The 57,671-nt window shown below is 53.7% G+C and carries 45 protein-coding genes (2 of these 45 running past the window's edge); 16 read left to right on the top strand and 29 right to left on the bottom strand.

The window, feature by feature from the left end; all coding sequences use genetic code 11:
- The 12 genes from JT719_RS22850 to JT719_RS22795 form a co-directional block, all read right to left on the bottom strand.
- Positions 1-2,636 carry the 5' portion of a SusC/RagA family TonB-linked outer membrane protein gene (locus JT719_RS22850; RefSeq protein WP_207436081.1) on the bottom strand. It extends 364 nt beyond the left edge of the window, so the window shows 2,636 of its 3,000 coding nt (coding positions 1-2,636); its start codon is at positions 2,634-2,636; its stop codon lies off the left edge, out of view.
- A 1,395-nt stretch (positions 2,637-4,031) separates the two neighbouring features.
- Positions 4,032-6,719 carry a DUF5695 domain-containing protein gene (locus tag JT719_RS22845; protein WP_242693435.1) on the bottom strand — a complete coding sequence of 896 codons (2,688 nt, stop codon included), beginning with the start codon at positions 6,717-6,719 and terminating at the stop codon, positions 4,032-4,034.
- A 311-nt stretch (positions 6,720-7,030) separates the two neighbouring features.
- A complete protein-coding gene (locus JT719_RS22840; protein ID WP_207436079.1) occupies positions 7,031-10,093 on the bottom strand; it encodes a beta-L-arabinofuranosidase domain-containing protein in 3,063 nt (1,020 codons plus the stop codon).
- 676 nt (positions 10,094-10,769) lie between these two features.
- Positions 10,770-12,161 carry a sigma 54-interacting transcriptional regulator gene (locus tag JT719_RS22835; RefSeq protein WP_207436078.1) on the bottom strand — a complete coding sequence of 464 codons (1,392 nt, stop codon included), beginning with the start codon at positions 12,159-12,161 and terminating at the stop codon, positions 10,770-10,772.
- Between the two features lie 289 nt (positions 12,162-12,450).
- Positions 12,451-13,290 carry an amidohydrolase family protein gene (locus tag JT719_RS22830; RefSeq protein WP_207436077.1) on the bottom strand — a complete coding sequence of 280 codons (840 nt, stop codon included), beginning with the start codon at positions 13,288-13,290 and terminating at the stop codon, positions 12,451-12,453.
- 37 nt (positions 13,291-13,327) lie between these two features.
- A complete protein-coding gene (locus JT719_RS22825; protein ID WP_207436076.1) occupies positions 13,328-14,764 on the bottom strand; it encodes a dipeptidase in 1,437 nt (478 codons plus the stop codon).
- A 33-nt stretch (positions 14,765-14,797) separates the two neighbouring features.
- Positions 14,798-15,700, bottom strand: a complete 903-nt coding sequence (locus tag JT719_RS22820) for a hypothetical protein (RefSeq protein ID WP_207436075.1) — start codon at positions 15,698-15,700, stop codon at positions 14,798-14,800.
- A gap of 115 nt (positions 15,701-15,815) precedes the next feature.
- Positions 15,816-16,931, bottom strand: coding sequence for a pyridoxal phosphate-dependent aminotransferase family protein (locus tag JT719_RS22815; RefSeq protein ID WP_207436074.1), 1,116 nt, complete (start codon positions 16,929-16,931; stop codon positions 15,816-15,818).
- Complete coding sequence (locus JT719_RS22810; RefSeq protein ID WP_207436073.1) at positions 16,924-19,014, bottom strand: hypothetical protein; 2,091 nt, start codon at positions 19,012-19,014, stop codon at positions 16,924-16,926. Before JT719_RS22810 ends, JT719_RS22815 begins: the two co-directional genes overlap by 8 nt.
- A gap of 15 nt (positions 19,015-19,029) precedes the next feature.
- Positions 19,030-20,373 (bottom strand): hypothetical protein, encoded by a 1,344-nt coding sequence (locus JT719_RS22805; RefSeq protein WP_207436072.1) that lies wholly within the window; start codon positions 20,371-20,373, stop codon positions 19,030-19,032.
- Complete coding sequence (locus JT719_RS22800; protein WP_207436071.1) at positions 20,370-21,128, bottom strand: hypothetical protein; 759 nt, start codon at positions 21,126-21,128, stop codon at positions 20,370-20,372. The genes JT719_RS22805 and JT719_RS22800 overlap by 4 nt, the downstream gene beginning before the upstream one ends.
- Positions 21,129-21,195: 67 nt before the next feature.
- Complete coding sequence (locus JT719_RS22795; protein WP_207436070.1) at positions 21,196-22,086, bottom strand: hypothetical protein; 891 nt, start codon at positions 22,084-22,086, stop codon at positions 21,196-21,198.
- Between the two features lie 888 nt (positions 22,087-22,974).
- On the opposite strand from JT719_RS22795, the gene JT719_RS22790 reads away from it, so the two are divergent.
- Positions 22,975-23,637 carry a recombinase family protein gene (locus JT719_RS22790; RefSeq protein WP_207436069.1) on the top strand — a complete coding sequence of 221 codons (663 nt, stop codon included), beginning with the start codon at positions 22,975-22,977 and terminating at the stop codon, positions 23,635-23,637.
- A gap of 1,023 nt (positions 23,638-24,660) precedes the next feature.
- Here JT719_RS22790 and JT719_RS22785 read toward each other — a convergent pair.
- From JT719_RS22785 to JT719_RS22750, 8 genes are all read right to left on the bottom strand, one after another.
- Entirely contained in the window at positions 24,661-25,338 is a 678-nt protein-coding gene (locus JT719_RS22785; protein ID WP_242693423.1) for a formylglycine-generating enzyme family protein, read from the bottom strand.
- A gap of 453 nt (positions 25,339-25,791) precedes the next feature.
- Complete coding sequence (locus JT719_RS22780) at positions 25,792-26,112, bottom strand: DUF6686 family protein (RefSeq protein ID WP_207436068.1); 321 nt, start codon at positions 26,110-26,112, stop codon at positions 25,792-25,794.
- 94 nt (positions 26,113-26,206) lie between these two features.
- Positions 26,207-27,232: a hemin-degrading factor gene (locus tag JT719_RS22775; RefSeq protein ID WP_242693422.1), complete on the bottom strand. Its 1,026-nt coding sequence runs from the start codon at positions 27,230-27,232 to the stop codon at positions 26,207-26,209.
- Positions 27,233-27,250: 18 nt separating this feature from the next.
- Positions 27,251-28,147: a heme ABC transporter ATP-binding protein gene (locus tag JT719_RS22770; protein WP_207436067.1), complete on the bottom strand. Its 897-nt coding sequence runs from the start codon at positions 28,145-28,147 to the stop codon at positions 27,251-27,253.
- A gap of 3 nt (positions 28,148-28,150) precedes the next feature.
- Entirely contained in the window at positions 28,151-29,203 is a 1,053-nt protein-coding gene (locus JT719_RS22765) for an iron chelate uptake ABC transporter family permease subunit (protein ID WP_207436066.1), read from the bottom strand.
- A gap of 2 nt (positions 29,204-29,205) precedes the next feature.
- A complete protein-coding gene (locus JT719_RS22760) occupies positions 29,206-30,084 on the bottom strand; it encodes a heme/hemin ABC transporter substrate-binding protein (protein ID WP_207436065.1) in 879 nt (292 codons plus the stop codon).
- 64 nt (positions 30,085-30,148) lie between these two features.
- Positions 30,149-31,528 carry an HmuY family protein gene (locus tag JT719_RS22755; RefSeq protein ID WP_207436064.1) on the bottom strand — a complete coding sequence of 460 codons (1,380 nt, stop codon included), beginning with the start codon at positions 31,526-31,528 and terminating at the stop codon, positions 30,149-30,151.
- Between the two features lie 38 nt (positions 31,529-31,566).
- Positions 31,567-33,843, bottom strand: coding sequence for a TonB-dependent receptor (locus tag JT719_RS22750; protein WP_207436063.1), 2,277 nt, complete (start codon positions 33,841-33,843; stop codon positions 31,567-31,569).
- 262 nt (positions 33,844-34,105) lie between these two features.
- Here JT719_RS22750 and JT719_RS22745 point away from each other — a divergent pair, with 262 nt between their 5' ends.
- Positions 34,106-35,125, top strand: a complete 1,020-nt coding sequence (locus tag JT719_RS22745; protein ID WP_207436062.1) for a helix-turn-helix transcriptional regulator — start codon at positions 34,106-34,108, stop codon at positions 35,123-35,125.
- A 607-nt stretch (positions 35,126-35,732) separates the two neighbouring features.
- Complete coding sequence (locus JT719_RS22740) at positions 35,733-36,203, top strand: JAB domain-containing protein (RefSeq protein WP_207436061.1); 471 nt, start codon at positions 35,733-35,735, stop codon at positions 36,201-36,203.
- A 59-nt stretch (positions 36,204-36,262) separates the two neighbouring features.
- Here the strand turns inward: JT719_RS22740 and JT719_RS25685 are convergent, their stop codons facing one another.
- Positions 36,263-36,406: a DinB family protein gene (locus JT719_RS25685; protein ID WP_423227985.1), complete on the bottom strand. Its 144-nt coding sequence runs from the start codon at positions 36,404-36,406 to the stop codon at positions 36,263-36,265.
- Between the two features lie 14 nt (positions 36,407-36,420).
- Complete coding sequence (locus tag JT719_RS22730) at positions 36,421-36,666, bottom strand: hypothetical protein (protein WP_207436060.1); 246 nt, start codon at positions 36,664-36,666, stop codon at positions 36,421-36,423.
- Between the two features lie 246 nt (positions 36,667-36,912).
- Between JT719_RS22730 and JT719_RS22725 the strand changes: the two genes are divergently transcribed.
- The 3 genes from JT719_RS22725 to JT719_RS22715 all read left to right on the top strand — a co-directional run bounded on the left by JT719_RS22725 (position 36,913) and on the right by JT719_RS22715 (position 41,136).
- Positions 36,913-37,560 carry a nuclease A inhibitor family protein gene (locus tag JT719_RS22725; RefSeq protein WP_207436059.1) on the top strand — a complete coding sequence of 216 codons (648 nt, stop codon included), beginning with the start codon at positions 36,913-36,915 and terminating at the stop codon, positions 37,558-37,560.
- 201 nt (positions 37,561-37,761) lie between these two features.
- Complete coding sequence (locus JT719_RS25350; protein WP_242693421.1) at positions 37,762-39,048, top strand: DNA/RNA non-specific endonuclease; 1,287 nt, start codon at positions 37,762-37,764, stop codon at positions 39,046-39,048.
- A 33-nt stretch (positions 39,049-39,081) separates the two neighbouring features.
- Entirely contained in the window at positions 39,082-41,136 is a 2,055-nt protein-coding gene (locus JT719_RS22715) for a T9SS type A sorting domain-containing protein (protein WP_207436058.1), read from the top strand.
- 209 nt (positions 41,137-41,345) lie between these two features.
- On the opposite strand, the gene JT719_RS22710 is transcribed toward JT719_RS22715, so the two are convergent.
- On the bottom strand, positions 41,346-41,543 hold the full coding sequence (locus tag JT719_RS22710) for a hypothetical protein (protein ID WP_207436057.1): 198 nt from the start codon (positions 41,541-41,543) through the stop codon (positions 41,346-41,348).
- Positions 41,544-42,400: 857 nt separating this feature from the next.
- On the opposite strand from JT719_RS22710, the gene JT719_RS22705 reads away from it, so the two are divergent.
- The 4 genes from JT719_RS22705 to JT719_RS22690 are packed head-to-tail and all read left to right on the top strand — an operon-like array spanning position 42,401 to position 44,997.
- Positions 42,401-42,835 carry a hypothetical protein gene (locus tag JT719_RS22705; protein ID WP_207436056.1) on the top strand — a complete coding sequence of 145 codons (435 nt, stop codon included), beginning with the start codon at positions 42,401-42,403 and terminating at the stop codon, positions 42,833-42,835.
- A 4-nt stretch (positions 42,836-42,839) separates the two neighbouring features.
- On the top strand, positions 42,840-43,571 hold the full coding sequence (locus tag JT719_RS22700) for a hypothetical protein (RefSeq protein WP_207436055.1): 732 nt from the start codon (positions 42,840-42,842) through the stop codon (positions 43,569-43,571).
- Positions 43,564-44,337: a sensor histidine kinase gene (locus JT719_RS22695; RefSeq protein ID WP_207436054.1), complete on the top strand. Its 774-nt coding sequence runs from the start codon at positions 43,564-43,566 to the stop codon at positions 44,335-44,337. The genes JT719_RS22700 and JT719_RS22695 overlap by 8 nt, the downstream gene beginning before the upstream one ends.
- Before the next feature lie 6 nt (positions 44,338-44,343).
- Complete coding sequence (locus JT719_RS22690; protein ID WP_207436053.1) at positions 44,344-44,997, top strand: response regulator transcription factor; 654 nt, start codon at positions 44,344-44,346, stop codon at positions 44,995-44,997.
- 611 nt (positions 44,998-45,608) lie between these two features.
- On the opposite strand, the gene JT719_RS22685 is transcribed toward JT719_RS22690, so the two are convergent.
- Positions 45,609-46,154, bottom strand: coding sequence for a GNAT family N-acetyltransferase (locus JT719_RS22685; protein ID WP_207436052.1), 546 nt, complete (start codon positions 46,152-46,154; stop codon positions 45,609-45,611).
- Between the two features lie 356 nt (positions 46,155-46,510).
- A complete protein-coding gene (locus tag JT719_RS22680; protein WP_207436051.1) occupies positions 46,511-47,005 on the bottom strand; it encodes a YdeI/OmpD-associated family protein in 495 nt (164 codons plus the stop codon).
- A 775-nt stretch (positions 47,006-47,780) separates the two neighbouring features.
- Between JT719_RS22680 and JT719_RS22675 the strand changes: the two genes are divergently transcribed.
- From JT719_RS22675 to JT719_RS22650, 6 genes are all read left to right on the top strand, one after another.
- Positions 47,781-48,863: a 3-oxoacyl-ACP synthase III family protein gene (locus JT719_RS22675; RefSeq protein ID WP_207436050.1), complete on the top strand. Its 1,083-nt coding sequence runs from the start codon at positions 47,781-47,783 to the stop codon at positions 48,861-48,863.
- Between the two features lie 655 nt (positions 48,864-49,518).
- Positions 49,519-49,809 carry a hypothetical protein gene (locus JT719_RS22670; RefSeq protein WP_207436049.1) on the top strand — a complete coding sequence of 97 codons (291 nt, stop codon included), beginning with the start codon at positions 49,519-49,521 and terminating at the stop codon, positions 49,807-49,809.
- 39 nt (positions 49,810-49,848) lie between these two features.
- Positions 49,849-50,124 carry a hypothetical protein gene (locus JT719_RS22665; RefSeq protein WP_207436048.1) on the top strand — a complete coding sequence of 92 codons (276 nt, stop codon included), beginning with the start codon at positions 49,849-49,851 and terminating at the stop codon, positions 50,122-50,124.
- A 292-nt stretch (positions 50,125-50,416) separates the two neighbouring features.
- Positions 50,417-50,608 carry a hypothetical protein gene (locus JT719_RS22660; RefSeq protein WP_207436047.1) on the top strand — a complete coding sequence of 64 codons (192 nt, stop codon included), beginning with the start codon at positions 50,417-50,419 and terminating at the stop codon, positions 50,606-50,608.
- 946 nt (positions 50,609-51,554) lie between these two features.
- Entirely contained in the window at positions 51,555-52,352 is a 798-nt protein-coding gene (locus JT719_RS22655; protein WP_207436046.1) for an alpha/beta fold hydrolase, read from the top strand.
- Between the two features lie 243 nt (positions 52,353-52,595).
- Positions 52,596-53,030, top strand: a complete 435-nt coding sequence (locus JT719_RS22650) for a DUF937 domain-containing protein (RefSeq protein ID WP_207436045.1) — start codon at positions 52,596-52,598, stop codon at positions 53,028-53,030.
- Positions 53,031-53,612: 582 nt separating this feature from the next.
- Here the strand turns inward: JT719_RS22650 and JT719_RS22645 are convergent.
- The 4 genes in view from JT719_RS22645 to JT719_RS22630 are tightly spaced (at most 27 nt apart) and all read right to left on the bottom strand, a layout consistent with a single transcriptional unit that may run on beyond the window.
- A complete protein-coding gene (locus tag JT719_RS22645; protein ID WP_207436044.1) occupies positions 53,613-54,836 on the bottom strand; it encodes a purple acid phosphatase family protein in 1,224 nt (407 codons plus the stop codon).
- Positions 54,837-54,838: 2 nt separating this feature from the next.
- Positions 54,839-55,684: an endonuclease/exonuclease/phosphatase family protein gene (locus JT719_RS22640; protein WP_207436043.1), complete on the bottom strand. Its 846-nt coding sequence runs from the start codon at positions 55,682-55,684 to the stop codon at positions 54,839-54,841.
- 27 nt (positions 55,685-55,711) lie between these two features.
- Entirely contained in the window at positions 55,712-56,689 is a 978-nt protein-coding gene (locus tag JT719_RS22635; protein WP_207436042.1) for a BT_3987 domain-containing protein, read from the bottom strand.
- 18 nt (positions 56,690-56,707) lie between these two features.
- Positions 56,708-57,671, bottom strand: partial view of a RagB/SusD family nutrient uptake outer membrane protein gene (locus JT719_RS22630; protein WP_207436041.1) — the 3' portion only. Its footprint extends 839 nt past the window's final position; 964 of the gene's 1,803 nt are visible here — the last part of the coding sequence; its start codon lies off the right edge, out of view; it ends in the stop codon at positions 56,708-56,710.

Raw genomic sequence — 57,671 nt, 5'->3', positions numbered from 1 at the left:
TTGAGGATGTCATGCCCAAAGGCGCCTCTGATGTTTACCGTCAGGTCAAAGTTCTTGTAGCGGGCAGAATTGTTCCAGCCCAACACATGTTTAGGGATGGCGTTTCCGTAGTATTGGCGGTCTTCCTGGGTGGCGTCATTGATAGGTATGGCCTCGCCGGTTCTGCTTTCCACCAGCCAGCCGCCGTTGGCGTCTACCCCCACGGTTTTCCAGACATAGAAGCGCCCGATGGGCTCCCCAACCGCTACCCGGTGGGTGAAATCCTGGATGGGTTCACCGGTATAGCCTGCGTCGAAGTACTCTACAGTGGTTTCAAACTGGTCATTAGCCAGGGAAACTAGCTCGGTACGGTTGGTAGAATATGTCAAGTTTGAATTCCAGGTGAAGTTCTTCGATTCAACCGGAACAAAATTCACCAATGCCTCAAATCCCTGGCTACGGAGAGTACCCGCGTTAATGGTTATCCACTCGTACAGATAAGGAGGCGAGGGAACCTCAAAGTTGTACAGCAAGTCATCGATGTCACGGCGGAAGAAATCCAGGGAACCGCTGATACGGTTTTTCAGGAAGCCAAAGTCAAGACCTACGTTGTATTCCCCTTTTCTTTCCCACCGGAGGTCTGGGTTGAAGTTTCGAACCGGAGAAAAGCCCCTTACCCATCTCCCCCCAATGAAGGCCCCTTCGGTCTGGCCAAAGTTGTAGCTGATCTGTGAAATATACGGGGCGTTGGCAATGGTACCCGTTACCCCATAACCCGCCCTGACCTTAAGATCCGAGACAAATCCCAGGGTTTTCATGAAGCCCTCCTGGCTGATTCTCCAGCCCACCGACACGGCCGGGAAAGTACCCCACTTGGAGTTAACCCCGAACTTAGAGGATCCCTCCCGTCTCACACTGGCCATGAACAGGTATTTATTGTTCCAGTCATAGGTCACGCGCCCGAAAAAGCCAATCAGTTTCCAGTTGTCTTTGTAGCTGTCCATACTAGCCAAGCCAGACTGAACAGCTTGTCCAACCCCTAAATTGTTCCAGCCGTACGCATCCGTTGGAAAATTCCAGTTATCAGCATTGAATCCTTCATTGGTTTCATCCTGCCAGCTATAGCCCCCCAACACACTGAAACTATGGGCTCCGATCGTTTTGGCGTAATTGGAGGTAAGTTCCAGCAAGTTAGACCGGCTAGCGCCTGTGCTTCTTCCCGCATTGCTGTTGCGGTTGTCCAGCCAGGTGTCTGAGTGATTGAACGTGGAGGCATAGCCATACAACGAGCTCCATTGGATATGGGACCCCAGCATCTTGAAATGCAAGTCTTTGATGGGGGAATAGTCCAAACTTCCGCTCATTCTCAATTCTCTGGTGGTGTACTCCCGGTTGAATTCCTCTATCCTGGCCACCGGATTCAGGTAGAAGTACCCTCCTCGCTCTTGCCATTCCCCTGTTTCGGTCCTTACCCGGTCCGTTGGATTCCGGATGATGGCCTGCCGATACGCATAACCGTCGCCACCGCCCTGCACCGAAGAAGCTACCGTGTTGATCAACTGAATATTTGCCTTCAGTTTCTCATCAAACATGGCGTGGTTAATATCTGCCCGTGCGACGAAGCGCTCCTGCCCCGTTCTTTTCATGATACCTTCCCAGTTTCTATAGTTGAGAGAGCCCGTGAAATTGGTGGCTGAATTTCCCCCGAAGAAGGTCAGGTTATGGTTATGGCTGACAGGTGTCTGCATGATCTCATCCAACCAATCGGTGTTGCCGCCGTAGTCATCGTAGTCAATGCCCTCGTCTCTTATTAACCGCCGGTAATCATCACCCGTCAACAGTTCAGGTCTCCTGGCGATGGTCTGCACGCTGGTATAGGCGTTGTATTCCACCGTGCTGCGGTCGGTTTGGTTTTTGCGGGTAGTGATCAGGATTACCCCTCCGGTAGCCCGAGTGCCGTAAATGGCAGCTGCAGACCCGTCTTTCAACACGTCCACTGACTCAATGTCTTCCGGGGCAACGGTATTCAGGTTGCCGGGCACCCCGTCTATGATGACCAGCGGGTTAGAACTTCCCTGAATGGAGCTTATGCCCCGCAGGTTGATTTGGGTAGTGGCAGTGGGGTCTCCGCTGGGGGTGGTCACCCGCAAACCGGCTACTTTCCCCTGCACCAACTGGGCCGCATCCCGCACGGCACCTTGCACGAAGTCTTCCCTGTCCACCCCTGCCACAGCACTCGTCACATCACCCTTCTTCTGGGTTCCATACCCAATCACCACCACTTCATCCAATACCTGCCGATCTGACTTCAAGCGGATGTTCAGTTGGGATTGGTTAGTCACCAGTACTTCCTGGGGAGTATATCCTATATAACTGAAGACCAGAACGGCATTATTTGAAACCGAAATCTGGTATTTCCCTTCCGCATCAGTCATGACACCGGCAGTGCCTCCTTTCACCGAAACCGAAACCCCAATAAGAGGGGCCCCATCCTCCGCTGACGTTACAATCCCTGAAACTGGCCTGTCCTGCCTTGTTACCTCACGATGGCCCAATACCCCAGCATACGCATCTCCCTGGTGAAAACAGGGGAGAATGGTGTACAACACCACGGTGCCCGACAAAGCGAGAACCCTATTCGTAAATTTCCATTTCATAAAGCCAATTGTTTAAATACAAATTGAAAGAATTCACCTACCCTCCAGAACTGGAGGCGCCATCCACCAGTACCAGGAGGCGCTGGGTTGCCATCTGAGAAAATGGACAGACAGAAACTTTGTAAAAAGAACAGCCTAAGCTGCATTCCGGCAACACCCGCCAGCAGTGCGGGTGTCAAAGATGAAGGAAGTGCTGCTGTACACAAACCTTCTAAGGGGAAAGGATAGAACCGATCCCTTTGAATAATGATAATAAACGTGTCTCTGGGCACAAAAAAGAGGGAGCTCCGAGCTATTCAGACCTCTTCTGTGGATTCTCTATATGAAAAGTTCTAAAAGGATGAATCATTTGACCGATATCCCGAGATTACCCTACCTTAAGGCAGGCAATCGCTTTGTCTCCTATAAATTTTCATACCATTTACAGGGATTATTGCTCCAGATAGTAGTTTCTTCATATTTGAAACATAGTATGACCGCTTTTGTTAAATGCAGGTTGATTCAGATGAAGTGTTGAACTGTATTCGGTAATATACCCGAATACCCCTCTCCTTTGCCCTTAAAGGATATTCTTAAAGGTTTTCATGTGTTTAAGACCAGGTTATCTGCAGCCATCACGCTCGCGTTTAGTATGTCCTACTGAGTTAGATTTATCCAATCCAGATTCTAAGTGCGGCACCTTGACAAATCTACTATTTCCTTCAGTGTAACCCCTCTTCTGTATTATCTAATACAGATACTATATTAACAATGGGTTAACAAATGGGTTCACGGCATTTCCTTTTGGGAAGAACCGGAATGCTAGTGCCAAGCGTAACTTTGGTGGAAGGTGTACTGGTTTCTCTTACTTAACAGCCACTTTGTTTTTCATACCTGAAAGGAAGGATGCTCTTTCCGTGGCCAAGGCTAACGGCCCAAGAATCCCCTGTTCAGATGGGGTAGGATAATCTTTCAGGTAGAAACCGGCATTTCACCTGGAATCTACCTGTGAATGGATACAGGGAACCCTTGGGTATTCCTTTCTTCCTGAGTCCGGCAAAACAGATTCTACTTTGTCTTTCGCGTCGTTGACCACCCAGCCACTAGTCTTATGTCCCTCTTCTCTTGCCCCGGGTCCATAGCCGGCGGCAAAACCGATCCGTATAAGAGGCTGGCTATGTTCCTTTGGTCCATCACTGGGCCTGGTGGCATTAGAAGGGTATTTTTCAGTTCTATAGCCTCGCCGTTTTTTCAACCAGGCCTTCACCCCAGGTAATCTGCCCGGCTTGCCTTCCAGCCTTTGCTCTTTGCCGTTGATCTTCGCCAGGAGCCACTTGGTAGGCAGCCCGGTAACCGCACATGATGGCCGTACTTTCCCTTGCTTTGATGGACAATCGGGGTAGTCCGATGCTGTTTTTATTTTTTGAGGCGGGCAATGATCACTTCGGTCTCTTGGTCCGAAAGTTCGATTTCATAACCACCTCTCTGCTTCGTTCCTTTCGTTTTCAATGTATATTTCTCTCCGCCTGCCTGCTCAAAAGTCAGAAAAGATTTCGGGGTGAATGCATCAGCTGGATCAAGGAGTATTCTTACCTGGCCGGAAGAGGGGTGAAAAGAGATTTTTTTCAACTTTCCTGCCTGTAAGGAAACCCACAAACCAGCAGGCGCGATGAACACACCCGATCTGCCTGCAGCGGTGGGCTGCACTTCCACCCATTGGTTCTTTTCGCGTACATTGCCGCCGAATGACACCCAACCGAAATCACGATGCCGAACCAGATAAGTAGCTGAGTTCACCGCATAGCCAAAGAACCCTGAGCCGTAATCACCCGACAGATTGTCGTTGTGTAAGCTGGCAGGATAACTGTGAAAGGCAGCGGGGGCAAATCCCTCCTCCGTGATCGTAGAGAGGGTCCCCAAGACACCACCGTAACCTACCCGCAGTAGATAGAAGTTGTCCGGTTGCCTGCGGTATGCTGCCAGCACAGGTATTGCGTTCAGGCCTGAACCATAATGGTGTATCATTCGCTCCACCCGCGGCAACCCTCCGGCATACAAGAAATCCCAGTAGCGCCTCGCGTTGCCGTTATATGCCCAGTGGGGCACGGTAGGCATATAGGCTAGGATAGCGTTCAACGTAACATCCGCTTTCTCCTCGTACCCAAAAAAGAGCGACCAGATATATACTTCCTCCTGACCGGTTGAATCCCAGGGCATTTCGCTCCCGAAAGGATAAGGGAGGGAAGCCCAGTGGGCGGCTCGCTTCTTCATTTCGGCTTCCAGCATACTGCCCATTTCGTTCTTACCCTCTGCCTTCAAATCCTTCAGGATCATGTAAAAAATGGTTCCTTCCATTTGCCCGAACTCAGCATAGTGCGGTGCCAGGCGAACCATGGCCATGGCTGTTTCATAGGCGTTGCTTAGGTACCAGTCCCAGGATTGGGCAGTAACCAACCCTTTGTGGTGACGGGCCAAACGGTACAGCACCCAATGGGCCGCTGCTACGTGGGGGTAGTTATAGGAGCGGCCTAAGGAATACGCTTCCTTCCTGGGCCACAAAGACCATACTTTCTGGTTGGCGGGGATGCTGTAGGTACCAGGGGGCATGGAATCAGGGGCATAGTAAAACAGGCTTTTGCGAACCCCATATTTATCAGGCCCTTCTGCCACCTGTATTCGGCCCCATAGAGTTTCATCAACAAACCGCTGCAGTTTGTCTATCTCTGCCTTATTAGGCAATACGGATTGCTTCATGATGGCTCCTAGCCAACTGCCTGCTCCTCCTTCATCGCTTAGACCGGCAATCCAGACCCGGTTATCCTCCAACACCTGCTGTTTTTTCTCATTGTCATAGCTAATGACAGAGGGGCTTCGGCCAAAGCGATCTCCCTCTTTTTCAAACCATTGCTTTGTCGTTAAAAACTTCCCATAGTCGGTTACAGTCTCGCTTTCCGGTTTGATCACCTTGTAATGCACTGTTTGCACCAAGCCGTCTTCGTACTGGATCGTCAGCCTTGCTCTTCCCCATTTTTGGCCTTTGACAGCATAGGCCTTCCATCCGTTTTTACCGGAGGGGGAAGGGGTAATGGTTAAAGCTCCTTCTGGTTCCGCCTTTATGCTCCGAACGTTGCTGTTATAGGTAATAAACAGCTTGCCGTTCACGTCCTGTGGCAGGACATACCCCGGGATGCCGACGGCTACGGGACGTTTTTGTTGCATTAATTCCTTTTCAATGTTTTGCGGGGCTCCTGCCAGCACAAAGCGGACCCCGTAACTTCTCGATTCTCCCGGTTTTAGGATAACGGAAGTGGGTTGATTCCAGGGAACTGCTGTTTTCCATTCAGTTTCAGCAAAAGCCTTGCTGTGCACCATCCATTCATGGAAACCCTCAAAGGCTATGCCCCTAGGGGTGGGGTCATCATTCAACGGGTTATATGCCTCAAAAGGAGAAGCCCCATAGGGTAGGACCAACAAGGATGAATCCCTCCCGTGCAGACGGGTTACCTGTAGATAACCAGCATCCTGCCCTATGTAAGGATCATACAAAACACTCTGGGCATGGGCCTGAACCAGGTTTTTCCCCTCCAGGACGTTGTTGAAAATCATGGGGATGCCCAGGGCCCCGATCTCCACGGGGTTCGTGGTGCGGTTTGTCAGTTCGAATCGAAGCACCAACTGCCCTTGCTCCAACTCCCAGAACCGTTTTACCGTCAGCGGGATATCAGCAGGCAAGGTATTGGCCAGATCAGCGCCCGCCAGAACGGGGCCTTTTGCGGGGAGTGCCTGCACAGGCTTCCGCTCTGAAGCCGTTGAAAAAGATTCCCACTGGCCTGACCGGCCCTCCCGGAGCCGTAAGGTCAAATCACCCAAGTGATACATACCATTACTGTTACGCACTTTCAATCTGTCACCAGGTGTATAATCAAAAGCCGGCTCAGCCTTCGGGTGCAATCCCGACACCGTTTGGGAGGCCTTTACCAATTCAACCTGAAAAGAAGGTGTTTGAAAGGAAATTGTACCCTGTTCCATGCCCAATGTTGCAGGCCGCTGGGCAAGGTCCTTCCATGACTGGGCAAAAAGTTGGAGCGGGAGGAAAAGCAGCATCCCTCCAAGCCTGGTTAACATAGACAGCCTTTTGGAAGCAATGATCGTCATACTGGCAAACATCATGGTGAGTGATTCTGAAAGTTGGTGAGGGGTCAGAAATGAGTGACAAACGATATTGGCCAATAGTTAGGACCCTTTAAATCGTTGGTGGACGGTTTTGGGGAATGACCTTTCCCTGGTGAACCGGAAAATGCGGGGCAATAAACGCACTGGGATATTGCAAGTTTACCCTGCTAAGGGAACCAAAGGCCTGACGAACCGTCCCTTGGGTGAAGCAGCGGTTCCGTCAGGCCTTTGAGCAATGAGGGTTATTTCAACTCGACATCCAGGTAAACAGAATGACGGCCGTAGCTTTCGTAAAAGGGTTTGAAAACCACTCCATCAACTGTGAACTGTAGCTGCTGGGGGTCGCCTTTGATGGACTTGCCTATGTCTTCGGCATCAAAGGTCACCTTACGCCAGTCTTTCCTTGCCTGGGGCTCCTGGGCGGCCAACAATATTGGCCCGTAAAAGAGACTGGCAATGTTCTGCTGGTCCATTACCGGGTCCAGGTGAAATTGGAAGGGCATCTTCAACTCGACCACGTCGCCGTTTCTCCAATGACGGCTTAATTTAAGGTAACTGCCTGGTGTCGCGTCCAGCTTTTGCCCTTTGCCGTTGATCTTCACCAAAAAACCCTTGGTAGCCCAGCCGGGCACCCGCACATTAAGGTCAAATTTCCCGCTTCCTTTGATCGTCAGACGGGTATTGTCTTCGCTCGGGAAGTTTGTTGACTGTTCTACTGTTACTTTACGTTCTGTCCAATTTAGGGTAGAGGGGATGAATAGATTGACATAAAGCGCCTGGTTGTCTTTGCTTTTGAAGTAAATGGAGTTTTGCAGCTTGGTACTACTCTCTATGGCGGTGCCGTTGCAGCAGGTAAAGCCGGTCATGTTGGGGTTGCCGAATTGTTTGGAGGCCCCTGGCCGGAGCGGTACATGATAGGTGTTGGCAGGGCTGTCCTCGGCAACGGAGGCCAGAATATGGTTGTATAACGCACGCTCGTAATAGTCCATTAACTCTCCCCGCTGATCAAAGAGGAACAGGTCACTGGTCAATTTTAGCATATTGTACGTGGCGCAGGTTTCATTCTGCCCCCCGGCTGCGAAACCGTTTTCATACAGGGTGCCCGGTTGGGCGACAAAGCATTCCGCATTGTTCGGATTTCGTGCCCCGGCCACTCCGCCAATGCTGTACATGTAGTCATTGACCAGCTTATACCAGAAGTTATCGGCTATTTTGTAGTATTCCGGATTATTGGAAACCCGGTACATTTCCACACTCCCCACAATTTGAGGGATATGTTGGTTGGCGTGCAAACCGCGGAAAAGATCGACGTTCTTAGCCAAGCCATGTGAATGGTTGGTGTCACCGTAAAAAACTCGGATATTATCGAACAATTGCGCTGTTTTCAGGTGGTTCGGTTTGCCGGTAAGCCGGTACATCCGGGCCATTGCCTCGTTCATGCCGCCAAACTCTCCGGCAATGTAGGTGTTCCACATCTTTATAAGCGTATCTGTGGGTACCTTTGACAGGCGGGCATGGACCCAATCACCCATGTCAGAGGCTACGGCAAGCGCTTTTTTGTTGCCGCTGACTTCATAAACATCCATCAAGCCCGCCAGTATTTTGTGCAGTGTGTAGTAGGGCGCCCAGACCTGGTTCTTCTGCCCGCCGTACTTGGCTCCTTTTTCCAGCATGATAAACTGATCAGGGGGATAAGCGCTGATATATCCCGCCCCCCAGTTCCAGTAGTCCGTCCGGATGCCCCCATCGCTGAGGTCTGAGTCATAGGTCGATTTGCCAGGGCCATACGGCACCGCCGCCGGGTCTGACACATGTTTGCCACCCGCCTGAACCGGCTTTCCTGATAATTGGGATAACTCGTAAAGGGTATTGACCATGTCCTCCATTTTTCCGGAGAAATTGGCCTGAAGCGCTTTGTCATATCCTGTGCCGGCGTAGGCTTGTGCAATGGCCGTGAGGTAATGGCCTGTGGCATGCCCCCTTAGTTTGGTGTCCTGGCTGTCCCAGACGCCTAACGGCTTTGCTCCCTCAGGTTGTTTCTGACCGAAAGCATGGCGGAACATGTAGAGAAAGGAGTTCGGGTCAGTTTTAGCTAACGTGTTGATAAACTTATCCCGGTTCTCGGTGAATTGGGTTTGCTGGCCTTTTGCATCGGTATTCAAAGAAACCCTATCCAAATCAAACATGGCCAGCTTTAGACTTGGTGTGGTTGATTTACTGACCGCTTTAACCGTGACAAGTGCCTTAGGTTGGAAATTCGTTCCGGCAACTCGCCCTGTAACGGTATAACGCCCGGGCTTGAGAACAGCGCTATTGTCTGTATCCGCAGGCCATATCACACGTACCTTGGGTCCTTTCATTCCATCCCTGTAGGTTCCCGGCACGTAACCCGGCAACCGCGGCAGGTTTCCTACTTCCGTTTCCACTTCCACATCGGATACCTTGACTAAATAGGTAGTATACAGCTGTGCCTTAGTGGGCGGGAAACGGGGCAGGTCATCCTCCACGCGCTTACCCGTCGTATTGACCGAACCTTCATTGACTCCCCTGCCTTTCTGGGCGTTGGTATAGATGCCGGCTACTTGTCGGCCAGTCAAAGGAACCCGGTAAATACGAAAATCATGGAGCAGTGCATTCAGGGTAGGGTCTCCCGGCACCAGTGATTTCCCGATATAAAGCACTGGTTGCGGACCGAATACCTCCGTCAACTCCATTGGGATGTCCTTGGATTCGCCCACTGGTTTCCCATTTACATAGGTATTGATGGATTTCGAGGGGATATCCACCACTATGGCAAGGTGAACCCACTTATTTTCTTCAATAGTGGTCGGGGAAAGCGCTCCTTTCCTATTTCCCTTCCCCTCCGTTATCAATGCTTGAAAACCCTCCTGGGATTTTGTGCCCACTGGGGCGGCGAAGAAGTGTTTGGTGGCATCCTTCCCGAAATCAAAGAAACGCTGTCCGGGTTGCTTTGAACGCAGATTTAACCAGCCTGAGATACTGATCGATTCTAAATCTGTCAACGCTTCTCCCGGGATTGTAACAAAGGCTTTATTATTCCCGGAAAGCGACAAAACCTTTCCAAACTTACTGTCATTGACAAAGGTGGGTTCGGTGCCCTGGTGTTTTGCGTGCAAGTTATTTCGGGACCAGTCTTTAAGATCGCCATTGAACACATAGCGGGCAATCATGCCCGTTTCCCCAATTCCGTCTAATATCTGGTCTCCGTTCTGGGCCAGGGCGGAGCTTACACCCTGGACCAAGACGGAGACGAACAGGGCTACACGCACGAATACTTTGTACATTTTCATAGTCAATCATGTCTTTTCAACCGAGTACTGAGGCTAGTGGAGACAGATAAAAGGTTTTGAACAAACCCCTTTATTGTTCCGCCTATCCACCTTAGGAGGTAGTGATTTTGCCGGTTTAACCCTTATTGCGGTTTTCCCGCTTAAAACCGAAGAAAGAAAGGAATAGGCTTCGGGCAACCAGTCCATTCCTATAGGGAACTCAGTAGTGATAATTTTTATAAAGCTATCAAGAACCCATATGTTTCTATAAGCTTATTTTAGCTGATATTTATATTATATTAACAAAGGCCCAGACTTAAAACAGAGAATCTGTTTTGTCTTAATTGCTCTGCTGTTCGCCCTCTGAGTCGAATCCTGCCTTCTTTTTGCTGTAAGTTTGGCTAACCATTGTCTTTGTTCCAACCAGACTAGGTTCTCTTAGGAAATACCGCCTCTTAGAGAAGCTGCCATAAATACAAAAGGTTGATAAAATGCACGCAAATCCCACTATAGGGCTGTACGCACACAAACGAAACGGTACTGCCCTTTAGAGGCCTTTCACTATCCGGGAAGTGACTGCCGAGTCTGGACCGAAATTTTTGATAAATATTCGAGGCTTTGTCAGGTGCCGTGACAGACTTGGGGCGGACCGACGGGAAGCTACAGCCTTATTTCCTTTTAGTCTATTAAGTCAGTGACAAACTTTAAGATATGGGTTATGATAAGTATCTGTTTTCTTGTGCATTTGAAGGATCCGCTCACTGCAGCCCAGCTTTTTTGCGGCTTGCCTCAGGTTGCCATTTTCATCATCGATAACTACTTCCTTCGCAATATTTGTAACGATGTCCTTTACATCTTTCAAGCTCAGCCCAGCGTAGATCATTTTTTTGACTGCCTGTTCCAACTCTTTTCCCCCGAAACAAGATTCCTGTTCCGGAAAGCTAGGGCGATCAGCCTCCGGGATATCACCTACCGTAAACGGTCCCTCCCCGATATGTTTGTTGGCGATCCTGCTTACAAGTTGCTGTAGTTCCCGGACGTTGCCCGGATAATTGCGCGTGGATAGATATTGGTATACCTCCGGGTCAATGGGTTGGTTTTTCTTATGGACTTTCCTCAGGAAGTAATCTGCCAATAGGGGAATATCCTCTCTTCTTTTCTCCAGGGAGGGAAGCTGACATACCCACCCTGAAATACGGTAAAATAAGTCCTGACGGAAATTCCCATTCTTCACTTCTTCGGATAAATCACGATTTGTGGCACTGATAAGCCGGAAATGGGCTTTGCGCCAAGTATTACTGCCTACCCGTTTGTAGGTGCCCTCTTGCAGTACCCTTAACAGTTCCGGCTGTAATGCAGGCGGCAATTCGCCCAGTTCATCCAGAAACAAAGTACCGCTGTTGGCTAAAGCGAACGCCCCGTCCCTTGTGCTTATGGCATTGGTAAAAGCCCCTTTCTCATGTCCAAACAGTTCGCTACCCGAAAGGCTGGGCACTATAGTGGTGCAATCCACCACAACCAAATCCTGTTTGTCTTTCCGGGCATCCAGTTGGTGGATTTCTTTCGTTACCAACTCTTTGCCTGTACCGCTTTCCCCTAAAATCAGGACGGGACAATCCGTTGAAGCCATGTCTACAATTTGCCGGAGTGTCGCTTGCCAAAGGTCGCTTTTGCCAATCAGCTTGCTGTTAAGGTATTGTAATTTCCGCTTGGTGCTTTCCCAGTACTGCAGTCGGGCAGATAGGATCTCGGTTGGTCTTTCAACGGAACACCAGGTAAACACATCGGAGGCACCGGCGTTCAATAGTCTCCAGGATAACCCATGGGGCATGGCGTCGAAGGAAATAGCTATTATCTGGTGTTCGCACGAGTGGGCGTGTTCCGCAATACATTCTATTATAGCCGTTATGGGAGCATGGCTATCAAAAAAGATGACGCCTGGGCCCGTCGGAACCTCCTGGTTATGCAATGCCTGAACTTTGATTTTTGATTGGCCTAACGCAGAGATCACGTCGGTGATTTTTGATGAAGACCGACAAAAGCTCTTAACCCAAAGTTCGTTTTCGGATGCGTTCTTCAGCATGATCTAGGGAACTATGACTTGAATTACCATGCCATGCTCTTACCACAGGATAGCAGAAGGGCTTGGTTCATAGTGATGCCTCTGGTGAAAATACAGCGATTCCCCTAATGGATAGTAGGGGGCTGTATTACATGAAGAGCGGGGTCTGAATTGGAATTTATTTCTAATATAAGGACGGTTTATACTGACTCCTATCTAATTCCCTAGTTTTTTTACCCGTCCAGGCCTCATAACTGTACATAACAGGCTTGACAAAACAGGTTATTTTAGAGAACGCCAAAAGGCGTCCTCACTTCTGGGCAGAAATGAAATCCTGACCTATTAACCAAGGATCGCGAAAGTCAGCGGGGCGGGCGCCGGAATGTCTCATCGCTGTTTTCCTGATGGCGGAAGGCTGCGTACGGATATTCGAGATCAGGCGCAGGAAATTACCAGACAGAACCATCTGCTGCTCCCTTTCGGACAAATGCAGCGCATAAATTTTGGAGAGCTCAACGCCCGGGTGCAGCCAAGGGCCATCGGAACCAAATAAAATCTTACCGGCACCGGCCCTTTTCACCGCTGTCTTCAATACATCGAAACGGCGGATGCCGGAAGTATCAGTGAATATATTGCGGTGACGAACCAAATGGTCAATTAAGGCTGTCTGCGCTTTCCAATCGTCGGCGAAACTACCTAAATGAGGAATAATAAAATTCACGTCCGGATATTCGGTAGCCAGTAACTCTACCACGGAGACTTCTCCCATGACATCGTACAGCACCGGCAGGCGAAAACTCCGGGCTGCTTCACAAATCTCGCGGGTTATGCGGGCGTCGTACCGGTGCACTTTGATACCGCAAAATCTATACTGCTGCACTGCAGTTTTTACCATGCCCAACACCCGGCCACGGTCCCGTTCCGGATGAATAAAGACATACCCGTAAAAACGGTTAGGTTGCCGGTTCACAATGCCCGCCACTTCTTTGTTGGCGATGCTGTAATCCGAATGGAAAGCGGCGAAAAGGACGGTTTTCTGAACTCCGGCTTCCGTAGCCCAGGCGAGGTAATCGGTTAAGGGCGCATCGGTATCCCAGGGGCCGGTTAAGCCATCTCCTTTCCCGGCGTGGCAATGACTGTCAATTATCATATGATTCACCTAAAGATTAAGCTTCCAAGTTTGCCAACTAACCGGTAGAAGCGGTTCCTTTCCGTACCAGCCGGGTACCAACGCTGCCGGATACATTCGCTTTTTGGCTTAAAGCTGCCATAAACCAGATGCTGGTTTCGATCCCTTTCTTAAAATTTCGCAAACAGAAGCGCTCGTTTGGCGCATGGATCCGATCAGTAGCTAACCCAAAGCCGAGCAGTATTGTAGAGACTCCGAGTATTTCCCTGAATAGACTTACGGCAGGGATGGTACCGCCAATACGCATCAATACCGGTTCTTTGCCAAACCCTTGCCGCAAGGCCCATTGACCGGCTTGCAAGGCGGGATGCCCGAGGTTCAGTTCGTAAGGTTTGGCGTGCAGGTAAGTATGGATATTAACCGCCGCCCCTGGAGGAGCAATCCCCTGAATATAGGTGCGGAGTAGTTTTTCAACCACCTGCGGGTCCTGGTGGGGGGCTAACCGGAAGTTAAGCTTTGCTCCGGCTTTTGCCGGTATAACTGATTTTACACCTGGTCCCTGGTAGCCGCCCACAATGCCGTTTATACTTAAAGCCGGGCGGATGGTAGTTCGCTCATAAGCTGTAAACCCTTTTTCGCCCCACCCATACCTGGCTTTTGCGTCCCCCAGGATTTTATTATCGGTTGGCCCATTCTGGCGCATGTAATTCCTTTCTGCAGATCCGTAAGTTTTTACTCCGTTGTAAAATCCGGGAATGGTAATGCGACCGTTCTGGTCGTGTAATTGGGCGACAAGTTCGCATACTACCTGCAAGGGATTGCGCACCGCGCCGCCAAAATTACCCGAATGCAGATCCACCCCCTGGCTTTTCACCTCCAGTTCCACGCTCAGGCTGCCGCGGAGGGAATAGGCAAGGGAAGGATGGTCTGCAGAAAGCATGGCCATGTCTGACAATACTGCCACCTCAGCCTTTAGTAGTTCTTTCTGCGTCTGAATGAAATGCCTTAAACTGGGACTACCCATTTCTTCTTCCCCATCAAACAGGCACTTTACATTTATCGGCAACTTCCCATAGGTTTTCAGGATGGCCTCCAAGGCTTTCACATGCGCAAACAGCTGGCCTTTATCGTCGGAGGTGCCCCGCCCGTAGATGTACCCTCCCCGCACAATTGGATCAAAGGGCGGGAACGACCAGTCCGGAAGGGGTTCCACCGGTTGTACATCATAATGCCCGTAAATAAGCAGAGTTGGCTTGCCAGGTTGCTTTACCCATTCTCCATACACGATAGGGTGCCGGAGTGTAGGAAAAATTCGTACTTGCTGGAGTCCAATATGCTCCAGATGTTGTGCCAGCCAATTAGCGCAGGCTGTTGTTTCTTTTCTGTACTTCTTATCCGTCCCAACACTCGGGAACCGTACAAAAGCCTTTAAGTCCTCCACAAACCCAGGGAAGAACTCCTTAACATAGGAAAGTACTGCCTGTATAGAAGCCATAAATACCAGATACTAAATTTTTTTCCCAAGCGCTTATAGGACCGGATAATAATGCCAATCTCCTGTTTGGTCGATAATAGCTTTCATCCGGTGAACCGGCTTGCCATACGACCAACCGGTAGGGAACCTAAAAGAACGAATTGCTTCGTAACTACCGTCCGGCCGTAGGCGGTAGTTTCCCTGGTTGATTGTGCCCTGAAAAAGCTGTTTTACCCGCGCATAGCTATGAGGGCTGGAAAAAAACCGCGACAGTAAACTGGCTGGTCTTGTACCATCGGCCATTACCGCACGGGCACTATTTGAATGCAGGCGTTTGTCCAACAGGTAAGTTTGTTGCTGTTGCTTAACTAATTTCAGATTCCTCAGTTGGGGTTTTGCTTCGGCCGATATCCCGGTTACAGTGGGCGGATTAACCACAATCCCGCATTGCCTTAACCTCTGAGCATTAGCCGTACTGTCGGTGCCTTTGTTGTAGTTCCTTTCCCAGGATATTCTAATCTTAGTTCCTAGATTATAACGTGCGGTAAAAGCACATAGATCAGAGGTACAGTAACCGCAGGGACTGTTATTTATATATATATAAATGGCTCTGATCCGTTTTAAGAACTGCGGGTATTGTTGCAAATGGGCCTTAAACCAGTTCAAGAATTGGGTTTCGGCGTGTGTATCATTCCCAACCTTCCCGTTCAAGCTCAGGGGACCTACGTTCCAGACAAGTAAATGAATCATGTTTTTACCCGGTTCGGGTAAAAACAGAATCCCGCCATTACCCCTTTCGCCCTTGCTGGGCAAAGAAACATATTGGCGTTTGCCTTTAGCCTGAATAGGGACACGGGCGCCGCCCAGCCCCCCAATGCCGCCGGTGATATGGGTTGTTCGGCCCAGGGAAATCGTTTGGATTGTAAAGGCCGGCAATTTATCGCGGAGTACTATCACTATCCGGGCTTGCGTGACCGGGGTACCCCGTTTATTGGTGGCAGCATAGGGTGCGACGCCTGATGTACCCGGGAATCTAACTTCCCGGGTAACCCAACCGGCCTGTTCTCTGCATTTACAGCCTGGACGGCATAGGTGTGATTGTTCGAACATAACGTTGTGCCTTTCTTTGGCCTGTTTGGATAGCCTCATATATACAGGTGGCAGCCCTTGTTATTTGCTCCGGAGAATGCAATGCTGTCAGGCATAAACCAATATCTGCCTTTTGGCCCTGATGCGGTTCCAGCAGTAGGGGCCTGATACCCATGCTCCGTAATCGTTGGTATGTGGCATAAGGGTTGGTTCGGCTAGGCAGCTTCACGGTCTGAACCGGGAAAAAGCTTCCCTTGGAGGGAATACCAAACCCTGCTAAACTTTCCCGAAACAGCGTTACATTCTCATATAGCTTAAGCCGGCGCAAATTGCCTAGCCTTCTGTTTTCCGCTAAAGCCAGGCTTGCGGCCTGCACATGCGCAGCTGACACCGGGCTACAGTGCACCCTTGTTTCACTTTGGCTTTTGAATCTCGCTATTTGCTGCTGACTGGCACTCAAAATTGACAGAGGCACCCCTAACCCTTTGGCTAATGAACAAATCGTCATAATATTTTCCCTTTGGGTATTATACCACTGTAGCAATCCCCCGCCACCTTTTCCGCCGGGCAACTCTGTTGTTGGCCTAGCGCCCAGAACACCTAATGCTTGCGTATCATCTATCAGGAGTGATCCGCCATATTCCCGGGAAACGCTTAGGTATTCAGGTAAGGGTGCCGGTTTACCGCAGTGCGGGCACCAGCCATCGGTAACCACCAAAAGAGAACCTTTCCGGGGTACATACTGCCGTAGCCTCAAAGACAGGTCTTGGGCATCCTGGTGTTTGAAATAAACCACTTTGGCCCCGCGGGCAGCAGCCCTTTCCAATCCCCATCTGGCCACAGCGTATGATTTATCATCGGCAAGAATCAAAGTACTCTCCCTTGCCTGGCCCAAAACATCCCAGTACAGATGCAGTGAGGAAGGAGAAATCACGCCCGTTTCCAGTCCCTGCATTTTCGCTACCTGATTTGCCACCCACTGGTTGATAGGGGGCTCCTCTAAGGCCGCCGGTATCCCGGTAGTTAACTGCTGCCAGGGGGAAACATGGCTCGATGGGTGGCGGAAACCCAGGTAAAGTGCCGATGTGAAATCATCCATTCAACTTTTTTTGACCAAGTACCGGAATAGATGGTGCCCCTACTGCAGTCGGGGGGCTGTTCTGCAGTAAACCTGGAGTGCCGGCATTACCTTGCAAGGCGTACTGTTGCCGGCTTTTCTGCAGGGCGGCTTGTTTCTGAATCAAAATAGCAGGCGGGGTATATCTACCTTCGGCAGTACTGATCTGCACTCGTGCATCGGTTACGTCGGCGCTTAAATCCACCCCTGTTACGGCGTTATAGGCATGTACATACCGCTGCACCTCGTTACGCCAGTAGTGAGCCCAGTTCCCGGCATTTAGGGCGCCAACATCAGTGGTTGAATTCCAACTTCCAAAGCGAATAGATAGCAACAGTTGCTCGCCAAATACTCCTAAATCATGGAAGTGGGTAATATTGGTGTCATTCCACCCTTGTAGGAGCTTCATGTTATCCACCTTGTCCATCCAGGCCTCATTGTAAGGTACCATGATGCGGCCACCTAGAAATTCCCGCATTTCTGGTCGGGATAACAACCATTGTTGAGTGAGCATTTCCACGCGCGACGTCCAGGGCAGCTCACCGTATTGGTTATGGGCCCCTTCAGCCAATAACAGGTGAACTTCACGTAAATGGTTCAGCAGCGGGAAAGCATCAGGTATAACTGTCGTAAAGTTAGCCTGGTTGTAAAACTCTAGGGTGACTTTTAAGAGGTTATGGAAGGCCCGGATAAAGTTAGTCCGGTGTTCAGCTACTCCTATTTGTGGAACCGCCTTTCCAATGAGTGATATTCCATATTCATATTGATACTCCAAGTTCCGTCGCGACATGCTTAGGCGGTTACGTTCATCTTCGATATAGCCCCACAAAAGGTTACTTAGGGGGCGTAGCGGGTCGAGGTTGAAATTAGCCAAGGGGTCTTTCCCGGAATTGCTGCGGATGTTCTGAAAGCGCAGACTGATGGCATTCATGGTTTGTACCAAACCGCCTTCTTCATGCCAGTACGACCATATCAGCTCCAGTAGACAAGGGTTGAGAAGGTTGGAGGGCAATATTCCATAGCAGGCATCAATAGGGAAAGCTTCCTTCTCCCCCTCCATATTGAGGATGATTTCATAAGGTTTCTTTAATTGGACCTCCCTTAACTTATCTTTGATCAGTTTGAAATAAGGTAAGCTATAATGTGTTTTCCCTTCTGAGTCGAGCAGTTCTTTAAGGTATTCTTCCCTTAATTCATCTACATTTATGATTGCTCCCCGTGCCGTCCTACCCAGTTCATCGGAGTTGTTGAATATATTTTTATATATACTCCAATTGCCGTCCAATAAACCGGTTGGTACTAACCCACATTCCTGCATCAGGAAATGCTCTGTTGCGAATTTAAGCAGGCTATAAGAAGCAACATTGCTGTAAGGAAGGCGATTTGCGTAAAGGTACTTTTGAGTATTGGTTGGATATTTCAAGGAATCCTTCGGCGAAGGATCCGGATTGCCGCACATCACACCATCTATGAAGCTTTGGAATTTTTCGAATTTTACGGTCCGGTTTCGGATCAGAATCCATAGGAACTGATCTGCAGTTTCGATTCTCTTGGTTTCATTTAAACTTACATTAAAGGGTTTGTTGACAGTTGGTGGATCTTCCAGTTTTACGATTGTGTCTTTGGTATTAGGTTGAACAATAAACCTGGACTTTTCGACTCTACCCTGCTTATTCCCCCCAATGTTATGCTCTACGATAGCATCATAGGTGCCTGGTTTAAGGGTATTAGGTTCAATGTTCCAAATAAATTCTTTAGCATAATTGATATCATCATCTTTTAGAAACTTTGTAGGATTTCTTGGTTCAGCGAAGACATCATCACTTTCAATAACATTGAATAATTTTAACTTTACAGTTACTCCCTTACCTGATTTATTTCCTAGGTCCTTTTTGAAACTTTCGTATTTTTCGTCGTTTGGATAAAAGGAAACTTTAAATGAAAAAGCCAAGCTACTTTGTTCGTAGATATTTTCCTTTGAAGGAAAAATAATATCAAAACTATATTGAGGGGCTTTGTCCGCATCTATAAGGCCTGAAGCATCATTTTTACTTGGGGTATCCATGGTAACCTCCCATTTTTAGATAAGTTGAAGTTGTTTTGGTGAATAGTGGAGTTCTCCCTGCTGCACAGCCTCTAACATGTGCCGTTTACCGGCCACACAATAATGCTGTGATCGCAGTAATGCCCAGCGGGTGAGCATGTGTTGTAAAATCCGGCTCTCCCCGGAGGAGGTAATGTTTTTGTTGTATTTTGCTTGCCCCAGCACGGCAAATACCAAGGTAGGCGCCACCGACTCCATTGATTTCGGCGAATGCCTCCAGCGTTGGTAGAGTTCTTGTAGTTGGGCCGGTTGCCGTTCCCTGAAAGGGAAAATTTCCTTCAACAGTTTCCCTTTCAATGACTCAGGCTTATGGTTGATTAGCAAGTTGGCGAATTCCGGCAGTATTTTTTCAAGAGAACCAATTATCTGCAATTTTCCGGGTTCTAATCCTTTCGTTGGATAAAAGGACTCCCATTGTTTTTCCAGAAAGTTCCATTGCGGGTGCGGATATAATGCTTTTCCCAGAGCAAGGCTGATTTTTACCCGAATCCAAGGGAAAGGGTGAGGGCCATCAGTACCTATCCTGAAAACGAAATAGCTTGGTAATCCCACCACGCTTATTAACCCAGTGGTGGCTCCTATCCCTATATGGGCCATTGCCCAGAAGTCCGATATGATCTCCGAGATCCACCGGCTCAGCAACTGCCAGGCCAAGGCCTCCCTCCCTTGCTTCACTTTTAGGTTTATGGCGCCTTTTACCGAATCGATCAGGTTGAGTAAATCCGAACCCTGGTGTCCGACTTCGTGAATAAGCGAGGAGGCTATGCCGCTTCCAACCAATCTTTCGCGGGGTACCTGAATAACGCCTACGGGGTTCGCTTCTCCGCCTGGTAACCGGGTGCGGGCCCGTCGGATGGCAGCACCGTGGCCCCGGTCGAGGAAACACACCAATGGTGGCGGATGATAATAGCTCCCGGGTAAAGCCAGGGCATCCATCGCCATTACATCTAGACCAGCCAGCCAGACACCGGTGCTGTGCTCCCCCCTTTGGGATAATACATCGGCGAATATATCCAGTTGGTCGAGCAGATTATTGAAGCGCAACTTCAGTAGAGCATATCTGGTTTGGGCCTCTGCCGCCGTAACCTCCTTACTGGTCGGACTATTCAACCACAGAATGAAAGCGTTTACCTTTTGCTTCACGTCCAGGCTTACCTTGTTTATCAGTTCGCTGATGGCGTCCTGGGCTTCTGCTGATATCGCTGCGGCCCTTACCATCGGCGTATTCAAGGCAAATGGTTTTACCATGTCCAGCCGGGTTAACAACGCTGCGGCCTCATTCTCCAGAAACTGATTATCGGCGACGGATCTGGCCATCATGCATCATATAAAATCAATGTCCTACCTCTTCTGACCCAACTTCCCCGGTTGGCTCCGGCTGTTCCATTGCCATTTAACCGGCTGCTACTTCCTCCCCCCAACCCCGCGTTTTTAGCTAGAAGGCCTGGAGCATACTTACTCGCAGATTGCTTCAGGGCGGCTCTTACGATTTGGTTGGGCTGGGCTCCCGGATTACTTCTATACATGGCAGATCCCCTGCGCAGGGCATCGTTGGCGAACCGGACATAGGCGCGGGCTACTTCAAATTCCCGGTCTTCTGGGCTAAGTCCTTCCAGCTCCAATTCGAAAAGCTTGGTAGCCATAGAGCCTAACTGCCGGCCCGCCATAGCGCCTAATGGTCCACCAATCGCACCTCCCAAGGCTCCCGCGGCCCAGGGCAATGCTTTTCTCGCCACGCTTTTCAGAACGCCACCCAATGCTTTCCCAACTGGAGATTTTATAAATCTACCGGCTCTTTTAACCAGTTTGCCCAGAAAGTAGTTTAGTTCCTGCTCATTGCTCACACTCAGCAACTCGTTAGCCAATTCCAATTCCTGGCTTTCATTCAACTCGCCCTGGAATTCATTTTCACCTTGGTATTCATTCTCTCCCTGGTACTCGGTGAGAAACTCCTGGTTAAACTCCTGGCCAAGGCCGCTTCCGAACTCCTGACCATATTCCTGGCCGAATTCCTGGCCTAGCTCGTTGCCGAACTCCAGTTCGTTGCCGAATTCTAATTCTCTGTTGTCGTACATGATAATTGAGTTTTAGTATTTAGAGATTCATTGTTTTAGCAGGTTTGACTAAGTCCAACGGCGTGGTTTATTGGAATTCATAAAGAATGATGGACCGTCCCCTTCTTATCCAGGTGCCATTGCGGCGTTGGCCAATAAAGGTGTTCATGCCATCGCCTCCCTTGTATTTGATGCGGAGAAGGCCGGGGGCATATTGCTGTGCTACCTGAGGAATAATGTTTCGGGAGAGATTGGATAAGCCGATGGAGGGATTGTTTCTGATGGCCGCATTGGCTCTTTTAGCCACCTCTGAGGCAAACTGTACATACGAACGGGCAATTTCGTATTCACTTTCTTCCGGGCTTAAGCTTTCCAATTCCAGGTTAAAGACCCGTTGGGCTGTAGACGCTAACAAATTACCGGCTTTACTTCCTAGCCAGGCACCACCTTGTTTTCCCAGATATGCGCCTCCTTGTTTCAGACCACCGCTTACGGCCTGTCCAATAACCCTGTTACCTATATGGTTTGTGATTGCCTGGCCGGCCCTTGCCCCTAAAGCACTCCCAACCTGCCCACCCACGTTGGATGCCAACTGTGGAAGCGTGTTTTTTCCGAAATTAACGAGGAAACGGCCTACACTTTGTCCGGTAGGGGACTGGACAAAGCCCGAAGCTGCTTTTGCTACTTTGCCCATCAGGTTACCCACAAACTGATTTAACTCCTGCTCGTTCGTTACCGCAAGCAGTTCATTCGTCAATTCCATTTCCAGGTTCCCCTGCGTTTCTCCCTGGTATTCATATTCCATTTCAGGACTAAACTCCTGGCTTAGTTCTTGTATGAATTCATTCCCAAATTCATATCCTGTTTCCTGTCCAAATTCATAGCCAGTTTCCTGCCCAAGCTCGTTTCCGAACGCTTGGCTAAACTCAAGTTCATTCCCAAACTCTTGCTCTCTTAAGGTTCGATCGATGTCATGCATAATCTTAGGTTTAACTGAATAAATGAATGCTTTCGCTATACAGTTGCCAAGGACTATGCCAAGACAAAAAACGGCTTATAGTGGTTGTTTTGGAGGGTGTAAACGAAATTCATTTCGTTTAGGGAAAAAAAGCCGTTAATTACGCGAAATCAGTTTCCGCTTTTTATTAGCAGTACCTCAGCAGCCGAAAACAGAAGATAAGCATGCCGGATTCACGGGCGGTTAAAAGTGAGCCGTCTGGGAAAGTGGGTAGTCTGACTCGTTTAACTTTATATAAGGTGGGTAACTGTTTGCCGGAAAGACAACCACCCCTTACACCTACCGGCGCTTTAGTCTATCACTAATAGGAGATGATTCCAACGATGACCAACTGCTTGCCTTATTAGTCCCTGGCTTTCTGCGCATCCCCTTCCTCCTTCCGACGGCATCTTAAGTCTTGATGTGAGAAAGCACGGGGCGTATGCCTGCTGGACGGCGACAGCGGCAGAGAGTTGAGCCCCAAATTTTACGGCAACCCCTCGGCCTTCGGATGAAGTCCCTGCGTATGGTTGGCACCATACTAAAATAGAACCGAATCAATCCTATCTCCGCCACCTTCAGTACGATGGTGGTGAAGAAGCGCCGGGTACCAGCGGGAGCAATCCAAGCAGGTGGGATGCCTCCTCCTGACAAACCTGATTTTGCCTTTCCTTTTGCGTTCCTGGTTGACGGATCAATAGCCCTAAGGATAGGCGAATGGGTATGCTAACCTGATTGGGATGGCTGAGTGGGTTGCTAAGGAAAGTAGCCTGGAGTGTGTTGTCAAACTTTTCAATCGTGCGTTTGTAAAGTTTGACAAGGTGCCGTTTGTTTGTACTTTTACAGGAAAATCGACGGAAGAGGGAAAAGATGAGGAAATATGTCGCCTATTACCGGGTGTCCACCAAGATGCAGGGGCAGTCGGGACTGGGGCTGGAGGCGCAGCGCTCGGCCGTGCGCCAGTTCGTCAAACAGCACGACCTGATCCTGGAGGAGTTCACGGAAGTGGAGAGCGGGAAGAAGAACAACCGGGGGGAGCTGGTCGCGGCCATCGACCGGGCGAAGCGGACCCAGGCGACGCTGATCATCGCCAAGCTGGACCGGCTCAGCCGGAACGCGGCCTTCATCTTCACCCTGCGGGACAGCGGGGTGGATTTCGTGTGCGCGGACATGCCGGAGGCTAACACCCTCACCATCGGGATCTTCGCCGTGCTCGCCCAGCACGAGCGGGAGCTGATCTCTTCCCGGACGAAAGCTGCCCTGAAGGCGAAGAAGGAACAGGGGTTTACCCTAGGTACCCCTGCGAACCTCACCCAGGAGGCACGGGTGAAAGGACTGGCGGTGCGCAGGAATAATGCGAACCAGAATAAACGCAACCGGCAGGCGCTCACGCTGATCCGGATCTACCGGGAGAAAGGCTATACTTATCAGCGAATCGCGGAAGAACTGAACGAGGGAGGGTATGTCACCCGAAACGGTAAGCCGTTTATGAAGGGAACAGTGCACTATTTGCTGAAAGGCTCATCAGGATAAAATTGCATTTTATTAGAGGTGTTAATTTTAATCTTTTATATAAGTGCAAAGGATCTTATTGTGTTTTGTGGAATAAAACCTTATGTCTGCACCTTTATTTGTGCTTATTGATAATTATTAAAACATAATAAAAGTATATAGATGGTCAATTATTAAGAATATATATATGTTAATTTATTGATTAATTAATTTGTTAATAAGTAAATTAGTTAATTGATTAATTAATTTGAAATATTAATTTAGTATAAAAAAAGTAAAAATTAAAAATGTAATGAATACTAGTTGTTAACTAAGTGGATTTGATGGTTCTTTATGAAAATAAACAGATAATAGGTACTGCATAAGGAGGGCTACACGTATGAATGCTCCGTTTAAGGTTCAAATCCCTACGCGACCACATCGAATTTTAGAGACGTCTGTTTTGCATTGCATTACAGGCGTTTTTCTTTTACTGCGTACACATATATGTACAACTTTTGCTTCCCTGCTGCATTTCATCCCTTAGAAAGCCATGTCTTAGGGTGCGTAATTTTCTGCGCATTTCCTTCTTTACGCAGCAAAGGGATATGCTTGGGTAGCTTGTATTTGATAGGCGGGGTATAGTTTCCGATTGAAACGCATTGGGTCAGACCGTGGGGCCCGGGTATTGGCAGGCCTGTTTATCTGGTTGGCCAAGCTATGCTAGAAATGGCAAGAAGTGCAATCTGCCTTGGAACCAGCATTGATCAAACCTTCTATGATTTGAATGAGCGGCTCGTACCATATATACTCCTTAGTATTACGCTACCCGGACACACGGGGATATTCATGATGAATAGGACAGTAAGAAAGGAAAGGAGTTAATTGATCCAGGTAGCTGCCATGGCTCTTGGATTATATTATAGGTAACGGCCCGCATATGGCTTGTGGCGGTTTCAGAGCGCGTTCCTATCCACCGCGGATGAACCTATTTACAGAGCTGAGTCCTTGCTTGCAACCGTTCACCCGCCATAAGCTATATTCATTGTTAGCTTTTGTTTTTTACTATTTAGAGTTGGTTGCAATTCTAAATCCTAAGTCTTCTATTTTAAACGAGAATGGGTGACTTCTTCTTCGAGTTGTCGCCATTACACTCCTTTCTTGGTCGCACCAACCGCCACCGCGGAAAACACGGTAAGTTCCGTAAACGGTTTCGTCATATATGTCAGAACACCATTCCCAAACATTGCCCAACATATCATATAACCCCCATTCGTTAGGTTTCTTTTGTCCAACTTCCTGAGTTCTATTATTCGAGTTCTCCTTAAACCAAGCAATTTCATTCAAATCTCCGTGTCTGATGTCCTTCGTTCCCGCCTGACATGCATACTGCCATTCAGCTTCTGTCGGTAGTCGAAATCCATTAGCCTTTGGATTAACGGCTATCTTTTCAGTTCCTAAGTCAATGGTATAGCATGTGTCTTTTCCTAGAGACTCTGATAGTTCATTGCAAAAAATCACCGCTTCAATCCAAGAGACTGTTTCAACTGGTAATCTGTCCCCATTGAATGTCGAAGGATTCTCGTCAGTTACTGCTTTATAGATTTCTTGCGTTATCGGGAACTTACAGAGTTCAAAGGAATCTATGTTAACCGACCAAGTTTCTTTTGTTCGATCGTCTCTCATAAGAACAGCTCCTGGCGGAACAGTCACAAACAATGCCTCAATTTCTTCTCTATTCATTCTTTTATTTCTCGTTCCCACGTTGTTTTTTATATAACTGCTAACGCCCTCGTGCATGAGGCGTAAAGGGCCGTTGGTCGAAGCATGGCTTATGCGCCATGCTGGTGTGCATTCTGCTTTAATCCGGTTGAGGAATTCCACATTTCTCAATAACAGTTACCACACCTTCATTAACAGTTCCAATATCAGTAAATTGAAATACTTTCTCCTGTCGCTATGAAAATTTTTCATGGAAGTAATCTCTCGCGATTTGCTTTGTACCTAACAAGATCCATTTTCCTTCCCATTTGATATCACCCCTTCTGTCACCAAAAACGTTTTCTGTACCCTTAAAAGATTAGATCATTTTCACCCTATCTATTGAGGCGACGATTAGTTTGGCACTTGAAAAAAATAAGGCCCAAAGAGCAGACGGGAGTGCTCTTTGGGCCTTAGGGGTGTAAACACAGTTGTTTAACCCGAGATTAAGGCAAGCACCTGTCGTAGGTGCTGGGCTGCTGCCAATGCTTCGTGCAGGTCTTCCCATTCCTTCCTGGCAAATGCCAGGCTGACGAACCGCTGTGGCGTACGGATCACCAGTCGCTCTTCGCCGTCTGGGAAAACCTGCGCACATTTCGCGAAGGCAAACCCACTGATGACCTCTATAAAGGAAGCAAACTCCTCTGGGGTATAGGTGAGCATGACATTGTTATGCCACAGGAAGATTGAATCGCAGGCATCACACTGGTTTACATAGGTAGAGCCTTTCTGGCTAAGGGGCTTGGTGTCACACATCTCAATCTGTGGTTATTGGTTGAACAAGAATTCTGGGGCAGGAAAAGTGTGCTTTGGAGCTGTTTTCCGAAAAATAGCCCCAAAGCTGCGTCAGCTAACCACCGAACTCCTGCAACACCGTCCGCCACTCTTCGCTTTCAGGCACGCCTGGCTTGCGCTTCCCGAAGAACTGCACCACCATACCGCCGTCTTTGTCAAAAACCTCCATGCTGTGCACCGGCCCGTCAACGGTGGGCTTTTTCACTATCCAAAGCGAGGCGATGCCGTCTTCGCGCAGGTGCAGGTTGAACTCGGGGTCCAGCACGTTGAACCAAGGCCCCGTCTGCACCAGCTTCTTCGCTTTTCCCGTGTGAATCTGGATACAGCCGGCGCTGCCGGTGAACACCATGATCTCCACGTCTCGCTCCGATACGGCCTGCATGATTTGCTTGAGTCTATCCAATCGGAGCGGTTGGGCGTGGCCGGAAGGTGCCAAATGCATGGCCTGCCTTCTGGAGACTTTATGTTTCAGCAACATGCCGTGGAAGGCATGGGTGTCTTCAAGGTTCAGCCACGCCTGCTGAAAGGCGGGAATATCGATCTCGTCATAGGGTTTCTCCTCCTTCGGTCCTGTTGAGGGTACAATCTCCAGCGTCTGCTCCTGCTCTTTGGCTTTGTATTTGGCTACCAGAGCGTGATACGCGGCCACATCGGTTTGGTCGGTCACGTAAATCTTATGCACCGCCTCCCCGTCTTTCCCAAAGAACTGCAGGCTGAGCCTTCCGCCCTCGTTCACGGCAAACCCGAACTTCCAGCCCCCCATAAACAGGCGCAGATCAATATCGGGGTTCACCGCCAGGCCGATGTTCCCGTTGAACGTCACGTTGCGGTACACGCCTTTGCGCTCATGCACGCAGTGGTCGTTGCGGGTGAGGGCCATCACGTAGCCCAGTTGCTCCACCTCGCACAGGATCTCCTGAAAAACGGGCCGCAGCAGCGTATTGCCATGGCCTACGTTCAGGTTCACCAAATCTGCTTCGGTCACACCCAGCTGCAGGGCGGCATCCCGGAGGCGCAGCCTGGGGTTCCCCTCCTTCAGAGCATCCCACTGTTCTTTCAAGGTTAAAGTCATATTTTCCATATCATTTCAGTTTTATTGTCAAGTACCAGGTAACCCGTTGGGGTTGCCCGTTGATTGTATTCTCCTATTGTCCGCCTCCTCCCGCCCTACCCTCTTCGGCTGGGAGTTCCCATCGGCTGATGTTCTCCATTGTAGGTCGTGCCCTCCGAGTGGAATCACCAGCGGGCATTCGAAGCCTTCGCATGGCAACAGCTTCACCTGAAGCCGGAACGCCTCCTCAATGTTCTCACATGTCAACACCTGTGCGGGCGTTCCAAAGGCCACCTTCTGGCCGTGCTGGAGCAGGAGGATCTTATGGGCATACCTGGAGGCGAAATTGAGGTCATGCAGGATGCTGATGACGCAGTAGCCACGGTCGGCAAGGTCACGGGCGAGGGTGAGGATCTGCTGCTGGTACAACAGGTCCAGCCCGGTAGTGGGCTCATCCAGAAAGAGGCAGGCGTTCGGCACATCGTAAATCTGGGTTAGCACCCGCGCCAGCTGCACCCGCTGCTGCTCCCCGCCCGAGAGCGTAGGGTAGGCACGATCTGACAGGTGCGCTATCCCGGTTTCCCGCATGGCGGAGCGCACCACCTGCCAATCGTGGTCGGTGGGCTTGTTCCTGAAGTGAGGGTACCGCCCCATCAGGACCAACTCCTTCACCAGAAACGACATGGACAGCGTGTTGTGCTGCGTGAGCACCGCCCGCTTTCTGGCCAATTCCTCGAGCGAAAACAGCGGCAGCTTTATACCGTCGAAGAAGATCTCGCCCGCGCTGGGCTCCAGTTCCCGGCAGAGCAGCTTGAGCAACGTGCTTTTGCCCGCACCGTTAGCTCCCAGAATGGCCAGCAGCTCCCCCCCTTTCGCCTGAAAGGAGAGGCCATGGACCAGTTTCCGCTTGCCCGCGCTGTAGGAGACGTTCTGTATGTCCAGCATAATTTACCTAAAATGCTTTTTACGTTCGTTCAGGATGATGTAGAGGAAAATGGGGGTTCCCATTAGGGCCGTGATCACGCCGATAGGCAGCTCGGCGGGGGCCACCAACGTACGCGACACCAGGTCTGAGAAGGTGAGCATGGTGGCGCCCAGCAAGGCCGAGGCCGGGATGATCAGCCGATGGTCGGCGGTGAAGGCCATGCGCAGGATATGGGGCACGATCAACCCCACAAACCCGATGATGCCCGCCACCGCCACCGAGGTACCCACCGCCATAGTGGCCAGCACGATGATGATTTTCTTTGTTCTGTTCACGTCTGTGCCCATGTGGCTGGCCTGCCCCTCGCCCAAAGCGAAAGCGTTGAGGGGCTTGGCCAGGAACGGCAGCACCGCGACCGGAATGAGGATGAAGGGCAGCACGCCCAGCACCGTTTTCCAGCTAGCCCCGCCCAGGCTGCCCAGGCTCAGGCTCCAGAAGGTGATGTTGCGCAGCTGTTCATCGGTGGCGCCGAAGGTGAGCAGCCCGTTGAACGCACCCGCCAGCGCGTTGATGGCAATACCTACCAGCAGCAGCGTGGTCACCACCGTTTTGCCCTGGTGCATGGCCAGGTGGTACACCGAAAACGCCGCCGTACAGGCCCCCGCAAACGCCACCACCGACAACGCGTAATACCCCAGCACGCCCGTGAGCAGGGTGAACACCTTCGCCTCCAGCACAATCATCATCACGGCAAACAGCGACGCGCCCGAGGAAATTCCGATCAGCCCGGGCTCCGCCAAGGGGTTCCTGAACAGCCCCTGCATGGCCGCCCCGGAAACCGCCAACCCGGCGCCAATGAGCACGCCCAACAGAACCCTGGGCAAACGTAGCGTGAACAGAATGGCCTCCTGCTGCGGATTGAAACGCATTGCCTGGCTCCAGCCCAACTTGTGCCGCACCATGGACCAGAGCTCCGCCAGGCTGATGGGCACCGCACCCGTGCAGACCGACACCACCGCCACGACGACCAACAGTAGCCCCAACCCCGCCAACACCAGTTTATGATTGATCTGCACGCCTACTTCCGTAAGTTCTGCGCCAGCTGGGAAACCGCCTGCCCCAGCCGGGGCCCGAAGCCTGTGAGCAGCGCCCCTTCCATGGCAATGACTTTTCTGTTTTTACCGGCGGTGGTTTGGTTCATGCCCTGCACCGCCCATAACCCGTTTTCACCACCCAGGCTCTTCAGTCCGCTGTCAAACAGGAGAATCACGTCCGGGTTGGCCTGCACCAGCGCCTCGGGGGTGAGTGGCTTGAAGTCCCGGAAGCCCTGCACCGCGTTCTGACCGCCGGCTAGTTCTACCACCTTTTCCACCTGCGTGCCTCCCCCGGCCACCATCATGGTGCCCGTTCCGCGGGCGTAGATGAAAAGCACCTTCGGCTTTGGGGCCGGGGCAGAGGGTGCCTTGCCTAAATCCGTCTCCAGTCTCAGCACCAGGGTGTCTGCCTGCGCCTGGCGGTGCAGGCTATCGCCTACCTGTCGGATCAATTTCTTGGCGCCTTCGGCGGAATGCTCCTGGTCAAACAGCAGCACCCGGGCACCCGCGCTTCTGAATTGCTCCACCAGCGCGGGCTTCACGTCCTGGGTCAGACCGATGACAAGGGTGGGCTGCAACGCCAGAACGCCCTCCGGGGAAATGGTGCGGTTGTGGCCCACCTTGGCTTTCCGCTGCAGGCTCTCGGGGTAAGTGCTGGTCACGTCAACCCCCACAATGTTCTGCTCCAACCCCAATCCAACGAGGATCTCGCTCACGGTGCCGTTCAAGGACACGATCCTGGTTGTGGCGGGCAGGTGGGCGTCTTTCAACCCCACGGTAGTAGTTGGGGAGGAGGAGTCACGGCAAGCGGCCATGACCCCAACCAACACAACCAACAAACATGAAAATCTCAGTTGTCTCATTGTTCTATCTTTTGCGTTCAGTATCTGATTTCGGCGGTTTTCGGAAGGCACGCCGAAAGTGTAATTAGCCTTTCTTCAGCAGCGCGTACACGATCTGCGGTCTGCCGCGCTCGCCGTTCTGGGCGAGGGCAGTGAATTTGAGCTTATAGATGTTACCTGCCGGGTCTTTCACCACATAGAAACGGTCCGTGTGGATGGTGGCCCCGGACATGCCCGTGGCGCGCCACGTGGACCCGATGGTGGCGATGCCGGTGGAGAAGGTGAGGCTGCTCAGGTTGGTTTCGTTGAAGGCCTCATAGCTCACCTCGCTGGCCATCACCTGCTTCACCTGCACACCGCCCGGGCTGTTCTGTACCACAAAATCCTGGAAGTAATAAGGGATCAGGCCCGCCCCGAAATTCGTTTTGTACACGCTGCCGCTCCAGGCGATGTCCCAACGGTCTTTGGCAGGCTCCACCTCCACGGCCCCGTTGTCAAAGGACACATACTTGAAATTATAGCGCGGGTCTTTGCTGACGGACAGCGTCTTGAACGAGGGGGAAGTGATATCGGCGTATTGCAGGGTGTAGCCGTCTCCGCTGCGCACCACCCGGATCTTTTGCCACCTGCGGGCACCGATGCCGCTGGAACCTCGGTTCACGATGTAGACTTTGTTTTCCGTCTCGTTGGCCGAGATGGCGGCGATGACGGTCTTGGTCAGGTCGCCGTCCGGGTCATCCACGTAGGCCATGGTTTCGGTACTCGGCGCGGTGGAGGACAGCACCAATCTGGAAACCAGATCCACGGTATCGGCCGTGCCCACCTGGCTCAGGTCGGTTTTGTCCAGCCGGTAGGCCAGGGCGCCCGCCGTGGCATTCAGGGTGACCCTGAAATCGGCGCCGCTGTGGAAACCCAGGTCCCAGGCAGATCGGGCCACCGCGGTTTGCCGGTTGGCGCTCAGGTCAATGAACACTTTGTTGGGATAGGTGGGGCCGCCGCCGTTGATGTCCAGCGTAGCGCCCCCCGAAAGGATTTCCGAGAAGCTCAGGGTCAGCGTATTGGCAGAGCCCAGCACTACCGGCTGCGCGGCTGATTGCACCTCGAAGGTGATTTTCTCGGTTCCGTCCAGAAGAACCCCGGCCACCTTGGCCACGGTGAAGGAAACCTCGCTGCTGCCCGCCGGAATGGTCAACGCCACAAGGCCGTTCGTAGCGGCGGGGTTGGTGGTGAAATGGGCGCCGTACGTCACGCCCTGTCCCGTCAGCTGCACGGTGACGGGTACGGCCACATCAGCCGGCCGGGACAGCTTGAGTTTCACCTGCATGGAACTCTGGGCGGCATCAAAACCCAAGGCCTGTGCCTCAAAGGCGAGTGCATTGTCCGGTAAAGGCGGCTCATCGTCGTCGCAGGCACTGAACACACTCACGAAGGCCAATAGCGCCAGGAGGAGGAATCTGTTTTTCATAAAGTTGTATAGGTTTAGAAAATGGGGTAAAAGAAAGGTTAAGGTGAAGGTTTGTGCCATTGCACGTTCAATCCCACGAAAAAGGAGCGGCCATACCCGATAGGGCGGTCCCCCTCTGCGGCGTGGGCCGTACCCGCCCCTAAGGCGGTATTGCGAATGCGGGTCATGTTGAACAGGTTCTTCACGCCGCCGCTCAGCGTCACGTACTGGGTAATGTTCTTGGTCACGGAGGCATCGGCCCAGTGGAAGCCCGCCGTTTCGGCCAGCCGGATGGTTTCCCGGTTCCCCACCACGGCTACCTCGTAGTAGGGCAACGTCCCTGTATACTTGTAGAAAAAGCAGAAACTGGCGCCCAGGCGGGGGAAGCGGAAGACTAGGTTGCTGTTCACTTCGGGCGACCAGGTGAAGAGGGGCAATTCCGTCTGCCCTTCCTGCAGCTGGTTGTAGCGCCCGATGTAGGCAGCCCCCATGGTGAGTTCCAGGTTCCGCCATTGCAGGGTGTTGTTGAAGGAACCGCCCGTGGTTCTGTAGCGCTCAATGTTCACGTAAGTGGTCACCTGCGGATCGGTGGCATCCAGCCCGTTGGCGATGCGGTTACGGACGGTGTTGTAAAATCCGCCTAAGGCAGAAGTAAGGCGTACGGTTGGCTTTTTCACCGCCTGCCACGCCAGGGAGCCATTGAAACTGTGGGAAAGCTCGGCCTTCAGGTGGGGGTTGCCCTGAAGGGAGTGGCTAGCGTCAAAAAAACTGAAGTAAAGCTCCCGCAGCGAGGGAGCCCGGAAACCCCGGCCGTAGGCCAGCCGCAGATCCAGGTTCTCCCCCAGGCTGAACCTGGTGTTCAGGGACGGGATTACGGGCGGGGCCTGGTACCCGGAGTTGCGCACCACCCGCACCCCTGGCCGGAGGCTGATGCTGGGCACTGGGCTATACTCCGCTGTGGCGAAGGCGGCATAATCATGGAGGCGCTGGGTTCCGGCCTGTAGCCGCCCGCCATTGCCGCTCTCCAGGTTGACCTCTGTCCCGGCCTGCACCGTGATCTGGGGGGAGGCTTTGTAGTAGGCAATCCCTCGGGCGGTGACGCCGTCAAACCCGGTTACGTCCTGCAGGCCGGGCCCCAATGCCAGCGTGCGTTTGCCCGTGTCTTTGTGTACCGTGGTGGTTTGGGTCGTCCGGCTGAAGGTGGTATAGCCCAGCGCCCCCGTGAACGACCATCTATCCGTGGCGCGCCAGTTGGCTTGCAGCTGGTGCAGGAGCCGTTGGCTCATGTATTCCTTGTCGAGCGCCTCGTTGCCCTGGAAAGGGTTTTCATCGGTGATGGCCTCCTGCAGGGCATCCAGCCGGTACCACGTTTCCAGGTTTCTGTTCTTGTACCCGAGGGACACATTGCCGAGCCACTGGGTTTTGGGGTGCCACTCCTTGTCCCGCTCCGCCGCCTGCCCCTGCCAGCCGCCGAACCGGTTCCGGGTTCCGCCGCCGTTGATAGCCCAGCCCTGGCGCTGCCAGCTCACCCGCACACTCTGGTTGTGGATGCCCTGGCCGCTTCCGTATTCCTCCCCTGCCGTTTCCTCCTGCAGCCGCGCCTGCACACTGAGCTGCTCCTCTGAGAATTTCCTGGTGATGATGTTGATCACGCCCGCCAGCGCATCGGCCCCGTACACCACGGACATAGGGCCTTCCACTATCTCGATGCGTTCAATGGCGTTCACGTCCAGCTGGTTCAAGTCAATCTCATTGGAGGTTCCCTGCCGACCGATAAGCGGAACGCCGTCCAGCAGCACCTTCACGTTCTGGCCTGACATCCCCTGCAGCTCGATGTTGGAACCGCCCAGCGCCAAATCCTGCGAGAACCGGATGCCCAGCTCGTTGGTGAGCACTTCCTGCACGTTCACCGCGCCGCGCTGCAGGATGCGCTCCCTGCCGATGGTGCGCACCTGGTGCACGGATTTTCTCACCGACTGCGGCTCGTACTGCCCGGTCACCACCACATCGTTCAGCTGGATTCCGTTTCCGCGGAGGATGACTTCCTTCAGCTCCACTGTCTGCCCTGGCTTTACCTCCACCGCACGTTCCAGCCTGCCCAGGCCAAGGCCCTGCACCTGCAGCGTATAATCTCCCGCGGGTGCTTCCAGGGTGAAGTGCCCATCTTCTCGCGTACCGTACCCGTACCCGGTACCCTTGAGCACCACCACGGCATAGGCGGCCGGCTTCCCGTCCTGCGTGAGGACGGTGCCCGTGAGCGTACCCCTGGAAGTCTGGGCCCAAACCAAGGAGGTGCAGATGCACAGGAAAAGCACCGTGAAATATCCGTTTCTCATGACAGGCGCCCCTTGGAATATCTGAGAAAGCAGGACTCCCGACCGATGCTGCCCGGCTGCTCTGGGCGTGTCTTTCCTGAGGCAGCCCCCCATCGCCCACGGATGTTCCCAGCAGAAAGCGTGGGGTTAGTAACCTGTATGAACCACATGTTTTTTTATTTAGAATTAATCTAATTAAATTTTATGCTGCAAATTTGGCGCATCCGTGGGTGGGGTAGTGAACGCAGGACGGATTATTTATAACCCTCAAGGGATTTTCCGCATGAACATCAGCATCAGCGATGAGGCAGGCCGGCAGGTAGTCTGGGCCCGGTCCTATCCACCTAATTTCAAGGCAGAGCAGGTGCTCAACGAACAGAGTACGGAGGCCTCCCTCCCCTCCCTTCACCTCAGGTTGGAAGAGACCTGGTTCGAGGGATCCCACCTGCTACAGGTGCAGCTCACCCCTGCGAAACCCCGGCACCTGGTGGTGAAGGTGGAGGGGACCCTGTGTTCGCTCCTGTTTGTGAGGCAAGGGAGCATCATCCTGCGGGAGAAGAGCGATCAGAGCCTGTGCGTGGCCTGCCACCACGCACAGGCAAACCTGCTGTGTACCCAAAGCTGCGAGCTGCTGCTGGAGATCGGGGGGCCGGTGCAGCTTTTCTCCCTGCAACTGCCCGACCTCACGGTGCGGCAACTGGTGTTGCAGGAACTTCCGCTGTTGGCGTCTATGCTGGAGCAGGCGGCGCAGAAACCCTTGGTGACGCTGGAGAGGAACCTGCCCATCACGCCGCTCCTGCAGACGGTCCTGGATAGCATCCACCAGTGCGAGCAGACGGGCCTTTTGAAACGCATTTTCCTGCAGGCCAAAATCCTGGAACTGCTCTTCCTCCAGCTGGCGTCCTGCGGAATACCCGCTTCTCCCGCCCAGGCCACCTCGCTGAAGGAGTATGATGTGGAGAAGATTCACCTGGCCAAAAAGTTGGTGGAGCAGAATCTGCAGAACCCCTGCTCTCTGATTGAGCTGGCCCACCGGGTGGGGCTGAATGACTTCAAGCTGAAGAAGGGATTCAGGGAAGTGGTGGGCAACACCGTTTTTGGATACCTCCATGACCTGCGCATGGAAGCTGCCAGGAGGCTATTGCTGGAGCAGCACACCACAGTGAGCGAGGTCGCCACCGAGGTGGGATATAAAAACCCGCACCATTTCACGGCAGCCTTCAGAAAGAAGTTCGGGGTATTGCCCAGCCAGCTCAAGCGCGGAGCCCTGGCTGGTTTGGCTCCGGGGAATACGGAGGGTTGAGGATTTCAGCTCGGCCCCCCGGTTCAGGGAGCAGGCTTTGGCGGAGAAGGCAATAGGACCCTCCTGTGGTAAATACCTGGGCGATAGGTCGCTATCCTGGGGGAATTGAGATACTGGGTTCCGTTCAGTAGGACCATTTGGATCCGGTGTACAGCCTAAATAAGTTAATAAATTAATATATTCACAAATTCATTTGTTGACATGGCATTCTGTGAATGCCTTGGAAGAGGCCGGCTTGGAGATTGCGGACAGGTATCCTTGGCCCACGTGGGTTTGTGGAGAGGACGAAGGAAGCTGCAAATACCAGGAAGGCTGAGGCGAGCTCCTTTTGCCCAGGAAAGCGGACGGGGGCCATGGAGTCCCTGCGAAAGCCCAGGCAGGGCGGTTCTAAGTAAGAGAATATGGCCTGAAGCGGAGACATCGATTCTGCCGCGAAGGTAGCCGGCGGCCCGGACACGGGTGCGCTTGACGCCAAGGTCGTACGGGAAAAATGGGTATCCCGGCGGGAACCCTCCGCATTTTTCCCGTCTCCACCTTGCCCTTTGGCCGCTGCCGCCGGCGGGTGGGGCGCCATAATCAATTCTCTAACCTTTAAGCCAGAACGATTATGGAAAAGTCCCTTAAAACCTCCGCCGCTTTCCGGGTTGCCGAAGTGAAGCTGACCTACCGGTCCCGGGTGAAAGCCTCCGAGCGTCCCCGGATCACCTGCTCCGAAGACTCCCGCGGGATCCTGCTCCGAAGCTGGGACCCCGGCAAACTGGACTTCGTGGAGCAGTTCAAGGTGCTGCTGCTGAACCGGGCCAACCGGGTGCTGGGGATCTACGAGCTCTCCTCAGGAGGGATCGCCGGCACGGTGGCGGACCCCAAACTGATCTTCGTGGCCGCGCTCAAAGCCTGCGCCAGTGGGATCATCCTCTGCCACAACCACCCCTCGGGCAACCTGCAGCCCAGCGCGGCGGACCTGCAGCTCACCCGGAAGGTGAAGGAAGGAGGCACCCTGCTGGACATCGCGGTCCTGGACCATTTGATTCTCACGGCGGAAGGCTACTACTCCTTCGCTGACGAAGGGCTCCTGTAGCCCTTCTTTTTTTATGAAAGCGGTGATCCGTTACCTGATTGAACCGATTCCGCGAGCTCCTAGGGCAGCGGGGGACTGGGGCCTGAAAAAGGCTGATTTATCCCATCATCTTGCCTCACTACGTCTGTATCGTCTGGCACAAACCCTAAATGCCTGCCCAGGGAAGGGATCTGCCCTTTGTGGTGGAACTCATGGGTGATCACGTGCGTGAACAGCTTCAGCGGGCTTGCAGTGACTTTCCCCCGTTGATACTCAGTTTGAGATCCTCCAGCTGGTTTCGGGAATAGACCGGGAAGAACTCCTCCATCAGGATGTCACCCGTACGGAAAAGGGTACCGGCGGCCAGGGCGTCCGGGATGGAACCCCTATCGGTGACATCTGTCCTTTTGTGCAGGGCGTGCCGGCCGATCCAGAATTCATGGGTGTAGCCGGTATGAACCAAGAGGTTTCGGATACTGCCCATGCCGAACAGGCTGTTCTCAACCGGGAAATCCGCCGGAGCTTAACCCCGGCAACAGCCCAGCAGGGCATTCCGGGAGGATCGCACAAATCCGTATTGCTGTATGGAGTCCATGGCTTTCAGCGGTTGTGGCTCTTGGGATCCTGCCACCGGCGAACGGCGGCCAGCGCTGGGGGCCGATGCCGGAGACGCTGTCCTCTGGAGGGATCTTGCCTTCCTGTATTATCTTGAACGTAAGAACGGCGGAGAATGCCTTCCGGTCCCATTATTCCGCTTATCTTGGCAAGGGTAAGCCCCTGGGGGCTACCCCCTGACGGGGAAGACGAAGGGGGACTTCAGGCAGTTGGAGACGTTTTCGGCGGGGAAATGCCAGGCAGTGTCCCTGCGCTCAGGGTAAATAAACTTGGCTTTGGTAAGGGAGAAAGAGGGAGGCACCCTGGTCGGCAAGGCAACAAAACCCCTAAAGAACCAGTATCAAAGCGCATCGAAACCGATTCTATGGAACAACGACTTTCCGATCTGAGGCAGGCCGCCGAGGGCCTTCTTTTCCTGAGTGAGACCGACGCCCCCTTCGAGGCGGTGGACCTGGGCGTCCAGCCCCGGGAAGGATTCTCCCCCGCGTACCTGGCGCAGCTGTTGGGCAAACCGGCGGGCACCAGGACCGAAACCCAGGAGATCGGCTATTGCCTGCGGAACATGACCAGGGCCCGGGAGGGCGCCAGTGCGGAGCGGCAGGCGGAGGCGGAGAGGTTCCGGCAGTTGCAGGAGCTGCTGCTTGCCTCCCTCTCGGATGCCCAGGCCTACCGGTTCGGTGAGCGCCGGGTGGAGGTGTACCTGCTGGGCTGGACGGGGGAAGGCCGCCTGGTAGGCCTGAAAACCCTCGCCGTGGAGACCTAAGGCGCTCTTTCCCTTGCCTTTCGCCCCACTCTTAACAATGCCGTAACCTGCCGGCGTGCCGGTCTGCGTACCTTCGCGTTAGGATGCGAGTCGCCCTCTGGGTAACTTGCGCCCCGATTTCATAACCCTAACGCAGACCGCATGCTCAGAACGTTTACTCCCCCCTCCCTCCGCGGGAGAGGCTCCCTTCTCCCCACCCTATTGCTCCTGTGGGCCCTCCTGTTCGGGGGCGCCCATTCCCTGCTGGCGCAGACCGCCGGCTACCCCGAGACCTTCGAGTCCGGCACCAAGGCCGGCTACGCGGCGGGCTCCGTCTCCCTGCCCTCCGGCGCCTGGCTCCTGGAGGACGCGCTGATCGGCACCTCCGAGGCTGACCGCAAGGGCGGCGCCAAGTCCGTGCGCCTGCGCCTGAAAGGCAAACTCACCATGGAGACTTACCTTCCCAATGGGGTGGGCTCCGTCACCGTAAGGCACGGCCTCTACGGCACGGACGCATCCAGCGCCTGGGAGCTGTGGGCCATGAGCGAGGCCTGCGCCTGCGACAAGTGGACGAAGGTCGGCCCGACGGTGGTCACCGTGGCCGGCGAGCTGCAGACGGCCACCTTCGCCGCCGACATCCCCGGCCGGGTGCGGCTGGAGATCCGCAAGGTGTCGGGCGGCTCGGCGAGAATCAACATCGACGACGTGACCGTGTGGGACTTCGGCTCCGAGGGGCCCGCCACCCAGTACCCCGACAACGACCATATGGCCCTGGGCAATCCCAGCGGCGCGGTGCCGGACGTGAACGTCCCGGCCAACTACCTCATGCGCAAGCCCCAGTACGCCCTGTCCTACCACCGGGACCGCGGGACCCCGAACTGGGTGAGCTGGCACCTGGACGCCTCCGACCGAGGCGGGGTGGACCGCCGGGACGACTTCCGCGAGGACCCCGCCCTGCCCGCCGGCTGGTACCGGGTGAACGAGGATTCCTACCGGGGCAGCGGCTTCGACCGGGGCCACAACGTGCCCTCGGCGGACCGCACCTCCAGCATCGAGAATAACTCAGCCACTTTCCTGATGACCAACATGATCCCGCAGGCCCCCAACAACAACCAGGGGCTGTGGGCGGACCTGGAGAACTACACCCGCACCTTCCTGCCCGCCCATGAGGTCTATGTGATCATGGGCAGCTACGGGGTGGGCGGCACCGGTTCCAGCGGGGGCGTGACCAACACCCTGGACAACGGCCGGGTGACCGTGCCCGCCCGCGTGTGGAAGGTGATCGTGGTGCTGCCCGTGGGCGACAGCGACGTTTCCCGCATCGGCACCGGTACCCGCCTCATCGCCGTGGATACCCCCAACAGCCACGCCGTGGGCTCCTCCTGGGGCGCCTACCGCACGAGCGTGGACGCCATTGAGGCCGCCACGGGGCTGAACCTGCTCTCCAGCCTGCCCGAGGCCGTGCAGGCCGCCGTGGAGTCCAGAGTCGACAACGGCCCCACCAACTAACCCGAAAGGAACCATAACCTTACAAGAGTCACCATGAGATATCTATATAAGCACGCGGGGGACCGCCGGCGGGTACTGGCCCGCTCGCTCACCCTGCTCTCCCTCCTGATGCTGCTGGCCGGCCTGGCCCAGGCCCAGGCCCTCACCGTCACCCCGGCGACCCTGCCGGACTTCGGCGCCGTGCCCGTGGGCAGCGCCTCACTGAGCCAGTCTTTCACCGTGCAGGGCACCGGCCTTACCGGCCCGGTGACGGTCACCCCGGCCGCGGGCTTCGAGATCCGGACCGGCACCGATCCCTTCTCCTGCTGCGTGGTCACCCTTAGCCCGGCTAGTGGGTCCCTCGCCTCCGTGACCGTGCAGGTGCGTTTCGCGCCAGCCGCCGCGCAGGCCTACAGCGCCACCCTCGCCGTCTCCGGCGGTGGGGCCGCGGCCCAGGCCGTGGCGGTGAGCGGTACCGGCACGGCGCCGGTGTACCCGCCGACGCTGAGCACCTCGGCCGTGAGCGCCGTCACCACCACCTCCGCCACCGTGGGCGGCACCGTGTCCGAGAACGGCGGAGGTTCCGTCACCGCCCGGGGGCTGGTGTGGTCCGCCGAGGCGAACCCCACCCTGGAGGATTCGAAGCTGGAGATCGCCGGCTCCGAGGCGGCCTTCTCCGGCACGCTGACGGGCCTTGCCCAGAACACGGCCTTCTTCGTGCGGGCCTACGCCACGAACGCCGCCGGCACCTCCTACGGCGAGCAGCGAACCTTCACGACCCAGGCCGTTCCGCTGGCTGCCGAGCCCACCGCGGCTTCCCAGCTCACCTTCGCCGGGGTGACCCGCACCTCGATGAGGGTGCTCCTCTCCGGGGGGGACGGGGCCAAGCGCCTGGTGCTGGCCCGTGAGGGCGCAGCGGTGGACGCCCTGCCGTCGGACGCCACGGCCTACGTCTCCAACGCGGCTTTCGGGCAGGGGCAGCAGGTCGGCACCGGTAACTTCGTGGTGCTGAACGGCAGCGCCTCTGAGGTGGAGATCACCGGGCTGCGGGCCGGGGCCACCTACCACTTCGCCTCCTTCGAGTACAACGAGGCCACCGAGCCCGGCGGGGAGAACTACCTGACCTCGGCCGTGGGCCGCGGGGAGCAGGCCACCCCGGGCCTGGAGGCCGGGCTGCTGTTCGAGGAGAACTTCGCCTATGCGGCGGGCTCGGCCCTTACCGCGAATGGCTGGAGCGCGCACAGCGGCACGACTGCCCCGGTACTGGTGGCCGCCGAGGGGCTTTCCTATCCGTCCTACGCAGGGCAGGGGGGCCGCGCCGCGCGGCTGGAGGTAAACGGGCAGGACGTGAGCCGCTCGTTCGACAAGGTAGAGCGGGGCTCCACCGTCTACGCCTCCTTCGTGGTGCGGGTCAGCTCGGCCCACCCCGACGGGGAGTACTTTTTCCACCTGGGCCCACAGAGCATGGGCACCAACTTCCGGCCACGGGTGTTCGTGCGCTCCGCCTCCGGGGGGATCCAGTTCGGGGTGAGCGGCTCGGGCGGCACTTCCGCCGCCGTGTGGACCACCGCGCGGGAGTACGGATTGAACAACGACTACCTGGTGGTGGTGCGCTACGACTTCGACGCGACCGGTAACACCTCCCGCCTGTACGTGAACCCGACCCTCACCGCCGAGCCCGCCGAGGCGCTGGCGACGGCCGCGGAGACGGGCACCTCGCCCACCGATATCGGCACCGTGGCGTTGCGGCAGGGAACCAATTCCCCCGCGCTCACCATCGACGGCATCCGCGTGGGCACGACCTACCGGGCGGTGGTCGGCAGCGGTGATCCCACCTCCGTGAAAAACGAGCTGCCCGCCTCCGCCGTGCGGGTGTACCCCAACCCGGCCACCTCGGCCCTGCGCATCCGGGTGGACGGAGCCGGCAGCGGGACATCCTCCCTCCGACTGGTGGACCTGCTCGGGCGCACCGTGCTGAGCCGGGAGGTTCAGAGTGCGGCCGGCCGGCTGGAGGTTGACCAGGACGTTGCCCGCCTTCCCAAAGGGCAGTATGTCCTGGTAGTGCAGACACCCCAAGGCCTGGTGAGAAGACATGTGGTGCTGAAATAAGCCTCTCCGCCTGATCTCACAAAGAAGCCCCTCCTTTCGGGAGGGGCTTTATTTTTGCGGGTGCCCAAGGCTGTTCCGGCCCGGTTGTACTGGTACGTTTTGGGTTCGCTTCAGCCGGAGGGTTCCTCTACGGATGCCGAACGAAGGACTTCGGGAATGGTAGGTGGATAGCAGTGGTGGATGGAAGGTGCGCTTACCTGGCCCAGCCGCTATTCTCCCTGTGGTTCTTTTGGTTTCCGCCCTCTCTTCTTTCCGTTGGGGGAGCTCCCTCCCTCCGGCAGGCGGTCGGTCAAAGCGCGCATTTCGGTGAAGATGCCTAATACCGCCTGTACCTCTTCCACGTTCGATGCCTTACGGATGATCTCCATTTGCATGGCATCGATTCTGTTTCTTACTAGTTCTCTCATAGGGTTCCTTTTAGTAGGGTTTCTTTTAGATGGTATCAAATATAGGGAGTTTATAGACAGGCGGTGAATCGGAACGTTGGTATGGCGGTTGGTTTCCACCCAGGTTATCCGCCTGCCAGGGTTTCGCAGGATTTCCTATCCTAAGTTTCAGTTAATCAGACTTGTTGCGTACCTTTGATGGATTGGGTTAAGTACTGTGTTAGTTTGGGGAGGGGGCCGCGGGCCTCCTTTCTTTTTTCCGGGAGGGCACTCGTAAGGAAGGGCGCGGCGCAGGGGGGCTTTCCCTTGGAAAAAAACAGGCCCCTTTTCCAGACAAAGGAAATTTTACTATATTCGCTCTGTAAGATTTTGAAGAACTGATGTGCAAAAGGGAGGCCCAGCCGGGGTCTCCCTTTTGCATTTCACCCCCCCCCCCTTTCTCCCCTGGGCTGCCCTGCCGGGTGGTTTCTATTCCCCTCTTCGTTCTTTTCCCAGCGATGGCCGACCACGGGATCCATGGGATACCGCCGTCCGGGTCCCGTTTCCCCCGATGCCTTCCCCCGGTCCTACCCGCAGGACTGGCCCATGGGCAAAACTCGGGAAAATACCCCATCGGGGAAATGTGATTTTTCCCGGTCCCCGTAGGGGGAGTTGCCCATGTTTCCCCGGGAGGGCCAAGGCCTGCTTTCGGGATCTTTCCCTGAACGGGGGTGCCCTTTCACTTGGATCAGGGATTGTTAAAATCGCAACTAATTTTATATCAATTAATTATCTGATTATAGGGCTTGGGTGCAGGTACCGGGTTACTTGCGTAGGAAAGGGAGAAGCCTCTTTTTAGGGCATATATTTTCTTAATCTCACCTAAAAAAAGTAAAAGTATGCCTATCTTGTTAACCAGAAATGTGGATAATTCCATGTCGGGGCCCGAGCCGGGACCCTGTGATTTCAGCGGGTCCACCCCGAACGTGATGGTGGAACAGCCGGTGCCCCTGGGGGAGCTGAAGGCCCGGTGCGACCGGTACCGGCAATACCTGGCCTCCCTGCAGCCCTCTCAGGAGGATACCATGATGCGGGCGGCCAATTTCACCACGGAGTCTGTCCTGCGGTTGATCCAGCAGTACCCGGCCAGTTCCTTTATCAGGGTCTACTACGGGATCGGGGAAGATGGCCGGCACGTGATCTTCATGGGGGCCGTTCAGGGGGAGCCTTCGTTTGCCCGGACCGAGGCGGAGGCCCTGTACGTGGATGACTGCTGCCTTTGCCCTCCCCGGCTGAACTGCCAGGAGGATGGGCTGCTGGCGTGGCAGGAATAGGACCATGGTTTACACCGGGGCGCAGGCACTGCCTGCGCCCCCTGCACCTATGTGGGATATATACGTTTATTTCATTCAGCTGGCGCTCGGCCTCCTGCTGTGGGCCCTGAAGTTCAGGCACCTTCCCGTGGGCCTGAAGATCCTGGGCTATACCCTGCTGCTCACCCTGCTGGCGGAGGGGTATGCGGCCTACCTCATGTTCCAGAGAACGACCAATTTCTACCTGTACCACTTCCTGGTCCCCCTCCAGTATACCCTCTTCTCGTGTTTGTTCTACAGCGAGCTGAAGGGGGGCAGGGCACGGAAAACGGTATTGGCCTCCATCCCCCTCTACCTGCTCGTCTCAAGCCTGATCCTGCTGCTGCTGCAGGAAACCTCCGAGGTCAACACCTACGCCCGCCTTTTGAAGAATGTCCTTATCATCTGCTGGGCCTTTCTGTATTGCCGCGAGATCTTCCTTGGGCTTACGGTCGTTCAGCTGGAGAAGGAGCCGATGTTCTGGGTCAGCACCGGTCTGTTCTTCTATTCGCTGGGTAATTTTTTCGTGGAGGGCCTCATGAACCGGATCCTCGAGGTTTCCTATGCATTGGCCCATGCCCTCTATTTCATCAGTATATTTTTGGGGCTTTTGCTTAATATTACCTTTCTGGTTGCCTTTGCCCTTTGCGGCCGTTCCCCTCGGGCGGTCGGGAAGGATGGTGCCCCTCGCCGGATTACCCTGAAGAAGCATGTATGACCTGTTGCTCATCGTCACCCTTGGGACTGCGCTGATGCTGGCGCTGGGCATGCTGATTTTCTACCTGATGTATGCTTACCAGAAGAGGAGGTCGGAGCACTCCCGGGAAATCGGAAACCTGGAGGCGGCCTTCCAGCGGGAGCTGCTGAAGGCCCAGGTCGAGGTGCAGGAGCAGACGTTCCTTTCCATCTCCCAGGAGATACATGACAACGTGGGGCAGGTCCTCTCGCTGGTGCGGTTGCACGTAAGCACCCTGGAGAGTGCCGGGAGCGTCGCCCGGGAGCAGAAGATCCGGAGCAGCAAGGAGTTGCTGGACCAGGCCATCGAGGATCTGCGGAACCTCTCCAAAAGGCTGAACAGCCGGTACATCGCCCAGCAGAGCCTTGCGGCGCTCCTCCGGTTCCAGCTGGACCTGATCGGAAAGACCGGTGCGCTCGCGACATCCTTCGAGGTGGAGGGGAAAGAGGCAGGGTTGGACCCGGAAAGGAAGCTGATCATCCTGCGGATCGCCCAGGAAGCCCTGAACAACGTCCTCAGACACGCGGAGGCAGGTTCCGTTACCGTCCGGCTGCGGTATCCAGGAGGCAGGGTCTCCCTCTCCATAGAGGATGACGGCAAAGGCTTTGATGCCGCCGCCCTTCCTTCGCCGCAGGGAACGGGGTCCTCCAACATGCGGTACCGGGCCTCCCTCCTGGGGGCCACCCTGCACGTCCACAGTACCCCGGGCGGTGGCACCTCCGTGTTTTTTGAATTACCATTCCCCTGATACGACATGCAAACGTCCCCCTCCCCCATCAAAGTAGCGCTCGTTGACGACCATAGGCTCTTCCGCAAGGGCATGGCCGAGCTCATCAACGGCTTCAGCGGCTACACCGTCTCCCTGGAAGCGGAGAATGGGAAAGATCTGACCTCCAGGCTTTTCCCCGGGAGCCTTCCCGACATCGTTCTGCTGGATATCAGCATGCCCGTGATGGACGGTTTCGAAACCGCCCTCTGGCTGCAGGAGCACCACCCGGAGATAAGGATCCTGGCCCTCTCCATGAGCGATGACACCGAGACGGTGCTGCGGATGCTCAAAAGCGGGGTGGACGGCTACCTTCTCAAGAACGCGGATCCCTCCGAACTCCGGATGGCGCTGGAGGCGGTGGAAAGGGGCGGCAGCTATTACACCGGCAATGTGGTCGAAATCCTCAAAAAGGACCTGAAAGGCCTGCATCAGCCGGAAACCCAGCTGAATGAGCAGGAGGTCGCGTTCCTGAAACTGGCCTGCACCGACATGCCCTATAAATCCATGGCCCCTCTTTTAGGGGTGAAGCCCCGGATGGTGGAAGCCCTGCGGGAGGGCCTGTTCCGCAAACTGGAGGTGGGTTCCCGGGTAGGGCTGGCCGTCTATGCCATCCGCCACGGGATCTACAAGGAGCAGTAGTATCCCTCCTGCACCCAGGGCCAATCAGGTTGTCCGCCCGGTTTGCCCCCGGGAAAAGGCAAGTAGGGCCCTTGGGCTCCCGTCGCCGCTTCTTCTCCCGCGCGAGAACCTGCCCCTGGCATCAATGCCTCGGCTAGGCTCCGCTTTTCCCTCCGGGCCTTCGGAGCGGCTCCCTTGGGTAGTTTGGGTCCTTCCTGGCTGGCCCAGGTATCTCTGTGCTGAAACCCCGTCGGCAGCCAACGCCCGGCAATCGGGTGCGTCAGACTTCCTGGGAAGGTGGCCGGGGAATATGAAAGGACTGGGGTTTCCCCAGTGTACCGCAGGCCTTGCGGGGCTTGCTCAGGACTCCTGTTGGCCTTGGTCCTCTGCCCGGGCGGCAGGACAATTCTAACTCCTTCTGCGGGCCCAACCCTCCAATCCCATAGCAGCCGCTCTCAAGGGAACTGCCCCATTCGGAGCAATCTCCTGGGTTGTCGGAAGGCATGGTAGGCCGGATTATGGGTGTGAACCTCACCTTCCTCCCTGGATACCATGCTTCACAGGTATCTGGCGCCGCTACCTGGCCTTCACAGGGATGTTGCCTTGACCTGACGCCCGGGGCAGGTGGTTATTCATTTTTCCCCTATCGTTTTCTTCAACAGGACGGAGTCCTCATAATCAGGGACAAGTTCCGGGGGAAAATATGCCTGTTCCCTGAAGCCCGCCTTCAGGTAGGCCCTGATGGCCTTTGGGTTTCGCCGGGAAGGCTGGACATATACATACCTGCAGCCAAAGGTTTCTGCAAGGAAACGGCAAATCAGCCGCAGGGCCCCCGTTCCGAACCCTTGCCCCGTAAACCTTTTATCGGACAACCAGATATCCAGCTCAGTGGAATGGTCCCTGGGATCAATGTGATTATAATTGATCTGCCCTACCTCCTGGCCCTTGTGGGTAATGATGAAACAACGTCCCTTCATGGGCTGGGTCCCATCAAAGTAATAGTCGAGGTAGTCGTTGTCGAACTCCTCCCAGGAGGGAACCAGGGTATCCGGAAACTTCGGGGGCCCCAGCATCTCTGCCGTCAGATTGGAACGGGTTAACCACCGGAAAACCTTTTCCTTATCCTCCATTGTGGAGGGCCGGAGGGATATCGTCTCGGTTGTGGGGTTCTTTTCCATGTGCATCTACCGACCCTATTCTACTTCTCTGCGGTACTCACTGTGGGCATTTGTGGACTTTGGGCATACGGTGTGCCGGATGGATAATCCTGCTTTCGGGTGTCACCGGAAATCCCGCGCTATGTTTCAGGTACCCGTCCAACGGTTCTCTTCCGGCGTTCCCCGTTGGAGAGGTAAGCGCGCTAAGAACTGCCTGATGCTTCCCTGGATCCTATTCCATAGACCCAAAAAACTACAGGAAAGGTGATTACCCGCCCTGCTGTATGGCTCATGCCTGATGAGGTACCGGGGCATAGGCTGTGCTCGTAGGGTATACCGCCCTACCTAGGGCAGGGACAGTCAATACCATTCTTTGGCTAGGGCCTGTCCCTTCCCACGAATCTCCCCTTGCCCAACAGAAAGTCGATCGCCCTGGAGCCATTCCGGTCCACGCTTGCCTCCGTTTTCAGGGAAGAGATATACCGGACGATCTCTTGTCTTCGGGAGGGCGGTAGCCTGTCGAAGACTGCGGCCGCCTCCTGGTTCTCCCGGAGTGCCTTCACCAGTTGCGGGTGAGGTGCGATCGTCCTGTCTTCGGGGTCGAAGGCAATGGTCAACTCCACCTTCTCCCCGATCTTTCTGGGGGAATCCTTCAGCATGGATGCATTGATGTAGAGCCGCCAGGCACCGCTGTATCTCACTATGGTCTGGCGGAAGGCTTTCTCCCCTATCTTCCCACGGATCGGGATAGGTCCTTTGTCCCTGCCTGCGTCTTGGAAAACGGCCTGGAGTATTCTATCCGGGACGTGGACATAGGGGTTTGCCCCGATAATCTCTATGTACGCCTGAAATGTGTGGCCCGTCGGTACCATGTCAATGAGGTTTTCTGTGGGGCTCCCTGGAGGGCCAGGTCCTGGTTTTTGGGAAGGGCTTGGGAGCCTCCGTGAGCCAGGGGGAGGTTACCCTGGGATGAGACTTAACAGCCAGGTTACAAAAGACGCCAAGAGACCCAGCAGAAAAAATAGGAAACTGAATGTTCGATACATGGAGGTAGCCGGTTGATTACCTTAAGTTGTTGATTTCGGACCAAAGAAACAAGGATTTCTTCAGGCTGGTATTCCCTGGTTTGTCAGAGCCTATACTGGTCTCGGCCTTCCGGTTTCAACCATCCTTAGCAACCTCCACCTTCTTCAGCAGCCCCTGCACTCTGCTCAGGAAGGTTCCCTGAGTCCTGCCCGCGATGGCTTCAAGCAGGGTGTCTTATGCCTCCAACCCAAAGTGGAAGGATTTGAAGGTAAATCTTCCAAAGGAGGAAACTACCTCTGTCAGGTTTACCTTCAGGCTCGTTTCGATATTCTTCAGGATCGCTCTTTTCCCCCATTTACGGTGGTTTGGCAGCAGGGGCCGTAGGTACCTAAACGGGGAAGTGGGGTTTAGGAAAAGATGGAAGAGGGTCTTCGAGGACTCAGCAACAATCCCTTTCCTGGATAACTCACTTACAGTACGCCCTCCCAACATGCCGGGCTTAGGAAACATCCAAGAAAAAGCAGTAATTTGATTCCCTTGCAAGTCCATGCTTTTACCAGCTAGCCAAATCCCAGGGGCCGCTACTGCCGAGTCATGTGATAGCCCTAAAATAGAGACAATATGCCTTTCCCTATATATTCAGTGATCACTGGCACAGGAAATTATATCCCCGAGGCCGTCATCCCAAATGAGCAGTTCAAACAATCCGTCTTTTACGAGGCGGCCGGGGAAAGATCCCCCAAGCCTACCCCTGAAATCGTGGAGAAATTCGAGCAAATAACCACTATAAGGGAGAGGAGGCATGTTTCCGACGACCTGGTCACTTCCGATATCGCGTTCCTCGCCGGGCGAAAGGCGTTGCTGGCCTCTAAAAAGGACAAAGAACGGCTGGATTATATCATCGTGGCGCACAACTTCGGGGATGTCAAGGCAGGTGACAGGAAATCGGATTTGGTGCCCAGTATCGCGGCACGGGTCAAATACAGACTGGGGATCAGCAACCCCTTCACCATTGCCTATGATTTGCCTTTCGGCTGCGCGGGTTGGGTGCAGGCCCTTATCCAGGCTGACTACTTTCTCCGATCCGGGGATGCCAAAAGGGCACTGGTAATCGGGGCCGATGTGCTGTCCAGGGTGTCAGACCCCCATGACCGTGACAGTATGCTGTATGCGGACGGAGCAGGGGCAGTCGTTCTGGAGGCAAGGGAAAGCGAGAAGCCGATCGGCCTGTTGGCACACATCACCCGTTCAGACACCATCGAGACCGCCCATCTGCTCCGAATGGGTAACTCGAATAACCCTGATTTTGACGGTCAGGGCCTTTTCCTGAAAATGGAGGGACGGAAGCTCTATGAATACGCGTTGAAAACAGTGCCCCATGCGATTAGGATGTGCCTTGAAAAAGCGGGCATCCCCTTGCAGGACGTTTCCAAGGTGCTGATCCACCAGGCGAACGGCAAGATGGATGACGCCATCCTGAAGCGTTTGTTTGACCTGTACTCGCTGGACAGCATCCCCGAGAATATCATGCCGATGACCGTTTCCTGGCTCGGCAACAGTTCCGTCGCTACCGTTCCCACCTTGCTGGATCTTTTGCTGACGGGTGGCCTGAAAGGCCAGACCGTAGGCTCAGGCGAGTTGCTGCTTTTTGCTTCGGTAGGGGCTGGCATGAATATCAACGCCGCCGTTTACCGGATGCCCTAGCATCAATCTTTGGTGTATACAGGCCGGCATAGGGGTCATACGCAAGAGGCGGGGCATGTCCCAAGCCTGTCCGCAAACCAAAGGTCCCCAAGTTAGATAGTAGCCGAAGGCGTGCCGCTACCCAAGGTGCGGAGGGTAGGAAGTCCTGGGCTGTGGGGGGCGCAATCTCCTTTACCAACATGACAGGGGATCCGGGTTGCACGGCTGGGGCTTCCGCCTGCAAACACTGGAAATATTCCCAGGCACAATCTGATTCCATGCAACACTTAGGTGGAGGTTGTTTGAGCCTCTCTAAAGGGGGCGAGGGCTTGTGTAACCACGGAATCCAGCAGAGTTTTTGAGATAGCGACCGCACCTCGCCCCATCCCGGTTCGGAGCCTGCAGAAAGGAGGTCACGAAAGCTGCCCTAAGACAGTTGGACATGATTCCATAATCAGGGACTGGCTGTCTATGTTTTACCTTTTGATACCCCTTCAGCATTCCGCTAACGATTTCCGGTCTTCTGCCCGATATCCTCCCGTTGATCTCATTGCAATTAGTCTTCACTTGGAAGTCGCCTCTTATCTCTACAGTTCTTTCCGGGTTGATCAATGCAGAGTTCCCCTCCTTATCGGCTAATAATACAAGCGAGGATGAGTTGTAATCGTATTTTCTAATGAATTCCAGAGCTTCTTTTACGCTTTCTCCAACTGTGACGGTGAAAGCTTATCCTAATCCAACCACTGATGTGGTGAACCTGGAGCCAATATCCAAGCCAAGCGACGGAAGGGTGCTCAGGGGGAAAGTGGTGGAGGGCCGCGATGATTTCTTCGTGACCGTGCTGGCTAGAAAGACGATCGGTAAGCTTGGGGAGGTCCTGCAGCAGGTGAAATCCCGCAACTTCCTAACCGGATTGGCAATGGCCGACCTGGCGTTGACCTTTCTGCTGAACAACTTCCCCGATTAGTGCTACCTTGACCTGGGAAGCCGGTATTTCCCCCATTGAATGAAAACAAAGTTCGCCAACCTGAAAATACTTCACCAGCTGTTGGAGAGACTGCGGGATGATGAGAGCATTGCCTCCTCCAGGGTCCAGGATCTGATTTCCATCGCCCAGGATGAGGTGATTGAACTCGAGGCGGCCTCCGGTCCCCATTTCTACAGGACCGACCAGGCCTTGCTGGAGGCAAGGCTGTTTGCCATGAGCAGCAGAATCATTGATGCACTCTACGCCGCCCACTCCGCGGTCAACATATACCTCTGCGAAAGGGATGCTTTGTGAACTCTATCGTATGAAGGGCTGGGATTTTGCATTCAACTGACGAAAGATGCAGAAGAGTATTGAATACCGAATATTCTGAAAAGCAAAGGGTACCAGCAGGGGACCATCCCATGCCCAACCCCGGCTTTTTCTGCTGAGGTATGTTGAGGTCTCTTTTGGAAAAGCTGCCCTAAATGATAAAGCAATAAGGCCAAAGCGTCAGGTTCCACCGTATACAGCCAAACGGTTGAAAGCTATCCACATGGACGAGGAGGAATTGTGTATTGTAGAGCTTTAAAGGATTCTGACGGCAATGAGGGAATTCACCCTTGAGGGCCCTGAGGCGCTGATGGCTATCTCGGGGTACATCCGGGATGCAGTGGCCGCCATTGCCCAATACCAGGCGCACCCTCCTACTGTACAGGGGAAAGATACTTTTATCCTGATGTGCGCCTCAGACCTGAACACCGCTGAAAGGAGTATTCTGGCTAATGATGTGCACTAGGCGTATTGGTTTGCCAGGGCAGCCATCACCTTTTTCATCAACGGTATAAAGGGCGGCACCCCGAATCTGGGGCAAACATAACGAGTAGGCCAAAGATCATTGGTTTGCTTTTCCTGTAAACATCCCTTTCAAAGCACCCCAAGGGCACTGGTGAAGCACCTGCCTCTTGACCAATCCATAAAAAACATAGGTATCCTTGTCAAGCGGGTAGTAATACCCGATGAATATACTTACATTGAATTCGTTATCAGCGAGCCAACAGAGAAGGTACGTTAGCAGGCGGAATCAAATAACGGTATTGCAAATGACAGCGGAACATAGGCTTGGGCTTGGGGTATCGTCTTTGGTAGTGCTAGGCGTGATAGGTTTTACCGCATGGCTTTCGGACAGCGAAGATTCCCTGCCCTTTTTAGCTTTGGCGCATGTGTGCATTGACCTGTTCGCCCTTTACATCGGGTGTGAACTGTGTGAGCACAAAAACCTGACTTTAGGGATGCTACTGTTCTTTTCTGCCTGCATTACGGCAGCACTCGTTTGCTTTCTGATTATCGTGGCCTGAGCTCTTCCATAAAGTTCTGGGGCTGATTACGACACAGCGGAAACTCTCCTCAGCCCACGTCTCCCTTCAGCATGGGGAATCCCCTGGCATGCTATTGCCCGATCCCCTGGAAGCCAGCGGCAATGACCCACCGCAATGCCTTTGATTTTACCCAAGGAGCAGCTGTCCGGCAGATTGTCCGGGCCCCTTTGGTCCCCAATCCCGTCTGATGTCATATTTGAATAAAGTAAGATTTTATATAATTTTGAGTGCAGTTAAGCAGGGATTTTCCATAACAAAGGGCCTTTGATCCAATAGGTCGGGGCTATCCGGCTAGCTAGGATGGGTTGGGCTGCGTCACACCTGCGAAATCTGATTCAATCCATTCAAACCGAACGTTTTTTAGGCATGTATCCCCTGGAGAGAAACAATGTGAAGGTATTTGGCAAGGGAAAACAGGCGATGGTGTTCGGCCATGGGTTCGGCTGCGACCAGAACATGTGGCGCTACATCACCCCCTCCTTTCAGCAACGCTACAGGATTGTGCTGCTGGACCATGTCGGGGCCGGGCAGTCGGACCAGAAAGCCTACGACTACACCAAGTACGCCTCCCTGCGGGGGTACGCGGAAGACATCAATGAGATCTGCCGCCACCTGGGCCTCCGGGACGCCATCTTCGTGGGCCATTCGGTCGGGGCCATGATCGGGGTCCTGAGCGCCATACAAGAACCGGGTCTTTTCGAGAAACTGGTCCTGATCGGGCCGTCTCCCTGTTATTTCAACGACGGGGACTACACGGGTGGGTTCGAGCTCCCGGACATCCACGCCATGCTGGCGTACATGGAGACCGATTACCTGGCCTGGTCCAGTGCCTTCGCCCCCTTTATCATGGGCAACCCGGACCGTCCCTCGTTGGGGGAGGAGCTGGTGCACAGCTTCTGCAGCACCGACTCCCGCATCGCCCAGCACTTCGCCCGCACGACCTTCCTTTCGGATAACCGGGCCGACCTGGCGCGCCTGAAGACCAAGTCCCTGGTGCTGCAGTGTTCCGAGGACGTGATCGCCCCCACGGAGGTGGGCGAGTTCGTCCACAGGAACATCAAGGGTTCCGTGCTCATGCACCTGAAAGCCACAGGGCACTGCCCGCACCTGAGCGCGCCCATCGAGACCATCCAGGCCATGGATTCCTATCTCAACGCCTCGTGAGGCCCATTGGCCCGGATAATGGCTTTTTTGGGAAAAGATTCCTTGGCATTCTTCCACGTGATAGGCGATCTACGGGGATCGACTGGATCTGATACCTATCCTCTAACGGCGGATACACTTCCCATACCCGTATTGAACCTATCCGCTCGCCCGCATCCGCCCCTTCCCCTAGGCCTGAACCAACCCTACTCCCCCAAGTCCGTTTACCTAGGTATTCACTTACACCATCTAAAACGATAAGATATGATTGACCAGATCTTAGGACTTGTAAAACAGCACATAGGCGGCAATCCCCAAGTCGCTTCCACCATCCCGGCTGGGCAGGAGGAGGACGTGCATAACGAGATCGCCCATCAGGTGACGCATGGGCTGGCGGAACAGGCGGCCTCCCAGGGCGGGGTGGGCGGCTTGTTGTCTGCCCTGCAGGGAGGCACGACCGCCGGCAACCCGGTGACTTCGGCCATCGCCGGGGGATTGGTAAGCTCCCTGGGAAGTAAATTCGGGCTGCCCCCGGCGGCGACGGGGGCCATTGCGGCCGCCCTCCCGGGGTTACTGCAGCAATTCGCCCACAAGGCGGCTGACCCCAATGACCAGAGCATCACCCCGGACGGTATATCCCAAACGCTCTCCAAACTAGGCGGAGGAGGCCTTGGAAACCTAGGGGGGCTGTTCAGATAGCCTGAACGGGGCGTTGGGACAGGAATACTGACGGAACTCCCAGGGGAACTATCCCTCGGGCAATAGGTACCGGCTGTTAGTGGCGGGAGGTTTCCGCTGGCTTCTCCTTCCGCTGGCTTGCCTTTTTCCACCTAAGGTCTCCCGAACCCTCTAAATAATGCGGCCAGGAGATATGAGACAAGCAGCAAAAAGGATATTTGAAGCAGGAATTATTTTGAAGCGATACACTTGCCTTCCGTGAATGTCAGTTAGTGCTGTTTATCTCGGACGTGTTGCTCACAAATGCCGTCCCTGAAACTATGACCGGGTTTTCGTTTGTGATACGTTTGTCCGATATAATCTCCTCAGAGATATGGCAGATTAAAATACAGAAGTCCACATCCCTTTATACCGGCATTTTTTGGACATACCATTGTTACGTAAAGCTGCCTACCTACTCGGTGATTTGACCAGTGTTCTACCTGTAAAAGGGTATACACTGAACTCTTTAAGTGCTGGTTGCTCTATAAATCTTTCATAAACCCTACATATTCTTCCCACTCTTTTAACGTACGCACCGGTATATCAATTTCAGCGGTGGGCTTACACCCGGTATGTACCCACTGTTTCCCCGGAATCTTTTATCATGTTAACAATAAGGAACTCGCGGTTTGCCTCAAATTGAATAACCGTCCGATTGCCTTCCTTAGGGCCTCCCCCGATAATGATAGGATAGGCATGCTCCTGGCTTGGTGGGTGGATGCCATACCGATGCGTATGCCCTGAAATGACCATATCAACCTTATGTTTCTCAAAAAGAGGGTGAAAGAGCTGCCTGCAGTGCATGGTTCCATGCCAGTTCCCGGCGTGAAAAGGAGGAATATGCATCAGTACCACACGGTATTTGCAGTTTTTGAATTTTTTCTGCTGTAGTTCCTTTTCAAGCCACTCCGCTTGCCGCTCCCTAAAGCGGTCAAAATCCACAATATGCCCGTATTCGGGGTGATTGTCCTCTTTGTCTTCGCCTGAGTCTATCACAATCCAATGAACCGGACCCTGTTTGAAAGAGAAGTAGTACTCGTTGTCTTCGTAGGCGAAGTAATCCTTGAAGTTTCTCGCAAACTTTCCCCTTGTCTCGTGGTTACCCCTAATCATCAGGAAGGGAAATTCACTGGCAAATACGTTTGTGCAAGGCTTGAGCAAGTGATCGATGATTTGTCGCTCATCTGTCTGGTAGTCGAACATGTCACCGTTCAAGGCCACAAATTCATACGGGCGCTCTTTGTTCAAAGACAGCAAGTGGCCGAAGGAATGGGGACGGTCATGAATATCGTTAAGGATCAAGCAAGAGACGGAGGCAGCCTCAGGATCTCTGGTCTCAAACCGGAAAACCTGGCTGGCGATTTCCTCCCCATACTGAAGATCATAGGGGTCGAACTTTACAATTTGCTTACTTACCACCCGGTACTGGTATTTGGTACCGGGTTTTAACCCCTTAAGTTGAACGGAGTTCAATTGATTATTGGCCTGAATAAAACCATCTGAATGAGCAAACGCTTTTTGGTTTAGCCTTTCCTCCCCATACTCTACCCAACTAAAGGCATTCTGATTGGTCAGGAACATGATATGCACGTCCTGCTCGGTCAGGTTCTGCAAATAGGGAGCTGTACTGAACTCAAACTTGGCAGCACTTACGGGAGCAGCAATCGCCTGCGAAACGGGAGTTGATGCTCCAAGGGCTCCGACCAGGGTTATCTTCGAAAGGTCTCCTATGAAGCCTCTTCTGTCCAGCTTCTTTGCATTTCTCTTTTGATCAGAAGGATTCATAATTAATCTGGTTTGTACTTAAAGTTAGCGATCACCGGAAAGTGGTCAGAAGCCTGGTAGGCCCACTGCGGTACCTCATAGTTGGAGACAGACAGCTTTTCCAGGCCCGTGTACATAATATAATCGATTACCCGATTGGGGTTAGAGGTAGGGAAGGTCGGTTGACCACAGATATTGTTTCTGCACCCTAATACCAGTTGCGTGCGCAGAATGCGTACGGGCTCTGAATCTGGTAACGCGTTGAAGTCAGCCCCCACAATCACAGGCTTGTCAAAGCTCCTTACCAGGCTAGAAAACTCTTCGGCCTGCCGTATCCTGTTTGCCTCATTGCTTAGGTGGTCAAAATGGGTACTGACGAAATACAGTTCCTCTCCTCCTACTTCCACGGTGATACGGGCCACCGACCTTTGCTCCCCTCCTACCTCAGGTACCACACTTAGCGTGTAGGCTTTCGCGTCTTTGATCGGAATTCTGGACAGTACAGCATCGCCATACTCACCGCCTCCGTAATCCATGGCCCTAGCGAAGAAATACCCCATGCCACACAACTTCGCTAATTCCCTGGCAACGTGTACATTTACCCCGTTTCTTCTGGTATACACATCCACTTCCTGTAAGGCAACCAGGTCCGGCTTTACCCGATTAATGACATCGGCAATTTTTTGAAGGTCAGGAATACCCTCAGGTCGTGCGCCCCAGATGTTATACGTCATTACTTTAAGGGTAACGCTTTCCTTTACTGGTGTTACCTCAGCGTTCTCTTTGTCGCTTTGGCAGGAGAAAAGTAGAGAAGCCAGGGCAAGGCAACAGAACAGGCCTTGCACCCAGTTGAATAATCGGATTAACATGCTTGAATAGCCCACCTTTACACCGTATTAAAATGCCTGGATTTCGGCTGTATGCGTTCTATACACGCCTTGGTGGCTGGCATTGACAATCATCTTGAAATATCTCGCCTCCATGGCCGTAGGGAAATAGATGGTGTTAGAGGCAGTGTTTTCCAAGACGTAAGAATCCGCCTTCACCCAGTTTTCACCATCGTTGCTCACCTCAATGGTGATGTCGCGGGGGTTACCGTTCCCCCCAATCTGGTTCACCCTGCCAAATATCTCCAACCCATGGATTACCCTACGCTCCTGCATGTCTATGGCTACAAAATGCGGGTGATCGGGGCGGTATCCGTTAGCGTCTCTTCTCCATTGGGAATGCCAGTAAGTATCTACACTGCCGTCAAAGGAGTGATGCGCCCTGCCACCTGTTTTAACGCCATCATTTTCATCTGATGAATAACTGTGCACCTTCCAGTTTCCCTGAGGGATTTTCCCGTACGGATTCTCCTTGTAGTGACCAGACACGAGGTAGTAGATCGTTTTCAGCTCTTCGTTCACCTGCACAGGGCCGCTTGCGTTTTTGATACTTACCGGCAACAGATGGGGCCGGGGACCTGTCAATCTAAGTGGGTTCACCTCAATAGTGAGGCTGTTGCTGTTCGCTTTACCCGCCGGAAGCACCACTGAGTTGGCACTCATCCGGTAACTTCCCTCCGGCATGACCGGGTAATCGGTTCCGTTCATGGCATTAAATTCCTCAACCAGGGCGGTATTTACTTCAAGATGTACCGTTACATCCTGCTCCTGAAAGTTAACACCTCCATAACCAACCCCCAGTTTTATTGTATCCCATTCATCCCTCATGGTATAGGAGTATTGAACAGGGTTTTCCAAGGCATCCTGTAAGAAGACTTTTGAATAGGACGCCGCATCCGGCACCCCAAACTCTTCGGGGCTACAGGCATAAAAGCACTGCAAGATTGCAACCAAGGGAAGCCAGTAAGATTTAGTATTTAGTTTCATTTTATTCTGTTTTTGAATTTACCAACCAGGGTTCTGCACAGCGTTAGGGTTCCTTTCTATTTCGCGCTGAGGAATAGGAAACAGGTAGAATGCTTTTCTGAAGACCCTGTGCTCAAACACGGTTCTCTGGAAGAAAGCAGGATCTGTGGCGCTGCTGCCAGCATTCACGTTCATCCCCCAGAATGGACCGGCATCAGTCTGTTCCGCAATTTTCCATCTTCTGGTATCAAAGTAGCGCAGATGCTCCATCGCCAGTTCTACTCTTCTTTCCCGCCAAATCCGTTCTCTCATGCCGCTTTTACCGTTGTCAGAGGCATAGCCAGGTATACCGCCTCTTTCCCTGATCATATTGAGATACCGCAGTACGTCTGGGTGGCCAGGGTTAAATTCATTCAGCGCCTCTGCGTAGTTGAGTAGTACCTCGGCATAACGGTACATGACAAGCGGACGGGCTACATACTTGCTTTCCCTTGGGTTACTGTCCGGATGGACGTTCTTGCGGAACAGGTACCCTGTCTCGGAGTAGTCATGTGACCCTCCTTTACCAGATTCTCCTTTAAACCACAACTCAATCTCCCTTACCCCTAAGCTGGAGGTTGTATTGATCCAGTTACCGCCACTGTAAATGACAGAGGCGTAGAACCTCGGCTCGCGGTTTACATACATATTGAATGTTTTCGCCTTAGTATACTTACCGGCTGTGGTTGAAAAGCCGGTTTCTGAGTAGCCGGAAGAAGAATTGATAACAGGCGAGCCATCAGAGTTGTACCCCAGGATAGGCGCTTCTCCGTTCGCCATGTGGTAAGTATCCACTAGCTTTTGCGTGGCACCCATACTGGCAAATCCATTGGCCAACCGGGGGGTTAGGGAGCGTTCGTAACTTGAGAGGGAGTTTGAGTTTCTGGCAAAAATCCACTCTGAGTTCCACGGGTCCAGGAACAGATCGCGGTAAGAAAGGAAAGGATCAAAGACACCATTGGTC

It is taken from the genome of Sabulibacter ruber (assembly GCF_017355955.1).
Classification (GTDB): domain Bacteria; phylum Bacteroidota; class Bacteroidia; order Cytophagales; family Hymenobacteraceae; genus Nibribacter; species Nibribacter ruber_A.
This window is presented reverse-complemented; position numbering and strand designations above follow the sequence as displayed.

What these genes read in the sequence shown, in the direction of transcription:
- JT719_RS22670 (WP_207436049.1), top strand. Translation starts at nt 49,519, where the DNA reads ATGAATTCCAGAGCTTCTTTTACGCTTTCTCCAACTGTGACGGTGAAA.
- JT719_RS22730 (WP_207436060.1), bottom strand. Translation starts at nt 36,666, where the DNA reads ATGGGCAGTATCCGAAACCTCTTGGTTCATACCGGCTACACCCATGAA.
- JT719_RS22840 (WP_207436079.1), bottom strand. Translation starts at nt 10,093, where the DNA reads ATGTACAAAGTATTCGTGCGTGTAGCCCTGTTCGTCTCCGTCTTGGTC.
- JT719_RS22775 (WP_242693422.1), bottom strand. Translation starts at nt 27,232, where the DNA reads ATGGAAAATATGACTTTAACCTTGAAAGAACAGTGGGATGCTCTGAAG.
- JT719_RS22845 (WP_242693435.1), bottom strand. Translation starts at nt 6,719, where the DNA reads ATGCTGCTTTTCCTCCCGCTCCAACTTTTTGCCCAGTCATGGAAGGAC.
- JT719_RS22680 (WP_207436051.1), bottom strand. Translation starts at nt 47,005, where the DNA reads ATGGTACCGACGGGCCACACATTTCAGGCGTACATAGAGATTATCGGG.
- JT719_RS22825 (WP_207436076.1), bottom strand. Translation starts at nt 14,764, where the DNA reads ATGGCTTCTATACAGGCAGTACTTTCCTATGTTAAGGAGTTCTTCCCT.
- JT719_RS22675 (WP_207436050.1), top strand. Translation starts at nt 47,781, where the DNA reads ATGCCTTTCCCTATATATTCAGTGATCACTGGCACAGGAAATTATATC.
- JT719_RS22745 (WP_207436062.1), top strand. Translation starts at nt 34,106, where the DNA reads ATGAACATCAGCATCAGCGATGAGGCAGGCCGGCAGGTAGTCTGGGCC.
- JT719_RS22700 (WP_207436055.1), top strand. Translation starts at nt 42,840, where the DNA reads ATGGTTTACACCGGGGCGCAGGCACTGCCTGCGCCCCCTGCACCTATG.
- JT719_RS22785 (WP_242693423.1), bottom strand. Translation starts at nt 25,338, where the DNA reads ATGAATAGAGAAGAAATTGAGGCATTGTTTGTGACTGTTCCGCCAGGA.
- JT719_RS22815 (WP_207436074.1), bottom strand. Translation starts at nt 16,931, where the DNA reads ATGGATGATTTCACATCGGCACTTTACCTGGGTTTCCGCCACCCATCG.
- JT719_RS22740 (WP_207436061.1), top strand. Translation starts at nt 35,733, where the DNA reads ATGGAAAAGTCCCTTAAAACCTCCGCCGCTTTCCGGGTTGCCGAAGTG.
- JT719_RS22755 (WP_207436064.1), bottom strand. Translation starts at nt 31,528, where the DNA reads ATGAAAAACAGATTCCTCCTCCTGGCGCTATTGGCCTTCGTGAGTGTG.
- JT719_RS22650 (WP_207436045.1), top strand. Translation starts at nt 52,596, where the DNA reads ATGATTGACCAGATCTTAGGACTTGTAAAACAGCACATAGGCGGCAAT.
- JT719_RS22835 (WP_207436078.1), bottom strand. Translation starts at nt 12,161, where the DNA reads ATGCTGAAGAACGCATCCGAAAACGAACTTTGGGTTAAGAGCTTTTGT.
- JT719_RS22715 (WP_207436058.1), top strand. Translation starts at nt 39,082, where the DNA reads ATGAGATATCTATATAAGCACGCGGGGGACCGCCGGCGGGTACTGGCC.
- JT719_RS22790 (WP_207436069.1), top strand. Translation starts at nt 22,975, where the DNA reads ATGAGGAAATATGTCGCCTATTACCGGGTGTCCACCAAGATGCAGGGG.
- JT719_RS22805 (WP_207436072.1), bottom strand. Translation starts at nt 20,373, where the DNA reads ATGATGGCCAGATCCGTCGCCGATAATCAGTTTCTGGAGAATGAGGCC.
- JT719_RS22665 (WP_207436048.1), top strand. Translation starts at nt 49,849, where the DNA reads ATGAAAACAAAGTTCGCCAACCTGAAAATACTTCACCAGCTGTTGGAG.
- JT719_RS22770 (WP_207436067.1), bottom strand. Translation starts at nt 28,147, where the DNA reads ATGCTGGACATACAGAACGTCTCCTACAGCGCGGGCAAGCGGAAACTG.
- JT719_RS22705 (WP_207436056.1), top strand. Translation starts at nt 42,401, where the DNA reads ATGCCTATCTTGTTAACCAGAAATGTGGATAATTCCATGTCGGGGCCC.
- JT719_RS22645 (WP_207436044.1), bottom strand. Translation starts at nt 54,836, where the DNA reads ATGAATCCTTCTGATCAAAAGAGAAATGCAAAGAAGCTGGACAGAAGA.
- JT719_RS22800 (WP_207436071.1), bottom strand. Translation starts at nt 21,128, where the DNA reads ATGTACGACAACAGAGAATTAGAATTCGGCAACGAACTGGAGTTCGGC.
- JT719_RS22795 (WP_207436070.1), bottom strand. Translation starts at nt 22,086, where the DNA reads ATGCATGACATCGATCGAACCTTAAGAGAGCAAGAGTTTGGGAATGAA.
- JT719_RS22685 (WP_207436052.1), bottom strand. Translation starts at nt 46,154, where the DNA reads ATGGAAAAGAACCCCACAACCGAGACGATATCCCTCCGGCCCTCCACA.
- JT719_RS22830 (WP_207436077.1), bottom strand. Translation starts at nt 13,290, where the DNA reads ATGATAATTGACAGTCATTGCCACGCCGGGAAAGGAGATGGCTTAACC.
- JT719_RS22635 (WP_207436042.1), bottom strand. Translation starts at nt 56,689, where the DNA reads ATGAAACTAAATACTAAATCTTACTGGCTTCCCTTGGTTGCAATCTTG.
- JT719_RS22690 (WP_207436053.1), top strand. Translation starts at nt 44,344, where the DNA reads ATGCAAACGTCCCCCTCCCCCATCAAAGTAGCGCTCGTTGACGACCAT.
- JT719_RS22655 (WP_207436046.1), top strand. Translation starts at nt 51,555, where the DNA reads ATGTATCCCCTGGAGAGAAACAATGTGAAGGTATTTGGCAAGGGAAAA.
- JT719_RS22710 (WP_207436057.1), bottom strand. Translation starts at nt 41,543, where the DNA reads ATGAGAGAACTAGTAAGAAACAGAATCGATGCCATGCAAATGGAGATC.
- JT719_RS22750 (WP_207436063.1), bottom strand. Translation starts at nt 33,843, where the DNA reads ATGAGAAACGGATATTTCACGGTGCTTTTCCTGTGCATCTGCACCTCC.
- JT719_RS22660 (WP_207436047.1), top strand. Translation starts at nt 50,417, where the DNA reads ATGAGGGAATTCACCCTTGAGGGCCCTGAGGCGCTGATGGCTATCTCG.
- JT719_RS22760 (WP_207436065.1), bottom strand. Translation starts at nt 30,084, where the DNA reads ATGAGACAACTGAGATTTTCATGTTTGTTGGTTGTGTTGGTTGGGGTC.
- JT719_RS22640 (WP_207436043.1), bottom strand. Translation starts at nt 55,684, where the DNA reads ATGTTAATCCGATTATTCAACTGGGTGCAAGGCCTGTTCTGTTGCCTT.
- JT719_RS22725 (WP_207436059.1), top strand. Translation starts at nt 36,913, where the DNA reads ATGCCTTCCGGTCCCATTATTCCGCTTATCTTGGCAAGGGTAAGCCCC.
- JT719_RS22695 (WP_207436054.1), top strand. Translation starts at nt 43,564, where the DNA reads ATGTATGACCTGTTGCTCATCGTCACCCTTGGGACTGCGCTGATGCTG.
- JT719_RS22810 (WP_207436073.1), bottom strand. Translation starts at nt 19,014, where the DNA reads ATGGATACCCCAAGTAAAAATGATGCTTCAGGCCTTATAGATGCGGAC.
- JT719_RS22780 (WP_207436068.1), bottom strand. Translation starts at nt 26,112, where the DNA reads ATGTGTGACACCAAGCCCCTTAGCCAGAAAGGCTCTACCTATGTAAAC.